51 protein-coding genes and 3 pseudogenes (1 of these 54 cut by a window edge) are annotated in these 55,793 nt (G+C 61.9%); 33 read left to right on the top strand and 21 right to left on the bottom strand.

The window, feature by feature from the left end; all coding sequences use genetic code 11:
- Window positions 1-74: 74 nt before the first annotated feature.
- The 16 genes and pseudogenes from R0J92_RS06360 (at window position 75) to R0J92_RS06285 (ending at window position 12,703) form a co-directional block, all read left to right on the top strand.
- Window positions 75-1,280: a phage portal protein gene (locus R0J92_RS06360; protein ID WP_411051078.1), complete on the top strand. Its 1,206-nt coding sequence runs from the start codon at window positions 75-77 to the stop codon at window positions 1,278-1,280.
- Window positions 1,273-1,497 carry a hypothetical protein gene (locus R0J92_RS06355; protein ID WP_065334140.1) on the top strand — a complete coding sequence of 75 codons (225 nt, stop codon included), beginning with the start codon at window positions 1,273-1,275 and terminating at the stop codon, window positions 1,495-1,497. Before R0J92_RS06360 ends, R0J92_RS06355 begins: the two co-directional genes overlap by 8 nt.
- Before the next feature lie 35 nt (window positions 1,498-1,532).
- Window positions 1,533-2,105: an HK97 family phage prohead protease gene (locus R0J92_RS06350; protein WP_411051077.1), complete on the top strand. Its 573-nt coding sequence runs from the start codon at window positions 1,533-1,535 to the stop codon at window positions 2,103-2,105.
- Window positions 2,106-2,125: 20 nt separating this feature from the next.
- Window positions 2,126-3,322 carry a phage major capsid protein gene (locus R0J92_RS06345; RefSeq protein ID WP_411051076.1) on the top strand — a complete coding sequence of 399 codons (1,197 nt, stop codon included), beginning with the start codon at window positions 2,126-2,128 and terminating at the stop codon, window positions 3,320-3,322.
- A gap of 175 nt (window positions 3,323-3,497) precedes the next feature.
- The gene (locus R0J92_RS06340; protein ID WP_411051075.1) at window positions 3,498-4,100 is read left to right on the top strand and encodes a head-tail connector protein; all 603 of its coding nucleotides are present in this window, start codon (window positions 3,498-3,500) and stop codon (window positions 4,098-4,100) included.
- Window positions 4,097-4,435, top strand: coding sequence for a head-tail adaptor protein (locus R0J92_RS06335; protein WP_411051074.1), 339 nt, complete (start codon window positions 4,097-4,099; stop codon window positions 4,433-4,435). Before R0J92_RS06340 ends, R0J92_RS06335 begins: the two co-directional genes overlap by 4 nt.
- Window positions 4,432-4,839, top strand: a complete 408-nt coding sequence (locus tag R0J92_RS06330; RefSeq protein ID WP_411051073.1) for a DUF3168 domain-containing protein — start codon at window positions 4,432-4,434, stop codon at window positions 4,837-4,839. Before R0J92_RS06335 ends, R0J92_RS06330 begins: the two co-directional genes overlap by 4 nt.
- Before the next feature lie 35 nt (window positions 4,840-4,874).
- Complete coding sequence (locus tag R0J92_RS06325) at window positions 4,875-5,288, top strand: phage major tail protein, TP901-1 family (RefSeq protein WP_411051072.1); 414 nt, start codon at window positions 4,875-4,877, stop codon at window positions 5,286-5,288.
- 3 nt (window positions 5,289-5,291) lie between these two features.
- Complete coding sequence (locus tag R0J92_RS06320) at window positions 5,292-5,615, top strand: gene transfer agent family protein (RefSeq protein WP_411051071.1); 324 nt, start codon at window positions 5,292-5,294, stop codon at window positions 5,613-5,615.
- A complete protein-coding gene (locus tag R0J92_RS06315) occupies window positions 5,612-5,827 on the top strand; it encodes a rcc01693 family protein (RefSeq protein ID WP_317386308.1) in 216 nt (71 codons plus the stop codon). The genes R0J92_RS06320 and R0J92_RS06315 overlap by 4 nt, the downstream gene beginning before the upstream one ends.
- A gap of 3 nt (window positions 5,828-5,830) precedes the next feature.
- Window positions 5,831-6,490, top strand: coding sequence for a phage tail tape measure protein (locus tag R0J92_RS06310; protein ID WP_411051070.1), 660 nt, complete (start codon window positions 5,831-5,833; stop codon window positions 6,488-6,490).
- Window positions 6,491-6,503: 13 nt separating this feature from the next.
- Window positions 6,504-7,136 (top strand): TIGR02217 family protein, encoded by a 633-nt coding sequence (locus R0J92_RS06305; RefSeq protein ID WP_411051069.1) that lies wholly within the window; start codon window positions 6,504-6,506, stop codon window positions 7,134-7,136.
- Window positions 7,136-8,014 (top strand): DUF2163 domain-containing protein, encoded by an 879-nt coding sequence (locus R0J92_RS06300; protein WP_411051068.1) that lies wholly within the window; start codon window positions 7,136-7,138, stop codon window positions 8,012-8,014. The genes R0J92_RS06305 and R0J92_RS06300 overlap by 1 nt, the downstream gene beginning before the upstream one ends.
- A pseudogene (locus tag R0J92_RS06295) lies at window positions 8,011-8,440 on the top strand (NlpC/P60 family protein). Before R0J92_RS06300 ends, R0J92_RS06295 begins: the two are co-directional and overlap by 4 nt.
- A gap of 58 nt (window positions 8,441-8,498) precedes the next feature.
- Window positions 8,499-12,419, top strand: a pseudogene (locus tag R0J92_RS06290) (glycoside hydrolase/phage tail family protein).
- Entirely contained in the window at window positions 12,419-12,703 is a 285-nt protein-coding gene (locus tag R0J92_RS06285) for a hypothetical protein (protein WP_411051067.1), read from the top strand. The pseudogene R0J92_RS06290 and the gene R0J92_RS06285 overlap by 1 nt, the downstream one beginning before the upstream one ends.
- An 88-nt stretch (window positions 12,704-12,791) precedes the next feature.
- Here R0J92_RS06285 and R0J92_RS06280 read toward each other — a convergent pair whose 3' ends face one another.
- Complete coding sequence (locus R0J92_RS06280) at window positions 12,792-12,998, bottom strand: cold-shock protein (protein ID WP_106163534.1); 207 nt, start codon at window positions 12,996-12,998, stop codon at window positions 12,792-12,794.
- 360 nt (window positions 12,999-13,358) lie between these two features.
- On the opposite strand from R0J92_RS06280, the gene cysE reads away from it, so the two are divergent.
- Window positions 13,359-14,165, top strand: coding sequence for a serine O-acetyltransferase (cysE, locus tag R0J92_RS06275; RefSeq protein ID WP_106163535.1), 807 nt, complete (start codon window positions 13,359-13,361; stop codon window positions 14,163-14,165).
- Between the two features lie 253 nt (window positions 14,166-14,418).
- On the opposite strand, the gene R0J92_RS06270 is transcribed toward cysE, so the two are convergent.
- The 7 genes from R0J92_RS06270 to R0J92_RS06240 form a co-directional block, all read right to left on the bottom strand.
- A complete protein-coding gene (locus R0J92_RS06270; protein WP_106163536.1) occupies window positions 14,419-14,874 on the bottom strand; it encodes an NADAR family protein in 456 nt (151 codons plus the stop codon).
- A 135-nt stretch (window positions 14,875-15,009) separates the two neighbouring features.
- Window positions 15,010-16,335: a pyruvate dehydrogenase complex dihydrolipoamide acetyltransferase gene (locus tag R0J92_RS06265; protein ID WP_411051066.1), complete on the bottom strand. Its 1,326-nt coding sequence runs from the start codon at window positions 16,333-16,335 to the stop codon at window positions 15,010-15,012.
- Window positions 16,336-16,347: 12 nt separating this feature from the next.
- Window positions 16,348-17,724, bottom strand: coding sequence for a pyruvate dehydrogenase complex E1 component subunit beta (locus tag R0J92_RS06260; RefSeq protein ID WP_411051065.1), 1,377 nt, complete (start codon window positions 17,722-17,724; stop codon window positions 16,348-16,350).
- Window positions 17,725-17,741: 17 nt separating this feature from the next.
- The gene (gene pdhA, locus R0J92_RS06255) at window positions 17,742-18,755 is read right to left on the bottom strand and encodes a pyruvate dehydrogenase (acetyl-transferring) E1 component subunit alpha (protein ID WP_106163539.1); all 1,014 of its coding nucleotides are present in this window, start codon (window positions 18,753-18,755) and stop codon (window positions 17,742-17,744) included.
- 275 nt (window positions 18,756-19,030) lie between these two features.
- Window positions 19,031-19,330, bottom strand: a complete 300-nt coding sequence (locus R0J92_RS06250; protein ID WP_106163540.1) for an FtsB family cell division protein — start codon at window positions 19,328-19,330, stop codon at window positions 19,031-19,033.
- Window positions 19,331-19,654: 324 nt separating this feature from the next.
- The gene (locus tag R0J92_RS06245) at window positions 19,655-21,331 is read right to left on the bottom strand and encodes a methyl-accepting chemotaxis protein (protein ID WP_411051064.1); all 1,677 of its coding nucleotides are present in this window, start codon (window positions 21,329-21,331) and stop codon (window positions 19,655-19,657) included.
- A 335-nt stretch (window positions 21,332-21,666) separates the two neighbouring features.
- On the bottom strand, window positions 21,667-22,857 hold the full coding sequence (locus R0J92_RS06240; RefSeq protein ID WP_411051063.1) for a phosphoglycerate kinase: 1,191 nt from the start codon (window positions 22,855-22,857) through the stop codon (window positions 21,667-21,669).
- Window positions 22,858-23,069: 212 nt separating this feature from the next.
- On the opposite strand from R0J92_RS06240, the gene R0J92_RS06235 reads away from it, so the two are divergent.
- Both R0J92_RS06235 and R0J92_RS06230 read left to right on the top strand, forming a co-directional pair.
- Entirely contained in the window at window positions 23,070-23,576 is a 507-nt protein-coding gene (locus R0J92_RS06235) for a peptidylprolyl isomerase (RefSeq protein WP_106163543.1), read from the top strand.
- Window positions 23,569-24,117: a peptidylprolyl isomerase gene (locus R0J92_RS06230; RefSeq protein WP_106163544.1), complete on the top strand. Its 549-nt coding sequence runs from the start codon at window positions 23,569-23,571 to the stop codon at window positions 24,115-24,117. Before R0J92_RS06235 ends, R0J92_RS06230 begins: the two co-directional genes overlap by 8 nt.
- A gap of 215 nt (window positions 24,118-24,332) precedes the next feature.
- On the opposite strand, the gene R0J92_RS06225 is transcribed toward R0J92_RS06230, so the two are convergent.
- From R0J92_RS06225 to R0J92_RS06210, 4 genes are all read right to left on the bottom strand, one after another.
- Complete coding sequence (locus tag R0J92_RS06225) at window positions 24,333-24,875, bottom strand: polymer-forming cytoskeletal protein (protein ID WP_106163545.1); 543 nt, start codon at window positions 24,873-24,875, stop codon at window positions 24,333-24,335.
- The gene (locus tag R0J92_RS06220; protein WP_411051062.1) at window positions 24,865-26,196 is read right to left on the bottom strand and encodes a DUF5930 domain-containing protein; all 1,332 of its coding nucleotides are present in this window, start codon (window positions 26,194-26,196) and stop codon (window positions 24,865-24,867) included. The genes R0J92_RS06225 and R0J92_RS06220 overlap by 11 nt, the downstream gene beginning before the upstream one ends.
- A gap of 230 nt (window positions 26,197-26,426) precedes the next feature.
- Window positions 26,427-27,269 (bottom strand): ferritin-like domain-containing protein, encoded by an 843-nt coding sequence (locus R0J92_RS06215; RefSeq protein ID WP_106163547.1) that lies wholly within the window; start codon window positions 27,267-27,269, stop codon window positions 26,427-26,429.
- A gap of 430 nt (window positions 27,270-27,699) precedes the next feature.
- On the bottom strand, window positions 27,700-28,161 hold the full coding sequence (locus R0J92_RS06210; protein ID WP_411051061.1) for a peroxiredoxin: 462 nt from the start codon (window positions 28,159-28,161) through the stop codon (window positions 27,700-27,702).
- 61 nt (window positions 28,162-28,222) lie between these two features.
- Between R0J92_RS06210 and R0J92_RS06205 the strand changes: the two genes are divergently transcribed.
- From R0J92_RS06205 to uvrA, 8 genes are all read left to right on the top strand, one after another.
- The gene (locus R0J92_RS06205; protein ID WP_411051060.1) at window positions 28,223-31,645 is read left to right on the top strand and encodes an AsmA-like C-terminal region-containing protein; all 3,423 of its coding nucleotides are present in this window, start codon (window positions 28,223-28,225) and stop codon (window positions 31,643-31,645) included.
- 70 nt (window positions 31,646-31,715) lie between these two features.
- A complete protein-coding gene (gene queA / locus R0J92_RS06200) occupies window positions 31,716-32,765 on the top strand; it encodes a tRNA preQ1(34) S-adenosylmethionine ribosyltransferase-isomerase QueA (protein WP_411051059.1) in 1,050 nt (349 codons plus the stop codon).
- A 271-nt stretch (window positions 32,766-33,036) separates the two neighbouring features.
- On the top strand, window positions 33,037-34,311 hold the full coding sequence (locus R0J92_RS06195) for an MFS transporter (RefSeq protein ID WP_106163551.1): 1,275 nt from the start codon (window positions 33,037-33,039) through the stop codon (window positions 34,309-34,311).
- A gap of 149 nt (window positions 34,312-34,460) precedes the next feature.
- A complete protein-coding gene (locus R0J92_RS06190) occupies window positions 34,461-35,039 on the top strand; it encodes a DUF924 family protein (RefSeq protein ID WP_317386289.1) in 579 nt (192 codons plus the stop codon).
- Window positions 35,040-35,204: 165 nt separating this feature from the next.
- Window positions 35,205-35,891: a peptidoglycan peptidase gene (locus R0J92_RS06185; RefSeq protein ID WP_411051058.1), complete on the top strand. Its 687-nt coding sequence runs from the start codon at window positions 35,205-35,207 to the stop codon at window positions 35,889-35,891.
- A 189-nt stretch (window positions 35,892-36,080) separates the two neighbouring features.
- Window positions 36,081-37,475, top strand: a complete 1,395-nt coding sequence (lpdA, locus tag R0J92_RS06180; protein ID WP_106163554.1) for a dihydrolipoyl dehydrogenase — start codon at window positions 36,081-36,083, stop codon at window positions 37,473-37,475.
- A 154-nt stretch (window positions 37,476-37,629) separates the two neighbouring features.
- On the top strand, window positions 37,630-38,814 hold the full coding sequence (locus R0J92_RS06175; RefSeq protein WP_411051057.1) for an MFS transporter: 1,185 nt from the start codon (window positions 37,630-37,632) through the stop codon (window positions 38,812-38,814).
- 93 nt (window positions 38,815-38,907) lie between these two features.
- Window positions 38,908-41,799: an excinuclease ABC subunit UvrA gene (uvrA, locus tag R0J92_RS06170; RefSeq protein WP_411051056.1), complete on the top strand. Its 2,892-nt coding sequence runs from the start codon at window positions 38,908-38,910 to the stop codon at window positions 41,797-41,799.
- An 82-nt stretch (window positions 41,800-41,881) separates the two neighbouring features.
- Here uvrA and R0J92_RS06165 read toward each other — a convergent pair whose 3' ends face one another.
- Window positions 41,882-42,331 carry an excinuclease ABC subunit A gene (locus tag R0J92_RS06165; protein ID WP_411051055.1) on the bottom strand — a complete coding sequence of 150 codons (450 nt, stop codon included), beginning with the start codon at window positions 42,329-42,331 and terminating at the stop codon, window positions 41,882-41,884.
- Here R0J92_RS06165 and R0J92_RS06160 point away from each other — a divergent pair.
- Window positions 42,308-43,222, top strand: a pseudogene (locus R0J92_RS06160) (helix-turn-helix domain-containing protein). The gene R0J92_RS06165 and the pseudogene R0J92_RS06160 sit on opposite strands and share 24 nt — an antisense overlap.
- Here the strand turns inward: R0J92_RS06160 and mmsB are convergent.
- From mmsB to R0J92_RS06145, 3 genes are read right to left on the bottom strand one after another with little or no spacing between them, the layout of a single operon-like run.
- Window positions 43,219-44,091, bottom strand: a complete 873-nt coding sequence (gene mmsB, locus R0J92_RS06155) for a 3-hydroxyisobutyrate dehydrogenase (RefSeq protein WP_317386282.1) — start codon at window positions 44,089-44,091, stop codon at window positions 43,219-43,221. The pseudogene R0J92_RS06160 and the gene mmsB sit on opposite strands and share 4 nt — an antisense overlap.
- Before the next feature lie 4 nt (window positions 44,092-44,095).
- Window positions 44,096-45,136 (bottom strand): enoyl-CoA hydratase/isomerase family protein, encoded by a 1,041-nt coding sequence (locus R0J92_RS06150; RefSeq protein WP_411051054.1) that lies wholly within the window; start codon window positions 45,134-45,136, stop codon window positions 44,096-44,098.
- Between the two features lie 26 nt (window positions 45,137-45,162).
- Window positions 45,163-46,308: an acyl-CoA dehydrogenase family protein gene (locus R0J92_RS06145; protein ID WP_411051053.1), complete on the bottom strand. Its 1,146-nt coding sequence runs from the start codon at window positions 46,306-46,308 to the stop codon at window positions 45,163-45,165.
- A 293-nt stretch (window positions 46,309-46,601) separates the two neighbouring features.
- Between R0J92_RS06145 and R0J92_RS06140 the strand changes: the two genes are divergently transcribed.
- Window positions 46,602-48,452 (top strand): glycosyltransferase, encoded by a 1,851-nt coding sequence (locus tag R0J92_RS06140; protein ID WP_411051052.1) that lies wholly within the window; start codon window positions 46,602-46,604, stop codon window positions 48,450-48,452.
- An 88-nt stretch (window positions 48,453-48,540) separates the two neighbouring features.
- On the opposite strand, the gene R0J92_RS06135 is transcribed toward R0J92_RS06140, so the two are convergent.
- Together R0J92_RS06135 and R0J92_RS06130 are read right to left on the bottom strand one after the other, a co-directional pair.
- Window positions 48,541-49,158, bottom strand: coding sequence for a L,D-transpeptidase (locus tag R0J92_RS06135; protein WP_411051051.1), 618 nt, complete (start codon window positions 49,156-49,158; stop codon window positions 48,541-48,543).
- A 229-nt stretch (window positions 49,159-49,387) separates the two neighbouring features.
- Window positions 49,388-50,887, bottom strand: coding sequence for a CoA-acylating methylmalonate-semialdehyde dehydrogenase (locus R0J92_RS06130; RefSeq protein ID WP_106163562.1), 1,500 nt, complete (start codon window positions 50,885-50,887; stop codon window positions 49,388-49,390).
- A 155-nt stretch (window positions 50,888-51,042) separates the two neighbouring features.
- Here R0J92_RS06130 and R0J92_RS06125 point away from each other — a divergent pair, with 155 nt between their 5' ends.
- The 3 genes from R0J92_RS06125 to coaD all read left to right on the top strand — a co-directional run bounded on the left by R0J92_RS06125 (window position 51,043) and on the right by coaD (window position 53,040).
- Window positions 51,043-51,939: a LysR family transcriptional regulator gene (locus R0J92_RS06125; RefSeq protein WP_106163563.1), complete on the top strand. Its 897-nt coding sequence runs from the start codon at window positions 51,043-51,045 to the stop codon at window positions 51,937-51,939.
- Window positions 51,940-51,993: 54 nt separating this feature from the next.
- Window positions 51,994-52,428 carry a CBS domain-containing protein gene (locus R0J92_RS06120; protein WP_106163729.1) on the top strand — a complete coding sequence of 145 codons (435 nt, stop codon included), beginning with the start codon at window positions 51,994-51,996 and terminating at the stop codon, window positions 52,426-52,428.
- Window positions 52,429-52,545: 117 nt separating this feature from the next.
- Window positions 52,546-53,040: a pantetheine-phosphate adenylyltransferase gene (gene coaD, locus R0J92_RS06115; RefSeq protein ID WP_106163564.1), complete on the top strand. Its 495-nt coding sequence runs from the start codon at window positions 52,546-52,548 to the stop codon at window positions 53,038-53,040.
- A gap of 129 nt (window positions 53,041-53,169) precedes the next feature.
- Here the strand turns inward: coaD and R0J92_RS06110 are convergent, their stop codons facing one another.
- Window positions 53,170-53,313, bottom strand: coding sequence for a hypothetical protein (locus tag R0J92_RS06110; protein ID WP_165798116.1), 144 nt, complete (start codon window positions 53,311-53,313; stop codon window positions 53,170-53,172).
- Between the two features lie 101 nt (window positions 53,314-53,414).
- Window positions 53,415-54,416, bottom strand: coding sequence for a type I glyceraldehyde-3-phosphate dehydrogenase (gene gap, locus R0J92_RS06105; RefSeq protein WP_106163565.1), 1,002 nt, complete (start codon window positions 54,414-54,416; stop codon window positions 53,415-53,417).
- Window positions 54,417-54,672: 256 nt separating this feature from the next.
- On the opposite strand from gap, the gene R0J92_RS06100 reads away from it, so the two are divergent.
- On the top strand, window positions 54,673-55,623 hold the full coding sequence (locus R0J92_RS06100; protein ID WP_317386277.1) for a DUF808 domain-containing protein: 951 nt from the start codon (window positions 54,673-54,675) through the stop codon (window positions 55,621-55,623).
- Between the two features lie 122 nt (window positions 55,624-55,745).
- Here the strand turns inward: R0J92_RS06100 and tkt are convergent, their stop codons facing one another.
- Window positions 55,746-55,793: the 3' end of a transketolase gene (gene tkt / locus R0J92_RS06095; RefSeq protein ID WP_317386276.1), read on the bottom strand. The gene runs 1,974 nt beyond the window's last position; the window shows 48 of its 2,022 coding nt (coding positions 1,975-2,022); its start codon lies beyond the right edge, outside the window; it ends in the stop codon at window positions 55,746-55,748.

The following is a 55,793-nucleotide window of genomic DNA, read 5'->3' as shown; positions in this document are numbered from 1 at the left end:
CCTCTGTGGCAGATTGTTTTCCAACACGACGGGCATCGGCCCAAACGACAACCGGAACGGCAAAGGAGTGCACCATGGTCTTTGACCTGCTGCGACGCAAGACGGGGCGAGTGGATCAGACGGCGGCTGCGGCCCCGTCGCAAAAGGCCAGCGCTGCGGCGCGGGTGCTGCCCATGGGCAATGGCACGCAGGCCGCCTGGGGGCCGCGCGACACCGTCTCTCTGACCCGCGCAGGGTTTCTGGGCAACCCGGTTGGCCACCGCGCGGTGAAACTCATCGCCGAGGCCGCCGCCGCGCTGCCATTGGTGCTGCAAAGCGCGGATGCGCGTTATGACAGCCACCCGCTGCTCTCGCTTCTGTCGCGCCCCAATGCGGCGCAGGCACGGGCAGAGATGCTGGAGGCGCTCTATGCCAACCTGCTCCTGTCGGGCAATGCCTATATCGAGGCGGTCGCCGCTGATGAGGGCTGGCCGGTGGAACTGCACATCCTGCGCCCGGATCGGATGCGGGTGGTGCCGGGGGGCGACGGCTGGCCGGTGGGCTATGACTATGCGGTGGGCGGCAAGACGCATCGCTTTGCGATCAACCCTGCGCGACCGGCGATCTGCCACCTCAAGAGCTTTCATCCGCTGGACGATCACTACGGGCTGGCGCCGCTTCAGGCCGCCGCCACCGCGGTCGAGGTGCATGGCGCTGCCGCGCGTTGGTCAAAATCGCTGCTAGACAATGCCGCGCAACCTTCCGGCGCGCTGGTCTGGACCGGATCGGATGGGCTGGGGCAGATGGGCGACGACCAGTTCCGCCGCCTCTCCGAGGAGATTGAGGCCAATTTCCAGGGCGCGCGTAATGCCGGACGGCCGATGGTGTTGGAGGGCGGTCTGGACTGGAAGCAGATGGGCTTCAGCCCCTCCGATATGGAATTCCACCGCACCAAGGACAGCGCCGCGCGCGAGATCGCGCAGGCCTTTGGGGTGCCGCCGATGCTCCTCGGCATTCCGGGCGATGCCACCTATGCCAACTACCAGGAGGCCAACCGGGCGTTCTATCGCCTGACGGTGTTGCCCTTGGCGATGCGGGTGGCGGCGAAACTTTCGGACTGGCTGATGCGCTTTGGCGGAGAAGTTCTGGAGCTGAAACCGGACCTCGATCAGGTGCAGGCCCTCAGCACCGAACGCGAGGCGCAGTGGCGGCGCGTCACACAGGCGGATTTCCTGACGGAGTCTGAGAAGCGCCAGATGCTCGGCCTGCCGCCGCGCAGCGTGGAGGGGCCGGATGACTGACTACCCGTTGCCGCCCTTTGACTGCGCCCCCGGCCAGAGATTGAGCGCCCATGAACGCGTGAGCGAAATCCGTCAGGACGCATTGAACCGGCGTCTGGATCGGATGGAACGGATGATGGAGCGGCTGGAAAAACGGCTCTGGATCACCGTCTACGGCGTCGCTGCCGTGATCCTTGCGCAGGCCTTTCAGGGCTTTTTGTCGGTGCAGTTACCCTGAGCGATAATCAAGACATTTCAGAAAGGTAGAGCGTGATGCTGACAGATCATGAGCCCCGGCTCGAGACCAAATTCGCCCGCTTTGGCGAGGCGCTGTCCCTGACTGCGGACGAGGTGATCGAAGGCTATGCGAGCCTCTTTGGTGCCCCCGATCAGGGCAAGGATATCGTCACCCGTGGCGCCTATGCGGCCTCACTCGCGGCGCATCAGGCGCGCGGCAGCAAGGTCAAGATGCTCTGGCAGCATGACCCGAGCCACCCCATCGGCGTCTGGGATGAGATCCTTGAGGACGACACCGGCCTGCGCGTCAAAGGACGTATCCTTACGGAAACCCAGAAAGGCGCAGAGGCCGCCGCCCTTGTGCGCGCCGGGGCCATCGAGGGGCTGTCGATCGGCTATCGCACCGTCAAGGCCACCCGCGACAAGGAAGGCCACCGGCGGCTGGAGGAGCTTCAGCTCTGGGAGGTGTCTCTGGTGACATTCCCGATGCTGCCCTCGGCCCGGCTGTCGCGGCTTGCCCGGCGCGAGGCGGAGGCGGCGAAATCCGACGCCTCCAATGAGGGCCTGCGCGCCCTCGCTGACGCCCTGCGCGCGGCCACCAGACCCTAACCCCCGAAAGAGGATCAGAGATGACAGATCATCCATTCACGGGCCACGCGCCCGAGGATGCGGCGACCCCGCCGCAGAATGTGGTCACGGAAGTGAAACAGGCCGTTTCGCAATTCGTGCAGCATTTCAAGGGGTTTCAAGACGACGTGACCGAGAAACTCAAACAGACGGAAGAGCGTATGACCATGTTGGATCGTAAAACCCAAACCGCGGCCCGGCCGCATCTGGCGGCGGCGGAGGTCGATGGCGCGCCGCATCAAAAGGCCATGCAGGCCTATCTGCGCCATGGCGACGAGGAGGGCTTTCGCGGCCTCGATATGGGCACCAAGGCCCTGTCGACGGCGGTGAATTCCGATGGCGGTTTCCTCGTCGACCCGCAGACCTCGGATGTGGTGAAATCGGTGCTGCAATCCACCGCCTCGATCCGTGCGGTGGCCTCGGTGGTCAATGTGGAGGCGACATCTTTTGACGTGCTGATCGATCATTCCGACGTGGGCGCGGGCTGGGCCACCGAGACCGGCTCGGTCACGGAAACCGGCACGCCCTCCATTGATCGCATCGTGATCCCGCTGCACGAGCTTTCGGCCCTGCCCAAGGCGTCGCAACGATTGCTGGATGACAGCGCCTTTGACATCGAGGGCTGGCTGGCGGGCCGGATCGCCGACAAATTCGCCCGCGCCGAGGCGCAGAGCTTTATTTCGGGCGATGGGATCGACAAGCCCACCGGCATCCTGACCCATCCCACGGTCGACAATGACAGCTGGAGCTGGGGCAATATCGGCTATGTGGCCACCGGCAGCGACGGCGATATCGGCTCGGCCGATGCGATCATCGACCTGGTCTATGCGCTGGACGCGCGCTACCGGGCCGGTGCGAGTTTTGTGATGAACTCCAAGACCGCCGGTCTGATCCGCAAGCTGAAGGACGCCGATGGCCGCTTCCTGTGGTCCGATGGTCTTGCGGCGGGCGAGCCTGCACGGCTGATGGGCTACCCGGTTTTGGTGGCCGAGGACATGCCGGATGTGGCCTCTGACAGCCTCTCGATTGCCTTTGGCGACTTTGGCGCAGGCTACACCATTGCCGAACGTCCGGACCTGCGCGTCTTGCGGGATCCGTTCTCCGCCAAGCCGCATGTGCTGTTTTACGCCACCAAGCGCGTGGGCGGCGACGTCAGCGACTTTGCTGCGATCAAGCTGATGAAATTCGGGCTGAGCTAAGCGCTTAAGCCCGGATGACGGGGCCGGCAGCCCGGCTCCGTCGGCGGGTGCGTGCCTCATGGGTTTGTCGTCCAGCTGCTCCCTCCGTCCGAGCGGCAGACCCGGTGCGCACCCGTCCAAGGGACGGCGCGGCAGAGACCGCGCGAGGGAGACAGATTTTCAGCGGAGAGAGCCGATGATTTTGCACGAACTGACCCCGCTGCCCGACAGCATTTTGCCGCTCGCGGCGTTCAAGGCGCATCTGCGTCTGGGCACCGGTTTTGGCGAAGAAGCCTTGCAGGACGCGGTGCTTCTGGCCTTCTTGCGCGCCAGCCTCGCGGCGATCGAGGCGCGTACCAACAAGGCGCTCTTGACGCGCGACTATGAATGGCGGCTCAATGCCTGGCCCCGCGTGGTGGAGCTGCCGGTGGCGCCGGTTTCAAACGTCTCGCAGGTGGCGCTGGTGGATCAGACCGGCGCGGAGACGGAGGTGCCCGTGGCGGCCTATGCGCTGGCGCCCGACGCCCATGCTCCGCGCCTGACGCCGCGCGCGGCGGTCTGGCCAATGATGCCCTTGGGGGGCGGCGCGGTGATCCGTTTTACCGCGGGGATGGCCGCCACATGGGACGCGCTTCCGGCCGATCTGGCGCAGGCGGTGATGCTGCTGGCGGCGCATTATTACGAGTACCGAGATGACACCTCGCTGCATGCGGGCTGCATGCCCTTTGGCGTGGCGAGCCTCTTGGACCGTCACCGGATGCCACGCCTGAGCCTGTCCCGGAGCGAGGTGCACTCATGAGCGCGCCGCGATTGAACCGCCCATTGCGGCTGGAAGATCCGCAAGCGACCAGCGATGACGCCGGGGGATTTGACATCGCCTGGGTCGAGCTGGGCCAGCACTGGGCCGAGGTTGACGCGCTGACGGGGCGCGAGAGTGGCCGACGCGGTACTTCCGTGTCGCTGCAGCGCTATCGGATCACCCTGCGCGCCGCCCCGGTGGGATCAAAGGCGCGGCCCAAACCGGACCAGCGGTTTCGCGAAGGCAGCCGCATCTACAAGATCGACGCCGTGGCAGAGCGCGACATGGACGGGCGTTACCTCATTTGTTTCGCAACAGAGGAGCTGGCCACATGACCTATGCGCTGTCTCACAGCCTGCAAACCGCCGTCTACCAGCACCTGATCAGCGATGCCGCGCTGGCGGCAGAGGTGGGCACGGCGATCTACGACATGCTGCCTGCGGGCACGCTGCCGGGGATCTATGTGACCCTCGGCGCGGAGAGCGTGCGGGACCGCTCCGATGTCACAGGCGGCGGCGCGCTGCATCGCTTTACCGTGACCGTGGTCGCCAATGCGGCCGGGTTCAGTGCGGCCAAACGCGCGGCGGCGGCGGTATCGGATGCGCTGGTGGATGCGCCGCTGACCCTCGCACGCGGGCATCTGGTGGGGCTGTGGTTCGACCGCGCCAACGCCAAGCGGCTGAGCAACGGGGATCGCTCCATCGCGCTGCGGTTTTCCGCGCGGCTTGAAGACTCCTGAACAAAATTCAACGCATTAACAGAAGGACCTCACCCATGAGTGCTCAAAACGGCAAGGATCTCCTGATCAAGGTGGACATGACCGGCACCGGCAGTTTCACCACCATCGCAGGCCTGCGCGCCACCCGTATCAGTTTCAACGCCGAGAGCGTTGATGTGACCAGCCTCGACAGTGCGGGCGGCTGGCGCGAGCTGTTGGGCGGAGCCGGCGTGCGGTCGGCAAACCTTTCGGGCTCGGGCGTGTTTCGCGATGCAGACACCGACGAGCGCGCGCGGCAGCTGTTCTTTGATGGCGAGACCCCGGCGTTTCAGGTGGTGATCCCGGATTTCGGCACCATCGAAGGGCCGTTTCAGGTTACCGCACTGGAGTACGCGGGCAGCCACAATGGCGAGGCCACCTATGAGCTGTCGCTGGCCTCCGCCGGTGCGCTGACCTTTACGGCGGTGTGAGCCATGGCAAACCCCTATGCAGGCGAAGTGGCGCTGGTGGTCAACGGCCAGCCGCACATGCTGAAGCTGACACTGGGCACGCTGGCAGAACTGGAGGCGGAGCTGGGCGAGGGTGACTTGATCTCCCTGGTGCAACGGTTTGAAAAGGGTAGGTTTTCCTCGCGCAATATGCTGGCGCTTCTGGCGGCGGGGCTGCGTGGTGGCGGGTCTGAGATCAGCCGCGAAGATCTGGCGCAGGCCGAGATTGAGGGCGGCGTGATGCAGGCCACCAAGGTTGCGGCGCAATTGCTGGCGCTGAGTTTCGCGCTGCCCTCGGGGGAGGCATGAGCCGTGCCGCGATGCTGGACTGGCCCGCGCTGATGCGGGCCGGGATGTTGGGGCTGCGGCTGACCCCGCGTGAGTTCTGGCAACTGACCCCGGCAGAGCTGCGGCTGATGCTGAACCTTGATGCCAGCACACCGCCCATGGACCGCGACCGCCTGAGCCATCTGATGACGCAGTTCCCGGATCAGATCAACGACGTGAACCAACCGGAGTAACCCATGGCAAACACGACAGATTCTGACTTTGAATCCCAGGCGGGGCCGCTGGAGGACAGCCTTGGCGATGCCGCCGGGATGGCGGCGCAATTCACCGCCGAGATGGACCGGGTGCGCGCGGCCTTTGCCGCGACCCAAGCCGATGCGGCGGATTTTGAAACCGGCCTCAGCCGGGGGCTGCGGCGCGCGATGAAGGATCTGGTGGTGGATGGCGACAGTCTGAGCGATGCGCTGGAAAGCCTCGCCAAGACGATGATCAACACCACCTTCAACTCCGCCATGCGCCCGGTGACGGATCACCTCGGCGGGCTGGTGAGCGACGGGATCGGCGCGCTTGTGGGCGGCATCCTGCCCTTTGCCGATGGTGCGGCCTTCAGTCAGGGCAAAGTCACACCCTTTGCGCGCGGTGGCGTGGTGTCTTCGCCCACGCATTTCCCGATGCGCGGCGGGCTGGGATTGATGGGCGAAGCAGGGCCAGAGGCGATCCTGCCGCTGGCACGTGGCCAGGACGGCAGCCTCGGGGTGAAGACGCAAGGTGGCGGCACATCTCCGACCGTGGTGATGAATGTCTCCACCCCCGATGTGGCCGGGTTTCAGCGTTCGCGTGGGCAGATCGCCGCTCAGATGAGCCGCATGCTCGCCCGCGGAAACCGTAATAGGTAAGGAGGGTAAGCCCATGAGTTTTCACGAAGTTCGTTTCCCGGAGACGCTCTCTTTCGGCTCTGTTGGCGGGCCGGAGCGGCGCACGGATGTGGTAACGCTGGCCAATGGCCACGAGGAACGTAACACCCCCTGGGCGCATGCGCGGCGGCGTTATGATGCGGGGCTGGGCTTGCGCAGCCTTGAGGATATTGCCGCGCTGATTGCGTTTTTTGAGGCCCGTCAAGGTCAGCTCCATGGGTTTCGCTGGAAGGACTGGACCGACTATGCGTCATCGCTGCCGGGTCAGGATGTAACGTTTGAGGATCAGCTGATCGCTTTGGGTGATGGCGACACCAACAGGTTTCAGCTTGCCAAGCGCTACCGCTCCGGCCCGCATGAGTATCTGCGTCCGATCAGCAAACCCGTGGCGGGCACCGTGCGGCTTGGGATCGACAATGAGGCGCTGGTGGAGGGCGTGGATTACGACCTCGACCTGACCACGGGCGAGGTGACGCTGGCCTATGTGCCAGAAATTGGCCGTGAAATCCGCGCCGGGTTCGAGTTCGACGTGCCGGTCCGCTTTGACACGGATCGCATCCAGACCTCGGTGGCGTCGTTTCAGGCAGGCGAGGCCCCGAATGTGCCAGTGGTGGAGGTGCGGGTGTGATGGATCGCGAGGGCTTAAACACGCATCTTAAATCCGGGGCCACCACGGTGTGCCGCGCTTGGGCCGTCAGTCGCGCCGACGGGGTGACGCTGGGGTTCACCGACCATGACCGGGATCTGAGCTTTGACGGCGTGACATTCCGCGCCGGAACCGGCCTCACGGCGCGCAGCCTGATGCAAAGCACCGGGCTTGCGGTCGACAACAGCGAAGCACTCGGCGCACTCAGTTCCGATGCGGTGCGCGAGGCGGATATTGAATCCGGGCGCTATGATGGGGCTGAGGTGCGGGCGTGGCTGGTGAGCTGGGCCGACACCACTGAGCGCGCCTTGCAGTTTCGCGGCTCCTTGGGCGAGATCCGCCGCGCAGGTGGCGCGTTTGAGGCTGAATTGCGTGGCCTGACCGAAGGGTTGAACCAGCCGCTGGGGCGGGTGTTTCAGACGCCCTGTAGCGCGGTTCTGGGGGATGCGGCGTGTGAGTTTGACCTCAACACTGCTGGCTATGTAACTGATGTGTCAGTTGAAAACATCGACGAGGGGCAGCATTTCCTTTGGGACGCGCTTGATGGGTTTGCGCCAGAGTGGTTCACCGGCGGGCGGCTCACGGTGCGGAGCGGCGCAGGCGCCGGTCTGTGGGCGCCGATCCGGTCGGACAGCACGAGCGAGCGCCGTGAAATCACCCTCTGGCAGCCGATCCGCGCCGATATTCAGCCCGGTGACCGGGTGCGTCTGACCGCAGGCTGTGACAAGCGCATGAGCACCTGTCGGCTGAAGTTCGACAATCTGGTGAACTATCAGGGCTTTCCCGACATCCCCGGCGAGGACTGGATGGTGGCGGTGCCCAAGCGCAATGGTCAGAACACCGGCGGCAGCCGCCGATGAGTCGCGACATCAACACAGAGGTGGTGGCCGTGGCGCGGCACTGGCTTGGCACGCCCTATCGGCATCAGGGGGCCACGCGGGGTGCGGGCTGCGATTGTCTCGGGCTTATCCGGGGCATCTGGCGCAGCCTTTATGGAACCGAACCCGAATCCGTACCGCCCTATACCCGCGACTGGGCCGAACGCGGCACTGAGGAACGCCTGTGGCGGGCGGCGCTGCGGCATATGCAGCCCGTCCAAGACGCCGCACCGGGTCAAGTGATCCTGTTTCGCATGCATGGGGGGGGCTGTGGCCAAACACCTTGGCCTGCAAAGCAGCGCGTCCCGTTTCATCCATGCCTACAGCGGTCATGGCGTGGTCGAGAGCGCGCTGACACCCGCATGGCAGCGGCGCATCGTGGCGCGCTTTGCCTTTCCCGCAGAGTGAGCGAGCGGGCGGCAGCCCGAACTTTCTCCACCCCAACGATCCCTGAGGAGGACATATCATGGCGACATTGGTACTGGCAGCGGCAGGGTCCGCCGTGGGCGGGGCAATCGGCGGCTCTGTGGCGGGGCTGTCGACGGCGATCATTGGCCGCGCGGTCGGTGCAACCCTGGGCCGGGTCATTGACGAGCGCCTCTTGGGCAGTGGCAGTGCGGCGGTGGAAACCGGCAAGGTCGACCGGTTTCGCATCACCACCGGCAGCGATGGCGAGCCGATGGCGCAGGTCTTTGGCCGCATGCGGTTGGGCGGGCAGGTGATCTGGGCGACAGAGTTTGTCGAGACCGCAACCACCACATCCTCGGGCGGCAAGGGCTCTGCGCCCAAACGCACCACCACCAGCTATTCCTACAGCCTGTCGATGGCGGTGGCGATCTGCGCGGGCGAGATCACACGGGTGTCGCGGGTCTGGGCCGATGGCGAGGAGGTGGCTCTGAGCGACCTCAATATGACCGTCTACCGGGGCAGTAAGGACCAGCTGCCCGACCCGCTGATGGAGGCGGTGGAGGGCGCGGGCCAGGTGCCTGCCTATCGGGGCACCGCCTATGTGGTGTTTGAAAACCTCGATCTGGAGCGGTTCGGCAACCGGGTGCCGCAGTTCTCATTCGAGGTGCTGCGCGCGGAGCAGCCCTCGGGCGAGACCTACGACCAGGATCTGGCGCAGATTGTGCCCGGCGTGGCGCTGATCCCCGGCACGGGCGAATACAGTCTGGCCAGCCAGCCGGTCTATATGCAGCACGGGCCCGGCGCGCAGAAAGCCGCCAATATCAATCAGATCTCCGGCGAGACCGATCTGGTGGCCTCGGTCGATGCACTCTCTGAGGAGCTGCCGCAGGCCGAGGCGGTGTCCATGGTGGTGTGCTGGTTTGGCGATGATCTGCGCTGTGGTGACTGCACCCTTGCGCCCAAGGTGGAACAGAAGCTCGCTGATGGCTCGATGCCGTGGCAGGTGGCGGGGCTCAACCGGGCCAGCGCGGACGAGGTCATCAAGGACGCGGGCGCAGCCGTTTATGGCGGCACTCCGGCGGATCAGGCGGTGGTGCAGGGCATCCAGCACCTGAACGCGCAAGGCAAGCGGGTGATGTTTTACCCGTTCATCCTGATGGAGCAGCAGGCGGGCAATGATCTGCCCGATCCCTACAGCAATGCTGATGGCCAGCCAGTGCTGCCGTGGCGGGGGCGGATCACGCTCTCGACCGCGCCGGGTCTGGCGGGCAGCCCGGATGGCACTGTGCTCGCGGATACGGAGGTCGCAGGTTTTCTCGGCACCGCACAGGCCAGCGATTTCATCATTTCGGGCGGGCAGGTGAGCTATCACGGCCCCGATGAGTGGAGCTTTCGCCGCTTTATCCTGCATTACGCAGCGCTTTGTGCGGCGGCGGGCGGCGTGGAGGCGTTCTGCATCGGCTCGGAACTGCGCGGGTTGACGCAGATCCGGGGGGCGAGCGGCTTTCCTTTTGTTGAAGGTTTGAAGGATCTGGTGGGTGAGGTGCGCGCGCTTTTGGGGGCGGAGGTCAAACTGGGCTATGCGGCGGATTGGTCGGAGTATTTCGGCTATCAGACGCCGGAGGGCGACCATCTGTTTCACCTCGATCCGCTGTGGTCCGACCCGCAGATCGATTTTATTGGCATCGACAACTACATGCCGCTCAGCGACTGGCGCGAAGGCGAGGATCATCTCGACGCGCAGGAGTGGCCTGCGATCTATGATCTCGGCTACCTCAAGGCCAATATCGAGGGCGGTGAGGGCTATGACTGGTATTATCATTCCCCCGAAGCCGAGGCGGCGCAGATCCGCACGCCGATCACCGATGGCGCCTATGATGAGCCGTGGATCTATCGCAACAAGGACATGCGCAGCTGGTGGTCGCTGCCGCATCACGATCGGATTGGCGGGGTGCGGTCCGAAACCGCGACCGATTGGGTGCCGCAATCGAAACCGATCTGGTTCACCGAACTGGGCTGTGCGGCCATCGACAAGGGCACCAATGAGCCGAACAAATTCCTTGATCCCAAAAGCTCTGAATCGCAATTGCCGCGTGCCTCCAATGGCTTGCGGGACGATCTGATCCAGCAGCAGTACCTGCGCGCGCAGCTGACATACTGGCAGGAGGCGGCGCATAATCCGACTTCCAGCGCTTATGGCGGTGCGATGGTGGACCTGAACCACGCCTATATCTGGGCCTGGGATGCGCGGCCCTTTCCGGCCTTTCCCAACCGGGTGGAGGTCTGGGACGATGGTGAGAATTACGCGCGCGGGCACTGACTCAACGGGCGCGCGGGGCAGCGCACGCTGGCCTCTGTGGTGACGGAGATCTGCCGGGAGGCGGGCGTGACGGAGATCGACGTAAGCCAGCTCTGGGGTATTGTGCGCGGTTATGCGGTCTATGATGTGGCGGAGGCGCGTAGTGCCTTGCAGCCCCTGATGCTGCGTCACGGGTTTGACGCGATCGAGCGTGATGGCACGCTGATCTTTCGCCTGCGCGACGGGCTGAACGCATTGGATCTGGAGACGGATGCGCTGGCGGTACTGCCAGAGATGGACGGCGATCAGGAACAAAGCCGCATGCCCGAGGCAGAGCTGATGGGCCGGGTGCGCCTGCGCTTTGTCGAATGGGGCGGCAGCCACGACACCGTGGCCGAAGAAGCGGTGCTGCCGGACGAGGCCACCCATGCGGTGAGCCAGAACGACCTGCCCATGGCCTTGACCCGCGCCGAGGGGCGGCAGGTGGTGCAACGCTGGCTGGCGGAGGCGCGGATTTCGCGCGACACCGCACGTTTTGCCCTGCCGCCCTCGCGCGCGCTGGAGGTTGCGGCGGGCGATGTGGTACGCCTGCCGGGGCAGAATGGCGAGGGGGCTGCGCGCTACCGCGTGGACCGGGTGGAACAGGCCGAGGCGCAGATCCTGGAGGCTGTGCGCATTGAACCCGTCGTCTATCAGCCGCTGGCCACGCCTGAGGATCTGCCGCGCAATGATGCCTTTGCCGCGCCCACGCCGGTGTTGCCGCTGTTCCTCGATCTGCCCTTGATGCGCGGGGATGAGGTGCCGCATGCACCGCATGTCTGTGCCACGGCGCAGGACTGGCCGGGCGCGGTTGCCCTGTATGGTGCTGACCTTGGCGGGGAGTTTGCATTGGAAGAGCTGCTGCCCGCCCGCGCCACCGTGGGGCTGACCAGAACGGAATTGCTGGCGGGGCCACTCGGGCGTTGGGGCAGGGGCGCTGATCTCGAGGTGGAGCTGATCGCTGGCACGCTCGACAGTCAGGAGCGCCTTGCGGTGCTGGGCGGTGCCAATCGGCTGGCGATCGGCGATGGCAGCCCGGAGAACTGGGAGGTGATCCAGTTTGCCGAGGCCGAGCTGATCGCGCCCAACCGCTATCTGATCCGCAACCGCCTGCGCGGCCAATACGGCAGCGACGGGGTGATGCCGGTGGCCTGGCCGGTGGGGTCTTATGTGGTTCTTATGGATGCGGCGGTGGAGCAGCTGGATCTTGCCATCTCCCAGCGTCGGATTGCGCGCGACTATCGCTTTGGTCCCGCGCGGCGGGCCTATGACGACCCGTCTTATGTGGCGCTTTCTGCGGCCTTTGATGGCGCGGGCCTGCGCCCCTATGCGCCGGTGCATTTGCGTACGCCGGATAGTCTGGGCAATGACATGGCGTTCCACTGGATCCGCCGCACCCGGATCGAGGGCGACAGCTGGGACATGGAAGAGGTGCCCTTGGGCGAGGAGAGCGAGCGCTACCGTGTGCAAGTGCTCTCGGGCACGACGGTCCTGCGGGATGCGCGTGTCTCGACCCCGGCGTGGGTCTATGCGGCGGCGATGCAGATCAGCGATGGCGCCAGCCCCGGCGATGTGGTGCAGGTGGCGCAGATCTCCGCCCGCTATGGCGCCGGGCCGGTGGCGGAGTGGATCCTCGGCTGATGCAGCAACCAGTGCTCTGGGAAGATATTCGCAGCCTTGCGCGGGCGCTTCTGGCCCATCCGGAACCCCGGCGTGCGGCGCTCTGTCGGCAAATCCTGCAGGGCGCGGCACGGGCAAAACGTCAGGCGCAGGCCACCGGCCGCTGTCATCCGCGCTGGGGCGATGGATCTCTGGACCGGGCGGCGCGCTGCTATCCGTTGGCGCCAGAGCCCTTTCCGGGGGACCGGGACTATGCCCATTGCCTGCGCGTGGCATTGGCTGCTGCATCCCGCGCGCGAAAATGAGAACGCCCCGGCACCATGTGGTCGCCGGGGCGTTCAAATGTCAGTTCAGCAGAGGCGGATCAGCTGAAGAGCACGATCCGCCGGGTGCTTAGGCCAGTTCTAGATTGGTGGCGGATTCGCGACCGTCGCGACCTGCCTCGATCTCGAACGTCACTGCCTGGCCATCGGCCAGACCGGTCAGACCGGAGCGCTCTACTGCGGAGATGTGTACGAATACGTCGCTGGAGCGGCCATCAACTTCGATGAAACCAAAACCTTTGGTGGAGTTGAACCACTTGACGGTACCGTTTGCCATTTTAAAAGTTCCTTTTTGTCTTTGTCGCCCGCGAACGTGCGGCGACCCGGCAGCTTAACGTCGAAAGCTGGTCGGGTAGACAGAACTTCGATAGGATAAGGTTGCGTGGTTATTTTGCCGCGAATCTTGATACATGACAAGTGGGATTCTTCGACATTTTCGATGAGTTTGCGGTGTAAGCGCATGTGGACACAAGGTAATTTTCACGCCTGTGTTACATTACGCTTGCTGATCGATGCCATCAAGGGATTGCGCTTTGCAAGCGAGGCCTTAGATCATTAAGTTGAGCCCCGAGGCGCCGGAATAAGCTGGTGCCCCTCCCGGAGCGCGCGGAGACGCCGCGCAAGAAGGACCAAGCCTATGTTGGATACGCACAAGGCCGTCAGGCAGATCGACCCCGTTTGGGGCCGGATCACCGAGGAAGCCGAGACTGCGGTTGCAGAACAGCCGCTGATGGGTGGGCTGATCCACGCCTGTATTTTGCACCACAAGACGCTGGACAAGGCGTTGAGTTATCGGATCGCGGCCAAGCTCTGTTCCAACGAGATGTCCATGGTGATCCTGCGCGAGGTGGTTGATGGCGCCTATGAGGCCGAGCCGGCATTGGTCGAGGCGGCGCGCGCTGACCTGATGGCGGTCTATGACCGTGATCCGGCCTGCCACCGGCTGTTGCAACCGATCCTCTATTTCAAGGGCTATCAGGCGGTGCAGGCCTATCGTGTCGGCCACTGGCTGTGGCAGCAGGGGGATTGGGATCTGGCCTATTTCTTCCAGATGCGGATCTCGGAAATTTTTGGAGTCGACATCCATCCCGCGGCCCGGATCGGCAAGGGCATCATGATCGATCACGCCCATTCCATTGTCATCGGCGAGACGGCGGTGGTGGGCGACAATGTCTCCATGCTGCATTCGGTGACGCTGGGCGGGACCGGCAAGGAAGAAGAGGACCGTCACCCCAAGATCGAGGATGGCGTTCTGATCGGCGCCGGAGCCAAGGTTCTGGGCAACATCCGCATCGGTCACTGTTCGCGCATCGCAGCAGGGTCGGTGGTCTTGCAAGAGGTGCCGCCCTGCAAGACGGTGGCAGGGGTGCCGGCCAAGATTGTCGGCGAGGCAGGATGCGACCAACCCTCAGTCAGCATGAACCAGGTCTTGGCGGGCAAGTAGCCCGCCGCCATCGCGGCGTTAACCGCTTGCAGATATCTAAAGATGGCTCCGCTGGGGTATTTTGCCGCGCTCAATTGGAATGCCACTGCGACCGCCCCGAGTGACGGGCGAGCAGCACCCGACCCGTTGGGGCGGTTCGAGCGCTACCAGATCATAGATTTGGCACATGGTGAGAGGGCGGGGGCAAGCAACGTCTTTTGGTCGTAACAGAGAGGCCAACTGCGGTTAGGTGCGTCAAACCTGCGTTGCAGCATTAGTTCGCTTGTAGCTGATCTCGAACCTGCATCAAGATTTCACCTAGTCTATTGAGACCCTTTCCGTCTGGCCCAATCCCCCAATAAGCATCCATTGGGGCGTTCTCGGCAATGTGAGCGGTTCCCGTCGATATGAGCAGTTTTTGTGGAACGTCGTGGGTCATAAATTTGCATCTGACGGCCTCCAACATGATTGTATCTTTGACCTCTTCCCAATCGGCTCTGAGTGGGATTCTTCTCGTCATACCTAGTGCCTTAGCGTCCTTCGGCTTCCCACAACTTCTGATGCGTTCGCGATAATCCTCATCGTAGAACTTCATTGCTTGAAAGTAGTGCTCTACAGTTCTCCACCACCGATCCTCAAGCGCGACGCCATATGGCGCAAAGTTGGAAAACTCAGAATATGCGTCTGTTTGCGCATAGAAGTAGACGGTGTTCTCAGGCTCTTTGGACATATAAGATGACTTCCAGAACTGACGCAATTTACAAGTACGTTTGGTCTCGAAGCGACCATTGGGTTAGGAGCTTAGTGCAATAAAAAGGCCCCCGCAAACGGGAGCCTTTTGTATTTCGAGATCTCAGGCGATACATCAGGCCAGCATCACCATCGGGTTTTCTAGGTTGTCGACGATCGCCTTCAGCAGATCCGCACCAAGTGCGCCGTCTATGACGCGGTGATCGACCGACATGGTGACGCTCATCACGGTGGCCACAGTCAACTCGCCATCGGCGCCGACAACCGGCTTTTTGACGCCGGAACCGACGGCCAGAATGCCCGCATGCGGCGGGTTCACGATGGCGTCAAAATTGTCGATACCGAACATTCCGAGGTTAGAGATCGCAAAGGCGCCGCCCTGGTATTCATGCGGCGCGAGTTTGCGGTCGCGGGCACGGCTTGCCAGATCCTTCATCTCTGCCGAAAGCGCCGACAGGGATTTCATGTCGGAATCCTGCAGCACCGGTGTGAACAGACCGCCCTCAATTGCGACCGCAACGGCCACATCGGAGGCTTTCATCTTGAGGACGCGATCCCCGGCCCAGACGGCATTGGCGTCGGGCACCGATTGCAGCGCCAGCGCCACGGCCTTGATGATGAAGTCATTGACCGAGAGTTTCACCCCGCGCGGCTCCAGCTGCTTGTTGAGCTGGGAGCGGAACTTCAGCAGCGCGTCGAGCTGGATGTCGCGGCGCAGGTAGAAATGCGGGATGGTCTGCTTGGCCTCGGTGAGACGCGCGGCAATGGTCTTGCGCATCCCATCGAGTTTGACCTCTTCAAACTCGCGACCTTCGTACATCTTGGCCACCGCATCGGCGGAGGGGCCGGCAGGTGCAGCAGCAGCCGGAGCTGCGGCAGGCGCGGTGGTCGTTGCCTCTGCCTTGGGTGCGGCGGTGGCGTTTTCCACATCGACCTTGATGATGCGACCACGCGGACCGGAGCCCTTGATGGAGGCAAGATCCAGACCCTTGTCGGCCGCGATGCGACGCGCCAGGGGCGAGGCAAAGATGCGCGAGCCATCCGCCGCAGCGGGTGCTGCCGGGGCAGGGGTTGCGCTAGCGGCGGCGGGGGCTGCGGCTGCGTCGGAGCCTCCTTCGGAGGCCGCCTCCTGAGCCGCGTCAGCGGCGGGGGCCGCTTCCGGTTTTGCCGCCGATGTGTCGATATCATCAGCGCTTTCACCGTCCTCCAGCAGGACCGCGATGGGGGTGTTGACCTTCACCCCCTCAGAGCCTTCAGCGATCAGGATCTTGCCGACGACCCCTTCGTCCACGGCCTCGAATTCCATCGTCGCCTTGTCGGTTTCGATCTCGGCAATCAGGTCACCGGAGGAGACAGTGTCGCCCTCCTTGACCAGCCATTTTGCCAGCGTGCCTTCCTCCATGGTGGGAGAGAGGGCGGGCATGAGAATTTCAGTGGGCATCCTTGCTCTCCTTTAGCGGTAGGTCACTTGCTTCACCGCTTCGATCACCTCGTCGGTAGTGATCAGCGCGTGTTTTTCAAGGTTGGCGGCATAGGGCATTGGGACGTCCTTGCCGGTGCAGGTGATGATCGGCGCGTCGAGATAGTCAAACGCCTGCTGCATCACCTCGGAGGCGATATAGCCGCCGACGGAACCCTGCGGGAAGCCTTCCTCGACGGTGACCAGACGGTTGGTCTTCATCACCGATTTGATCACCGCGGGCAGGTCCATCGGGCGCAGGGTGCGCAGGTCGATGACCTCGGCACTGATGCCATCCTCGGCCAGCTTTTCCGCCGCTTCGAGCGCGTAGGTCATGCCGATGCCGAAGGAGACGATGGTGACATCATCGCCCTTGCGCCAGATCTTCGCCTTACCAAACGGTACGGTGAAATCATCCAGCTTCGGCACGTCGAAGGACTTGCCGTACATGATCTCGTTTTCGAGGAAGATCACCGGGTTGGGGTCGCGGATCGCCGATTTTAGCAGGCCCTTGGCGTCCGCGGCAGAGTAGGGCATCGCCACCTTGAGACCGGGGATCTGCATGTACCATGCGGCATAGCACTGCGAGTGCTGCGCGCCGACGCGGGCGGCGGCGCCATTGGGACCGCGGAACACCATAGGTGCGCCCATCTGACCGCCAGACATATAAAGCGTCTTGGCGGCGGAGTTGATGATGTGGTCGATCGCCTGCATGGCGAAGTTGAAGGTCATGAACTCCACGATGGGACGCAGGCCACCAAAGGCAGCGCCGGTGGCGATGCCGGCAAAGCCGTGCTCGGTGATCGGCGTGTCGATGACGCGCTTGGAGCCGAATTCGTCCAGCAAGCCTTGGGTGATCTTGTAAGCGCCTTCGTATTCGGCGACTTCCTCACCCATAACAAAGACGTCTTCGCTGCCACGCATCTCCTCGGCCATGGCGTCGCGCAGGGCTTCGCGGACGGTGGTGGACACCATCTCGGTGCCTTCGGGGTAGTCGGGGCTTTCGTCCACCTCGGGCGCGCTGGGGGCAGCGGCCTTGGCCGGGGCTTTTTCAGCCTCTGCCGGGGCGGCTTCCGGGGCGGAGGTGTCTGCGGCAGGGGCTGCGGCGACCGCATCCTCGACGCTTTCGCCTTCTTCCACGAGAATGGCGATTGGGGTGTTCACTTTCACGCCCTCGGTGCCCTCGTCGATCAGGATCTTGCCGACGGTGCCCTCATCCACGGCTTCGAACTCCATGGTGGCCTTGTCAGTTTCGATCTCGGCGAGGATATCGCCGGAATTTACGGTATCGCCCTCTTTGACCAGCCATTTGGCCAGCGTGCCTTCCTCCATGGTCGGCGACAGGGCGGGCATCAGAATTTCAGTTGCCATAGTCTTGGTCTCTCCCCTCAGGCGCTTTTCTGCGGCACGTCGGCGGCATAGATGTCTGTCCAAAGCTCGTCGAGCGCGGGCTCCGGGCTTTCCTTGGCGAAATCGGCGGACTTGCTTACGATGTCCTTGATCTCCTTGTCGATCGCCTTGAGATCCTCCTCCGAGGCATGCTTGCCAGTCAGCAGCATCTCGCGGATCTGTTCGATCGGATCGCGTTCCTCGCGCATTTTCTGCACCTCTTCACGGGTGCGGTACTTGGCGGGGTCGGACATGGAGTGGCCGCGGTAGCGGTAGGTCTTCACCTCGAGGATGTAGGGGCCCTTGCCTGCGCGACAGTGGGCGACGGCGCGTTCGCCGGCCTCTTTCACCGCCAGCACATTCATGCCGTCCACTTCCTCGCCCGCGATGCCGTAGGCCTCGCCGCGCTTCCACAGCGCAGGCGACTTGGTCGAGCGCTGGACGGAGGTGCCCATGGCGTATTGGTTGTTCTCGATCACAAAGACCACCGGCAGATCCCAGAGCTGGGCCATGTTGTAGGTCTCGTAGACCTGACCCTGGTTCGCCGCGCCATCACCAAAATAGGTAAAGGTCACGCGGTCATTGCCCTTGTATTTGTCGGAGAATGCCAGGCCGGCGCCGAGCGGCACCTGCGCGCCGACGATGCCGTGGCCACCATAGAAATGCTTCTCTTTCGAGAACATGTGCATGGAGCCGCCCTTGCCCTTGGAATAGCCGCCCTCGCGACCGGTCAATTCGGCCATGACGCCGTTCGGGTCCATGCCACAGGCGAGCATATGGCCGTGGTCGCGGTAGGATGTGACGCGCTTGTCGCCGTCCTCGGCTGCGGCCTCAAGGCCGACAACAACCGCTTCCTGACCGATGTAGAGGTGACAGAAACCCCCGATCAGGCCCATGCCGTAAAGCTGACCTGCTTTTTCCTCGAATCGCCGGATCAACAGCATCTCGCGGTAGTATTTGGTCAGTTCTTCGGCGGAAACATTTGATTTCTGAGCGCTTTTTCTTGCGGCCATAACGGCTGGCTCCCCCTAAAGTTTAGGTAGTTTAACACTAAACTATCTCATAAAGCATTTTGGACAGGCATGCGAGGAATAATCTAGCGCAATTGCATTTCGAGCATGGAGTTGCCGGGAAAAGCCGCGTGAGATCAGAGGGCTGACAGCATTTTCCACGCCGCAAGCGGGCATCGAGACGCCAACACATGCGGCATTTTCCGACGAAACGCAGGGTGACAGGAGGAGGCTGACGTCTTGCGATGGGTAAATCAAGCCCCGTCGCGCGGCAGCGTTCAGTCGACGATGATTTCGTCGGCGCGCACGAGGCCGAGAATGGAGCGGGACTGTTCGTCGAGCAGATCAAGATCAAGGTAGTCATCGGACAGGCGACGGGTGAGGTTTTCCATCCGCGCGATGTCGTGTTCAAGGCGCTCCAGATCTTTTGACAAACCGTCCGCTTCGGCCTGAAGCTCGACACGACGGAACAGACCAAAATCACCCTGCACGGCGGCGAAGGTGAAATAGGCGCTCAGCAAGAATGCCGCGGCAAAGAACAGCAGGGTGCCGAGAGATGGGGTCGATTTTCGCGTCACGGTGGAGCTGCCTGTAGAAGAATAATGTGCTCGGTCGCGCCAGTTTGTCCGGCGTCTGCCTTTCGTATGCCACAGGAGAGCTGCGCTGTGAATTCCCAAAAGGAGAACGGGCACGGAGTGTCGCAAAGTCGGGACAGTCTGGTGTATTTCGGGCGCATATCAGGCGGGTACAGGCGGCCAGGCGTTCATAGATGGGCAGTCGGCCGCGAAAGCACGGTGTCATCGACACGCGCGGCCGGGGCACTGATGGCCCCGACCGCGCTTTTTAGGACAGAAATTGCGTCTCGGTCGCTATCGTATGGCGACCGCGCAGAGCCGCGACGGTCAGGCGGCGGATTGCGTGTCGGTGAAGTCGTCGAGCGTCGCAGAGGCTCCGCCGGTGAACCCCTCCAGCAGGTTGGTGAGGCGGCTCGCCTGCATGCGCATCTCCTGGCTGGCGCCGTAGGTTTCCTGCACCATTGCGGCGTTCTCCTGCGTCACCTTGTCCAGCTGTGCCACGCCGATGTTGATCTCCTTGATGCCGGCGGCCTGCTCGCCTGAGGAGCTGGCGATCGCGGATACCATGCCGGAGACATTCGTGACGCTTTCGACGATCTGGGTAAGGGTCTCGGCCGTGGCCTGAACCAGGCGTTCTCCCTCTTCGACCTGACTGGAGCTGTCCTGGACCAACTGCTTGATCTCGCTCGCAGATTGAGCGGCTTTCATCGCCAGTCCGCGCACCTCGGAGGCGACCACGGCAAAGCCGCGCCCCGCTTCGCCTGCGCGGGCCGCCTCGACGCCGGCATTCAGGGCCAACAGGCTGGTCTGAAAGGCGATGTCGTCGATGGAGGTGATGATCTGGGTGATGTTGGCGGAGGACTCGGAGATCGAGGCCATCGCCTGACGGGCTTTTTGCATCACTTCGCCGCCCTGTTCCGCGCGGCGGCGACCTTCTTCTACCTCGCGGTCCGCGGCCTGTGCCTGTGCGGCACTGGACTGGACCGAAGCAGACATCTCTTCGAGTGCGGCGGCGGATTCCTCCAGGGTTGCGGCCTGGGTTTCAGCGCGCTGGGACATCTGATCGGACATGCGCTCCATCTCGCGGGCGTTCTCCTCGACCACGGTGGAGCTTTGGTTCAGCTGTGCCACCAGATCTGCCAGAGAGACGGACAGCGCGTTGAAATCATCGCAGAGCGCGGTGTAGCTGGCGCCCAGATCCGACCAATGATCGCTGGGGATCTGCTGGTCAAGCTCGCCGCTTTTGAGGCCGCTCATGGCGGCGCCGAGGACATTGAACAGCTCCACTCGACGGGCGTTTTCCTCTTGGTTCTGCCGCTCCAGCGTATCCGCTTCAGAGAGCTGCGTGCGCAAGTCCTGCAGGTTCCGGGCGATCGTGCCCAGCTCGTCACCGCGGTCCGTGCCGGTGATCTCTGCATCATAGTCCTGCTGCGCCAGTGCATCGATGGTTTTTGCGGCATCCGCCACCGGGCGGGAGAGTTTGCGGCCAAAGACAAAGGCCACGGCGATCGCAATCAGCGTTGCCGCGACGCTGCTGAAGATCTGGATCATCTGACTGATGGAAATCAACTGGTCAACCTGACCCCGAACGGCGGTGCTTTTCTCGCCCAGTTTGTCCTGAAGCCCGTCGATAATGTCGCGCAACTGGCCAACGGCTGGGATGACGTTGTCGAATACCAGTTCCAGACGCGCGTCGCCCTCGGTGCGTTCGACCTGCTCCAAGGTGACTTCGATGGCGTCGAGTTTGGGGGAGAGCTCAAGCAACGCCTTGTGAGCGGCGGGGTCGCGGGCCGCCACCACGCTTGTGCTTAGGAAATTGGCGTCGGCCTTCGCAATTTCGTCGCGGACCTCGACGATATTGCCGCGCAATTCGTTCAGCCCCTCCGGCATGCCGACAGTATAGGACAGCAGGTCACCGATGCCCTGTTCGATGTCTTCCTTGATCGCGTCCGTGCTTTTGAGTTGTGTGCTGACGGCGCGGTAATGATAGGTCGCCTGGGTCATTCGCTGATTTGTCATCCAGGATACCGACGCAAGAGCGAGGATCATGATGATAAAAATACTGGCGAAAATGAAAATCTGAGTGCGGAGTGAAAAGTTGCTCATGCCTAACTGCCTGACGTATTCATGTGGGCGTGAGTGCCCACCAATTGAGCAAACCTTACGTCAAGCATCGTAAAGAAACCGTTTGCGATAGGCTTATGTTTGCATGATCTCAATCGCGCAGCGTGGAAAATTTCTTCAAATTTTCAATGATTTCCGCCGCGCTTGTGGCGCGGCGGAAGCGAGGTATCAAGATGGAGCAGAGGGTCAGCCTGAGGGCATTCTGCCTGCAGGTTTCACCCTTCCAGCGCGGCGACGCCGGGCAGGGTCTTGCCCTCCATCCACTCCAGGAAGGCACCGCCAGCCGTGGAGATATAGCTGAACGCCTCCGCCGCACCGGCCTGATTGAGGGCGGCCACGGTGTCGCCGCCACCGGCAACCGAGATCAATGTGCCCGCCTTGGTGCAGTCGGCCGCCTTTTGCGCAGCGGCATTGGTGGCCATGTCAAACGGCGCGATCTCAAAGGCGCCAAGCGGGCCATTCCAGATCAGGGTCTTGCTGTCGGCCAGGACTGTGGCGATGGCGGCAACCGAGGCGGGGCCCGCATCAAGGACCATCGCATCGGCAGGGCATGCATCGGCGGGCACGGTCTCATTCGCGGCACCGGCCTTGAATTCTCGCGCCACAACAACATCCGACGGCAGCAGGATGGTGCAGCCTGCAGCCTCGGCCTTGGTCATGATCTCGCGGGCGGTGTCGGCCATGTCGTGTTCGCACAGCGATTTGCCCACATCGATGCCCTGTGCGGCCAGAAACGTATTGGCCATGCCGCCGCCGATCACCAGTGTGTCGACCTTGGCCACCAGGTTGCCGAGGAGGTCGAGCTTGGTAGACACCTTGGCCCCACCCACCACGGCGGTGACCGGACGCTCCGGCGTCGACAGCGCCCCTTCGAGCGCCTGCAGCTCGGTGGCCATCAAACGGCCCGCACAGGCGGGCAGCAGCCGGGCCAGCGCCTCCGTCGAGGCATGGGCGCGGTGTGCGGCGGAAAATGCGTCATTGCAGAAGATATCGCCCAGCTTTGCCATCTCAGCCGCCAAGTCGGCGTCGTTCTTTTCCTCGCCGGCGTGGAAACGCGTGTTCTCCAGCAGCAGGACCTGGCCCGGTTGCAGGGCGGCGACGGCCGCTTCGGCGGCAGGACCACGGCAATCGGCGACAAAGACCACCGGCGCGCCAAAGGCGGCTTCCAGTGCAGGCACCAGCGGCTGCAGCGACATCTCCGCCACGACCTGACCCTTGGGGCGACCAAAATGCGCCAGCAGCACCGGCTTGGCGCCTTTGGCCAGCAGATCGGAGAGGGTCGGAACCAAGCGCTGGATGCGGGTGTCATCGGTGACGCGGCCACCCTCCATCGGCACGTTGATGTCGACGCGGGTCAGAACGACCTTGTCCTGCAGATCCATGTCATCAAGTGTCTTCCAGCTCATGTCCGGCTCCCTTCGGAATATGGCGCGCATGCGGAGGAGCGCATGGCAGAAATTCGGTTCTGGCGCTTGTGTCCTGTGTTTTGGGATCTCAGTCAATGCCCCGATCATTGCCCGGTTCCCGCCGAGGTGATTGACAGTGTGCATTGCGCCCTTGGCAAGACCGGGCATCGACTTTAGGTATTCCGGCAATACGAAAATGACAGGAGGGCCTCATGGCCGAGATCAAGGATCCCGAAAACACCATCATCGTTGAGCTGAAGGACGGCAATGTCGTCATCGAGCTTCTGGCCGATGTGGCACCGAAACATGCCGAGCGCATGAAGGAACTGGCGCGCGCCGGCGAATATGACAACGTGGCCTTTCACCGGGTGATCGACGGCTTCATGGCGCAGACGGGCGACGTGGCCCATGGCGACATGGAAGACGGGTTCAACATCGGTCGCGCGGGCACCGGTGGCTCCGACCTGCCGGATCTGCCGGCGGAATTCTCCAAACTGCCGCATGACCGGGGCACCCTGGGCGCGGCGCGGTCGTCGAACCCGAACTCCGCCAACTCGCAGTTCTTCATCAACTTCAAGGACAACCACTTCCTGAACGGTCAGTACACCGTCTATGGCCGTGTCGTTGAGGGCATGGAACATGTGGATGCGATCACCCGGGGCGAGCCGCCTGCGAACCCGGACCGGATGATCTCGGTCAAGGTGGCTGCGGATGCTTAAGCGTCTGACCGCACTGGCGCTGCTGGTCTCCGCGCCCGCCTTTGCCTCCGGCCTGGAAATCCAGGTCGAGGGCGAGGCCAATGGCACCATCGTCATCGACCTATTGGAAGATGTGGCGCCCAAACATGTGGAGCAGATTACCGCGCTGGCCAATGATGGCCAGTATGACGGTGTGGTGTTCCACCGGGTGATCGACGGTTTCATGGCGCAGACCGGCGACGTGGAAAATGGCCGTCTCGGCTCCGACATGCGTCTCGCGGGCACTGGCGGCTCCGACCGCCCGGATCTGCCCGCCGAGTTCTCCGACCTGCCGTTTGATCGCGGTGTTGTCGGCATGGCACGCTCGCAGAACCCCGACAGCGGCAATTCGCAGTTCTTCATCATGTTTGATCAGGGGCATTTCCTGAACGGTCAATATACCGTTGTGGGCCGTGTGACCGAGGGCATGGATGTGGTCGACGCCATCAAGCGCGGCGCGCCGCGCTCCGGTGCGATCACCGGCAAGCCGGACGTGATGACCAAGGTCACCGTGACCGAGTAAGGCGCGCGCCCATTCCTGAGACAGAACGCCCCGCAGTCTGATGCTGCGGGGCGTTTTTTGTTGTTGTCTGCCTTGAGAGAGGCGTCGTGGGGTAGGGCGCCAGGGCCGTGTGAGCAAAAAGAGAAAGGCGCCGGACGGCTCCGACGCCTTCGCTATACGTTGTGGTCACAGAAAGGGTCTGCAACGTCAGGCCCGCAGGCCTGATGCCGGTGGTCTCAGCCTTCGGCCTTGGCCGGAACGGCAGTTGCTGCCGCATGCGCCGGAGCTTTCTGAGCCGCCTTGCCGGGGCTCAGCGGGTCGTCCTGACGCTGCACGGAGCCTTCGAAATGGGCGCCGGACTCGATCGCGATGGTCTTGTGGATGATGTCACCCTCGACCCGCGCGGTGGAGGTCAGGCGGACCTTGAGGCCACGGACGCGACCCACGATGCGACCGTTGATGACCACGTCATCGGCGGTGATCTCACCCTTTATCGTCGCGGATTCGCCGATGGTCAGCAGATGCGCGCGGATGTCGCCCTCGACAGTGCCTTCGACCTGGATGTCACCGGTGGTCTTGACGTTGCCGGTGATGTGCAGATCGGAGCTGAGCAGCGACGCCGGCGGCTTCGCCTTGGGCGCAGCAGGCTTGCTGTATTCGCTGGCACCTGTGGATGCGCTGCTCGAAGAGGAAGAGGACGCCGGGCTGGAGGCCGGGGTCGCCGTGGGGGTCTCGGCTTGTTTTGGGCCGGGCTCGTTGATTTTGCTCTTAGAAAACATTTCTCGCAGCCTTGATATAGATCATGGGGTTTACGGGTTTGCCATTGACCCTGACCTCGTAATGGAGGTGGGTCCCGGTGGACCGTCCGGTGGTACCCATATCAGCAATATGATCTCCGCGCGAGACCCTTTGACCGACCTTTACGCGGAGGTTGGAGTTATGGGCATATCTGGTTTCGATGCCAAAGGCATGCTGGATCTTGACGAGGCGGCCATAGCCCGACTGCCAACCCGCATGGGTGACGACGCCATCAGCGGTGGCAAAGATGTCCGTGCCTGTTCCGCCAGCAAAATCCGACCCTTTGTGCAGGCGCCGCCCACCGGTCTTTGGATCGCGGCGATAGCCAAAGCCGGAGCTCTGGCGCACTTGGTTGAGGTTGACCGGGACCGAGAAGGGCGCCTGTTCCGCAGCGATGCGGTAGAGGTTCAGCTGGCTCATCTGATTGAGCAGGGCATTGGCACGAATTTCGTCCGCGCTTGCCTCTTCGCCGCGGGTCGACAGCGACAGCGGCTCCAGCGGGCCGCCTTCGCCACTATAACCCCGGCGCACCTGCTCCAGGATTCGGTCCGGTGGCAGGCCAGCGGCGGAGAACATCTTGTTCAGGGGATCGACCGAAATCGCCATCGCCTCTTCAAGCTGGCGGAAAATCTGGTCGTTACGCTGCGCATTCAGGCGCAGTTCAAGTTCAAGGTCATCGCGTTGGTTGAGGGCGGATTGTGCGTCGCTCTCGATCTGATCGCGCTCTTCTGCGGTTTCTGCCAGGGCCGCGGTCAGAAACTCAAGCTGCGCGGGTGCGGTGGCTGCGAGGACTTCCTCGGGGCTGTCGGGGGCCGTCTGTTCACGCAGGTCGAGCACCGTGCGTTTCAGGATCTCGCGTTCCTTGATGGTTTCGCGCAGGTTGGCCTGAATCACGTCGATGCCGGTTTCCAGCTCGCGGCGGCGGGTTTCGGAGGCCAGCAGTTCGGATTGCATGGTGGAGATCTGCTGCAGCGCGGAGTTGAACCGTTCCTGCGCGGCCAACGCCTCTTCGGCGCGGCGATCACGTTCAGTGGACAGCGCGTTCAGACGCTCCTGATAGACCTGTTGATCGCGCCGGGCCTGATCGCGGAAATTGCCGGACCCGATGCTGTCCATCAGCACGATCGCTGTTGCCACGATGGCCCAGGACACAAACAGGGCCAGTCCGGCGACGGTGACAAGCTGGGTTTCCGAACTCAGACGGATGAACCGCGTGTCGCTGTCTGATTTCAGGAAAACCCGACGTTCGGGAAAACGACGTTCCAGAAACGCGTGAATCCGTAGGTACAAACCGCCTCGCAAGTCTCGATATCCTTGTTCCGTCCCCTGACCACATTCTTAATGCCCTTTGGGTGTGGACAAATGCAGCCTTGGCGGAATGGAATAGCCAGACTGTGGCCATTCGGCAACCCTGTTCCAAAGAGTTTACGAAGAAGTTCCGGCATTCCTTGGCCTTAGGCAGAAAGCTGCCGATATGGGCCAGTTTGCCCAGCGGTAATGCTCTGGGGGCAGGCTGCGATCTTGCAAGGCGCTCAGCGCGCGTAAGCGGGGGCCTCGCCATCCGCGAGCGGCCAGTAGAAATCCGGCGGCAGCCCGGCATCGGCGCGTTTTTCCTCGTTGAAGGGCGGCTTCAATGCGCCATGAAAGTAGGTCTGCACGAGGGTGTGGAATTCGGCCTTGGGGTCAAGGTTGTCGCGCCCGCAGAGAAAGTTGAACCATTTGGCGCCATAGGCCACATGGCCGACCTCCTCGGCATAGATTTCTTCCAGTGCATCAATCGCCTGCTGCATCCCCGCCTTGCGAAAGATCGCGATCATGCCCGGGGTGACATCCAGACCGCGGGCCTCCAGCACCATCGGCACCACGGCGAGGCGGCCCATCAGGTCGTCCTTCGTATCCTCGGCGGCGCGCCACATGCCGGCATGGGCGGGCAGGGCGCCGTAGTGGCTGTCGAGGCTCTCAAGGCAGTCGCACATCAGGTTGAAATGCTTGGATTCCTCATCTGCGGATTTCACCCAGTCATCATAGAACCCAAGGGGCATCGGGACATGAGTGAAACGGGCGATGATGTCCCAGTGCAGATCAACCGCGTTGAGTTCGATATGCGCCACCGCATGCAGCAGCGCGATGCGTCCCTGCGGCGAGCCGGGTTTGCGTTTCGGTACCTCACGCGGGTGCAGCAGCGCCGGCTGGTCCGGGCGGGCGGGATGCAGCGGCGGCGCGGCGCTGCCGATCGCGATCTCGGGTGCCTTGCCAGCGCGGGCCGCTCGCCACGCTGCGGCATGGGCACGAGACAGGGCGGTCTTGGCGCGCCCATCGGCGCAATTGAGCACTTCGGTCGCCATCTGGGCGAGGGTGGGGCGGCTTTGGGTCATGGGTCCGTCAGTCTGGCTTTGAGGTCGTGGCAGGGTGTGGCTGGCACATGTGGTGCGGTGGGTGGGTGGATCAGAGCTCACCAGAGCGAAAACGCTCCGGCACTGCCCCTCATCTGATCTGTCCCCTGCCATCGCAAAGTCTGACCTGCAAGGAAAATAGCCGCCCCCCCACGCACAGGGTGTGGCCCCTCGGCGATTTTTCTTGCAGCCCATCCAGGGCGGTGACGTCACAGGGGCAGGTGACGGGCGGCTCCGTAGTGAGGCGTCAGGTCACGGCGCAGGCGGTCCTGTGAGGTTTTGCGCTTTGCTGTGCAAATCGCGGGAGGGCGGGGCCGCGCCTGCGGCGCGGCCCCGCCCGGCCCAACGCTTTTGGAGGTGGCTTTGCCGCATCTTAAAAAGGGGCGGGAGCCTGCCGTTTTGTGCGATCGGGTCAGAGAGCTTTGACCGCCTCGAGGACCTCTTCGACATGGCCGGGGACTTTGACCTTGCGCCAGATGCGGGCGATCATCCCATCGCGGTCGATCACAAACGTCGACCGTTCGATGCCCATGCTTTTGCGACCATACATGTTCTTTTCCACCCAGACGCCATAATCCTCGCACATGGTGCTTTCTGCATCGGAGAGCAGCGGCACGGTGAGCCCATGTTTTGCGACGAATTTATCGTGTTTCGCCACCGTATCGCGCGAGACACCGAATACAGCCGCGCCCGCTTCGGCAAAGGCTTGCAGATGTTCGGAAAATCCGATGGATTCCTTGGTGCAACCCGGCGTATCATCGCGAGGATAGAAAAATAGAACAACGACCTGACCCTTCAGGTCCGAGAGGGATATTTCGCCGCCGCCATCGCGCGGAAGAGTGAACGCAGGGGCAAGGTCAGAGGGTTCGAGCATGTTTTGGGTCTCCAGACGTTTTCGCGCAAGTTTTCTTGCTGGTGCGAGCCATACATAGATCATGTCAGGCGAAGAAAAAGCACAGATCGTCACGCCGCCGCAGGAAGACCTGCCGCAATTCGTGGCGCCTGCGGATCAGAAACCCACATGGCGGCGTCGGGCCATGCGCCGGACCTGGAAGATCCTTGTGTGGGTCTCGGCAGTTGCGGCTGTGCTGGCGGTGGCGGTGTTTGTCCTTTTGGACAAGCGGCTGGGCGCGCCTGATTGGCTGCGCGCGGAAGCAGAGCAGCGTCTCGAGGCGCAGCTGGGCGGGCTGGAGATCGAATTCGGCGAGATCGAACTGGTGGTGCACAGCGGCTGGCGGCCGCGGCTGTCGTTGCGTGATGTGACGCTCTTCTATCCAGACGGAAGCCCGGCGGCGCATTTGGAAGATGCGCAGGCGGCGCTGGCCATGCGCCCGTTGCTGCGCGGCCAGATCCGGCCAAAGACGATCTCCCTGTCCGGCCTCTTTGCGACCTTGCAACGGGAAAGTGATGGCGCGGTCGCGCTGAGCTTCTCGGACGGCGCGGCGCCATTCCGGCAGGCTCGGAACCTGCCGCAGTTGATCGAGGCCTGGGACCGCCAGCTTGAACTGCCGATCCTGTCGGCCTTGACGCGCGTCGAGACCCAGGCGGTTACCCTGAGCTATATTGACCGGCGGATTGATCGTGCCTGGACGCTGGACGGTGGGACGATCCTGCTGTCGCGCGCGGGCGACAATGTGGAGATCGAGGCCGGGTTCTCGGTGCTGAGCGGGCGCGAATATGCCAGCACGGTCGAGGCCACCTATCGCTCAGACATTGGCAATACCGCCGCGGAATTTGCCGTGGTGGTGGATCAGGTGCCTAGCTCGGACGTGGCCAGCCAAAGCCCCGCGTTTGGGTGGCTTGATGTCTTGCGCGCGCCGATCTCCGGTGCCTTGCAAGGGGCCGTGGACAGCAAGGGCATCTTGTTGCCATTGACCGCGAGTTTGGAGATCGGCAGCGGCGTGATCCAGCCAAACGAGGCTCTGAAACCCGTGCCGCTGCAGTCTGCGCAGAGTTTCTTTACCTTCGATCCGGCCACGCAGGAGCTGGAATTTTCCCGCCTCTCGGTCGACAGCGGCTGGGTCAGTGGTCAGATGGAAGGGCGCGCGGAGCTGGTGGGGGTGCGCGATGGGCGCCTGACGGAGTTGGTCGGCCAGTTGCGATTTACCGATCTGAAGCTGAACCCGCTGCGGCTTTATCCCGAGCCGTTGTCGTTCTCCGGGGTGCGCGTCGATTTCCTGATGGAGCTGGCGCCATTCCGGTTGCGTCTCGGCGAAATGCTGGTTCAGCAAGGCGACACGGACCTTCTGTTGCACGGGGAGGTCCGGGCCGGAGACAAAGGCTGGAACTACGATGTTCAGGGGGCGGCAGACCATCTGGATGTCGCGGTCGTCAAGGAAATGTGGCCCCCCTCGGCGCCCCCCAAACCCCGCGCCTGGTTCACGGAGAACGTGTTGACCGGCGACATTCAAAATGCGCAGTTTGCGTTGCGTGGACGGGACGCGGAGAAGCCCTTTGTCGCGCTGGATCTTGGGTTCGAGAACGGCAGCGTCAGGTTCAACAAATTCTACCCCAATCTTGAAGATGCCGCAGGGCAGCTCAGCATCTATGGCAAGCGTCTGGTGGTTACGGCCACCCGTGGTGCGGTGACGGCCCGACAGGGGGGCGCCATGGATATGGCGGGGTCCTCCTTCATCATTCCCGACATGTCGCAAAAAGGGGACAGCAGTCTTGGGATTTTGCGGGCGCAGGCGGATGGGCCAGCGCTGGCGGTGCTGTCGTTGCTCAATCGTGCGCCCCTAAGCATTTTGGACAATGTAGGCCTTCCGGTCGAGCTGGGTGAGGGCGCGGTTTCGGTGACGGCGACCGCTGCGATGCCGCTGAAGAAGAAGCTTGATGTGAAGGAAGTGGACTATCACTACGCCGGACAGCTGCGGGATGTGAGCAGCTCGGTGCTGGTGCCGGGGTTTGAGATCGCATCGGACCAGCTGTCGATCTCTGGCGACAACAGCCATGTGATGGTGTCGGGACCGGGGCAGTTCGCCGGGGTGCCGATCCGGGCGCGCTGGCGTCAGGGGCTGCGGCCCGGCAATCCGCCGGATGGCACCATCGAGGGTGAGATCGAACTGTCGCCGCGCACCATAGAGGCCCTGAAGATCGGCCTGCCGGATGGATTGGTCAGGGGAACGGGCAGCGCAACGATCAAGGCGGTTCTGCCACCGGGAAAGCCGGTGCAGTTGAGCGTTCAAAGTGATCTGCAAGGGGTCGGCCTGCGGTTGCCGGAGCTGGCCTGGAGCAAGCCGGAACGCACAACCGGCACGCTGTCATTCAACACGGTGCTGACCGGAACGCCCTCTGTCGAGAACCTGGTGCTTGAGGCCAGCGGCCTGCGGGCGCAGGGGCGTGTGACAGTAAAACCCACCGGCGGCTTGGACACCGCGCAGTTCTCTAATGTCTCGCTTGGCAATTGGCTGCAGGGCCCGGTGACCTTGACCGGGCGCGGCGATGCGACACCCGCGCTGGCGATGACGGGCGGGGTGATCGATCTGCGCACCGCTCCGTTCAGCAGTCGAGAGAGCGGGCAGAGCGGCGGCGGTGGCGGCAGCAACACACCGATCTCGCTGGCGATCGACAGATTGCAGGTTACCGACGAGATTGCACTGACCCGGTTCGAGGGTCGGTTTGACACGCTTGGCGGGTTCAACGGCGCCTTTACCGGCAACCTTGGCTCACTGACGCCGGTTGAGGGCGTGGTGGTCCCGCAGGCTGGCGGGCTTGCCATGCGCGTCCGGTCGCAGGATGCGGGCGGGGTGTTTCGTGCCGCTGAAGTGGTGCGCCACGGGTATGGCGGATCGTTCGAGATGACGCTGATCCCGGCGCAGACGGCGGGGGAATACAACGGGCAGGTGCGGATCAGTAATATCCGCATCAAGCGCGCCCCGGCGATTGCGGCCCTGATCAATTCGCTCAGTCTGGTTGGGCTGTTCGACGAGCTGTCGGGTCAGGGGATCCTGTTCACCAGCGTGGAGGCGGATTTCCGGCTTGGATCACGTTACCTGACGCTGAACAGTTCGTCCGCGGTGGGCCCGTCGATCGGCCTGTCGCTGGACGGGGTCTATGATCTGACAACCAGCCGTATGAACATGCGTGGGGTGTTGTCGCCGATCTACCTTGTGAACGCGATCGGCAGCGTGATGACCCGCAAAGGCGAGGGGGTGTTTGGCTTTTCCTTCACATTGACGGGCCACGCGGATGACCCCAAGGTCTCGGTCAATCCGCTCTCGGGGCTTGCACCGGGCTTCCTGCGTGAAATTTTCCGCGGCGCGCAGCCGACGGCCCCCGGCGAAGAGCCAGAAACACCTCGCAAATCCGCACAAGAGCAACGCGAGGAGCGGCAGCAGCGGCGGGACAATCGCTAGGCCATAAAAACTGAGATGTGACGACTGCGGGCCATGGACTTTCCTCTGGGCGCGCAGTATCGCGCGCCACATGAAACTCAGCGATTTTGACTTTGACCTGCCCGATGATCTGATTGCGACGCGGCCCGCCGTGCCGCGGTCCTCCGCGCGTCTGCTGGTGGCGGAGCAGGACCAGATCACCGATGCCCGTGTGACCGATCTGTTGCAATGGCTGCAGCCGGGCGACCGCCTGGTTTTGAATGACACCCGCGTCATCCCGGCGCGTCTCAGCGGTCAGCGTCATCGCGACTCGGCGCAAGGCGCTGTGTCGGCGCGGATCGAGGTGACCTTGCTGGAGCCGCAGGCCGATGCTTGCTGGGGCGCTTTGTTGAAACCGCTCAAGAAGATCAAGGTCGGTGAGACGGTGGTGTTCAGCGATCAGCTGTCGGCAGAGCTTGTCGAGGTGGTCGAGGGACAGGGACGTCTGCGCTTCAACCTTGCGGGCGATGATTTCGACGCGGCGCTGGCCGAGGCGGGGGCAATGCCGTTGCCGCCCTATATCGCCGCCAAACGCCCGGCGGATGAGCAGGACAAGACCGACTATCAGACCGTCTGGGCACGCAGCACCGGCGCCGTCGCGGCGCCCACGGCGAGCCTGCATTTCGACGAGGCACTGCTGGCGGCGCTTGCTGCAAAGGGCGTTGAGTTCACCTATGTCACGCTGCATGTGGGCGCCGGTACGTTCCTGCCGGTCAAGGTCGAGGACGTGACCAGCCACAAGATGCATGCCGAATGGGGGCAGGTGACGGTGCAGGCCGCGGCTGAGATCGCCGCCACCAAGGCAGCTGGCCAGCGGGTGATCCCGGTGGGCACCACAGCGCTGCGCCTGATTGAAAGTGCGGCGCGCGACAGCGGCGCGATTGCACCGTGGGAAGGCGAGACGGATATCTTCATCTATCCCGGTTTCACCTTCCGGGTGGCAGATGCGCTGATGACCAATTTCCACCTGCCGAAATCAACCCTGATGATGCTGGTCTCGGCCCTGATGGGACAGGAGCGCATGCGCCGGGTCTATGATCACGCGGTGGCGGAGCGCTATCGGTTTTTCTCCTACGGAGATGCCTCTCTGCTGATTCCCTGAGCGTCATCCCAGTTATGCGGTGGCGATCCCAAAGGCTGAGGGGTTGACCGTTAACGTTACTGTGGGAAGGTCGCGCAGGAACACGTCCGAGTCGGAAACGCCGGGCTATTGCGCCGAGAAACAGACGATACCTTGACCCTTGCGAGCGCCCACGGCGTTTTTTGCATCTACACACTGCCCCAAACCGGCCGCGCGCCAGGGGTTCATGAAACTCTCCTCGTTCGGTCTAAACCGGCGGGCTCCTGACAAAGATTGAAGGAGACGAAACGACATGTTGCAAGTTCTGTCGAGTGCCTGGGCGCTTCTAATGGGGGTCGGGCTACTGATGCTGGGCAACGGTCTTCAGGGCACGCTCTTGGGTGTGCGCGGGGGGATCGAAGGCTACTCCACGCTGACCATGTCGCTGGTCATGTCCACCTATTTTGTCGGACTGCTGCTGGGCTCCTGGGTGTCGCCGGGCATGATCCGACGCGTGGGCCATGTGCGGGTCTTTGCGGCACTGGCCTCGCTGATCTCGGCGGTGATGGTGATCTATCCGGCCGTGCCGAACCCGGTCGTTTGGATGCTGGGCCGTCTGATCGTTGGTTTCTGCTTCTCGGGTGTGTATGTCACGGCGGAAAGCTGGCTCAACAATGCCGCCGACAATGAAAACCGCGGCAAGGCGCTGTCGCTCTACATGATCGTGATGACGCTGGGGCTGGTGGCCGCACAGGGGTTCATCCTGATCGGTGACCCGGCGGGCTATTTGCCCTTCGTGATCGCCTCCATTGCGGTTTCGATCTCCTTTGCGCCCATTCTGCTGTCGATTTCACCGACGCCGGCCTTTGACACCGCAAAGCGGATGACCCTGAAGGAGCTGATGAAGGCGTCACCTCTGGGCTGTGTCGGCATGTTCCTGATTGGCGGCGTGTTCTCGGCGCAGTTTGGTATGTCGGCGGTGTACGCGACCGAAGCCGGGATGAAGCTGCATCAGGTCTCGCTGTTTGCTGCAAGCTTCTATGTCGGCGCCTTGTTCATGCAGTTCCCGCTGGGCTTTCTTTCGGATCGGATGGATCGGCGTCTGCTGATCATGTTTGTCGCCGGAACGGCGAGTGTGACGTCGGTGCTGGCGATGCTCCTTGGGGGCTCGTTCGTGCTGCTGCTGGTCTCGGCCTTTGTCATAGGTGGGCTGATCAATCCGCTCTATTCCTTGCTGCTGGCGCATACCAACGACTTTCTGGATCATGACGACATGGCCTCGGCGTCCGGCGGGTTGATCTTTATCAACGGGCTTGGTGCTTGTGGCGGTCCGGTCATCATCGGTTGGCTGATGTCGGACTCCGTCGCTGGCCCCAATGGGTTCTTCCTGTTCATGGCGGTCCTGCTGGGCATTCTGGTGGTCTACGCCGGATATCGCGCCACGCAGCGTGCAACCATTCCCGTGGATGAGACCGGTGTCATGCCTGCCATGAGCCCGTCCTCCACGTCGGTCGCGGTGGAACTGGCACAGGAATATGCCATCGAGACAGAGTTGGAAGAGCAAGAAAACGCCGCTTCTCCAAACTGATAGCGCAATCACGCACAGGAAACGGTCATCTCATCACAAAAGTGACTGAGGTGGCCGTTTTTGTAACCTAACGTCACTTGTGCTCGCCCCCTGAATCAGGCTCATCTTGGAAGTGTTACGTTAATTTTATAGCCGGTGGAGAAAGACCAATGGCAGGCCCTGAACAGATACTGGAATTTTGGCTCGATCACGTCGGCGAGCAAGGCTGGTATCGGCAAGACGATGCGCTGGACGCAGAGATCCGCGCACGGTTCGAGGACACGTGGAAACAGGCTTGCGAGGGCAGCTACTCGCTCTGGCTGACCTATCCCAGCGGTGTACTGGCCTATATCATCCTGATGGATCAGTTTCCGCGCAATATGTTCCGCGGTCAGGGGCGTGCCTTTGCGTCGGATCAGGCGGCGCTGTCTGCGGCCAAGGCAGCCGTGGACCGCAAATGGGACCTGAAGATCGACGAGCCTGCACGGCAGTTCTTCTATCTGCCGATGATGCATTCCGAGAGCCTGTGCGATCAGGAACGCTGCGTGCGCCTGATCCATGAACGGCTCGATAAGACCGGCGCGCAGAACCTGCTGCATGCGCGCGCGCATCGTGAGGTGATCCGTCTGTTTGGCCGTTTTCCCTATCGCAACGAGGCGCTGAGCCGCCACAGCACCGCGCCGGAACTGGATTACGTCAGTGCCGGTGGCTACGGCTCCACTGTGCGGGAGTTGCAGGCCATCGCCTGAACCTGATTGATCCCGAAGCATTATAAAGCCCCGCCAGATCCATCTGGCGGGGCTTTTGCGTTTGCATGGGCGAGAAGCTGCCATGCCGTGAGAGAGCAGCGAATAGATTGTCCGAAATCTGCAAGCCTGTGCAATTCTCTGCCAGAGATGAGAGGTGGACGAGCAATGAAATTGCACGGGATGATTGTCGCAGGAGCCGTGGCTCTGGCCTCAGCGGCGATGTCGGATGAGCCAGATTGGGCAAGGCTCATGGCGGAGGCAGAATGGGACTGGCGGCCGGGCGATCTGATTTTTCGAAATGGCCTGAATGACGCGGATGATGTGCTCAAACATGCCTCGGATGCACCATGGGCGAAGGTCGGGATATTGCGTGCCTCCAGTGGCGGGCCGCGGGTGGTCTATGTCGACGAGACGGAGGGCGTGACAGAGGTCATGCTTTACCGCTTTGTCGAAGAGCTGACACCAGAGGACTATGCGGTCTATCGCATTGAAAGCCTGTCCAGCACGCTTGAGGATGGCCAGCAATTACAGGGACCGCTGGCCCGGTATGCGCTGAATGTGGCGTTTGGTGCGCCCTTTGATGATCAGTTTCAGCTCGGCAATGACGCCTATTACAGCGCAGAACTGATTTACGAGGCAGCGATGTCAGCCGGGGTAAGGCTGGCAGAGCCTGTCACGCTCGCCAGTCTTTCTGCTGCTGGCACTGAACTGGGTGACAGGGTGCTGACAGCCGCGCATGCGTCGCAGGACTGTGCAAGCGCGCAATGCGGGTCTTTGGTTGCAGCGCGAGAGATCGTCACGGTGGATGCGCTGCTCCGCTCGGATGCGCTGACGCAGGTTTTTCCTGAATAGGCGGGCTCATCGCTTGGCGGCGCGAAGTCGGATTTTTGGTTGAACCCGCAGTGTTGCTTGTTAGGGTCGCATGGTGTGACGCCGCAGTCTGAGGCCGGACTGGTATCTGCTCTGCTTCGACAGTTGCGGCATCGAGGAAACTAGTTTAACGGTAAACTAGTTTTGGATCTTTGTTCATGAGGGAACACAATGGCCGCAGCATCTTATGACGTGATCGTAATCGGCGCAGGCCCCGGTGGCTATGTCGCCGCAATCCGGGCCGCGCAGCTCGGTCTGAAGACCTGCGTTGTCGAGCGCGAGCACCTTGGAGGCATCTGTCTGAACTGGGGCTGCATCCCGACCAAGGCGCTGTTGCGCTCGTCGGAAGTGTTCCACCTGATGGAGCGCGCGAAGGACTTCGGCCTCAAGGCTGAAAACATCGGCTATGACCTCGGCGCGGTGGTAAAACGCTCGCGCGGTGTGGCCAAGCAACTGTCGGCTGGCGTCAAAGGTCTGCTGAAGAAGCACAAGATCGACGTGGTTATGGGCGCGGCGACAATCCCTGCCAAGGGCAAGGTGTCCGTCAAGACCGACAAGGGCACCGAGGAACTGACGGGCAAGAATATCATCGTCGCCACCGGTGCGCGGGCGCGGGAACTGCCGGGACTTGAGGCCGATGGCGATCTGGTCTGGACCTATAAACATGCGCTCGACCCGAAGCGGATGCCGAAGAAATTGCTGGTGATCGGTTCCGGCGCGATCGGCATTGAATTTGCCAGCTTCTACAACACGCTCGGCGCGGACACGACCGTGGTTGAGGTGATGGATCGCGTCTTGCCGGTGGAGGACGAGGAAATCTCGAAATTCGCCAAGAAGGCGTTCGAGAAACAAGGCATGAAGATCATGCAAAAGGCGATGGTCAAGAAGCTTGATCGCGCCTCCGGCAAGGTCACCGCCCATATCGAAGTGGGCGGCAAGGTCGAGAAGCACGAGTTTGACACGGTGATTTCCGCCGTCGGCATCGTCGGCAACACCGAAGGCCTCGGCCTCGAAGAGCTGGGCGTCAAGATCGACCGCACCCATGTCATCACCGATGAATACTGCCGCACCGGCATCGACGGCGTCTATGCCATTGGTGACATCGCCGGCGCGCCTTGGCTTGCGCATAAGGCGAGCCATGAGGGCGTGATGGTGGCCGAACTGATCGCTGGCAAACATGCCCATCCGGTGAAACCAGAAAGCATCGCGGGCTGCACCTATTGCCAGCCGCAGGTGGCCTCGGTCGGCTACACAGAAGCCAAGGCCAAGGAACTGGGCTACAAGATCAAGGTCGGCCGCTTTCCCTTCATCGGCAACGGCAAAGCCATTGCCTTGGGCGAGCCGGAGGGTCTGATCAAGACCATCTTTGACGAGAAAACCGGCGAGCTGTTGGGCGCGCATATGGTCGGCGCGGAAGTCACCGAGCTAATCCAGGGCTATGTGGTTGGTCGCCAGCTGGAGACCACCGAAGAGGACCTGATGAATACCGTCTTCCCGCATCCGACCCTATCGGAGATGATGCATGAAAGTGTGCTGGATGCCTTTGACCGGGTAATCCACCTCTGATCTGCGCATCTTGGGACGTTTTCAAAGGCCGGGTGTTTCGCCCGGCCTTTTTTATGCGGTTTGTGTGGGTACAAAATAGGTGCCATGTCATCTGGCGTCCCGAAGAGCGCAGGCATAGGGTGGCGGCTGATTTTCAGCGGGCGAGGGCGACGGGATGCAGCAGCAGGATCGTGGGACAAACTGGGTCATGGTGCTGCTGATCTGGGCGGCGGGTCTGGGGGCTGCGGCGCAATACGGCAAGATCGCGGTGATCTTTGACCGGCTGCCCGCGCTCTATCCCGGTGTTGGCGCGGCGATGGGCTGGACCGTGTCGCTGGTCGGAGTGCTGGGGATCGTCTTTGGCGTGGTGGCGGGGCTGTTTGTCTCGGCCTTTGGGTATCGGCGCACGCTGGTCTGCGCGCTGGCGCTTGGCGCGGTGATGTCGGCCCTGCAGGCGCTGCATCTGCCCTTCGGCCTGTTCCTGCTAACGCGGGTGGTAGAGGGAATCTCGCATCTCGGCGTGGTTGTGGCCGCGCCGACCTTGATGGCGCTCCTGGCAAGCGGCCCGGCGCGCGGATTGGCGCTGACGATCTGGAGCACCTTTTTTGGTGTGGCCTTTGCGATCCTGAGCTGGGCCGGGCTGCCGCTGGTTGATGCTTATGGCGTGCTGGCGCTGTTTGGCGTGCATGCGGCGATCATGGCTGTGCTTGCGGTGATCCTGCATGTGGCGCTGCGAGATGTGCCGGTGCCTGCCCGCACGCGCTATCCGGACCTCGCCGCCTTGCCCGCCCTGCATCTGAGCATCTACCGGTCTCCCTACAAACTTGCACCGGCGGCGGGGTGGCTGTTCTACACCTGCTGTTTTGTGGCGGTGCTGACGGTGCTGCCGCCTTTTCTCGACGAGAGCATCCGCCCACATGTGATGGGGGCGATGCCGCTGGTGTCCATTGCGGTGTCGATGACACTCGGCGCACTGCTGCTGCGGCAGATGCCCGGTGTGACGGTGGTGCAGATGGGCTTCCTGATTGGTGTGGCGTCGATGCTGTGGCTTTGGGCCATGCCGGGGCATTGGCTGGCCTGTATGGCGCTGGCGGCGGGGTTCGGGCTGGTGCAGGGCGCAAGCTTTGCCGCGGTGCCGCAGCTCAATGATATCGCTGCCGCGCAATCAGAGGCCAATGGCGCCATGGCGCAGGCCGGCAATCTGGGCAATGCCATCGGTACGCCGCTGTTTGTCGCGGTGATCGCATTTGGGGGCTATGGCGCATTGATGCTGACGGTGGCACTGCTGCTTTTGTGTGGCGCGGTAGTACATCAAGGCCTCGCTTCTCAGCGCCGCCGCTGGGCCGCTGACAGTTTCTGACAGCACATCTGACGCCGTTCCCTGTCTGTTCCGCATTTTCTCTTGGAGACTCGCGACTGCTCACCTATGTGTAATGCAAAGTTTGGGGGCGATATGGCTGAGTTGAAGAATATCGAGGTGCGCGGCGCGCGCGAGCACAATCTCAAGAACATCGACGTGGACATTCCGCGTGATGAGCTGGTGGTGATTACGGGCCTGTCTGGCTCGGGCAAGTCGAGCCTTGCCTTTGATACCATCTATGCCGAGGGGCAGCGGCGTTACGTTGAATCCCTCAGCGCCTATGCGCGCCAGTTTCTCGATATGATGGAAAAGCCGGATGTGGATCATATCTCGGGCCTGAGCCCGGCGATCTCCATCGAGCAAAAGACCACGTCGAAGAACCCGCGCTCCACCGTCGGCACGGTAACGGAGATTTACGACTATCTGCGTCTGTTGTTTGCCCGCGCTGGCACGCCCTACAGCCCTGCCACCGGCCAGCCCATCGAGGCGCAGCAGGTGCAGGATATGGTCGACCGGATCATGACGCTGGAGGAGGGCACCCGCGGCTATCTGCTGGCGCCCATCGTGCGCGACCGCAAGGGCGAGTATCGCAAGGAAATGCTCGAACTCCGGAAACAGGGCTTTCAGCGGGTGAAGGTGGACGGCGAGTTCCATGACCTCGACACGCCACCGACATTGGACAAGAAATACCGTCACGACATCGACGTGGTTGTCGACCGTCTGGTGGTGAAGGAAGGGCTGGAGACCCGGCTGGCGGACTCTCTGCGCACCGCACTGGATCTGGCTGATGGGATTGCCATTCTGGAGACCGCCCCGCGTGAGGGCGACCCGGAGCGGATCACGTTCTCTGAGAATTTTGCCTGCCCGGTCAGTGGCTTCACCATTCCGGAGATCGAGCCGCGGCTGTTTTCCTTCAACGCGCCCTTTGGGGCCTGCCCGCATTGCGACGGTCTTGGTGTGGAGCTGTTTTTTGACGAGCGCCTGGTGGTGCCGGATCAGGGGTTGAAGATCTATGACGGTGCGCTAGCGCCCTGGCGCAAGGGCAAATCGCCCTATTTTCTGCAAACCATCGAGGCGATCGCCAACCACTATGAGTTCGACAAGAACACGCCGTGGAAGGATCTGCCCGCGCATGTGAAACAGGTGTTCCTGCATGGCTCCGGCGACGAGGAAATCGCCTTTCGCTATGACGAAGGCGGCCGCGTCTACAATGTGACCCGCGTTTTTGAGGGCGTGATCCCCAATATGGAACGCCGCTACCGCGAGACGGATTCCAACTGGGTGCGCGAGGAGTTCGAGCGGTATCAGAACAACCGTGATTGCGGCCATTGTGGTGGCTATCGTCTGCGCGAAGAGGCGCTGGCGGTGAAGATCGGCCCTGCAGGAGGCGCGGCAGAGGATCGTCTGCACGTGGGGCAGGTGGTGGAGAAATCCATCCGCGAGGCGCTGGCCTGGATCGAGGATGTGCCCAACCACCTCACCGCGCAAAAGCAAGAGATCGCCCGCGCCATCGTCAAGGAAATCCGCGAGCGTCTCGGGTTCCTCAACAATGTGGGGTTGGAGTATCTGACCCTCAGCCGCAACGCAGGCACGCTCTCGGGCGGGGAAAGCCAGCGTATCCGTCTCGCGAGCCAGATCGGCTCCGGTCTGACGGGGGTGCTTTATGTGCTGGATGAACCGTCCATTGGTCTGCACCAGCGCGACAATGACCGGCTGATCACCACGCTCAAGAACCTGCGCGATCAGGGCAATACGGTGATCGTGGTGGAACATGACGAGGATATGATCCGTCAGGCCGATTACGTCTTTGACATTGGCCCGGGCGCCGGTGTGCATGGCGGGCAGGTCGTCAGCCACGGCACGCCCGCCGCGGTCGAGGGCGATGCAGGCTCGGTGACCGGGCAGTATCTGGCCGGAACGCGCGAGATTGAGGTGCCTGCCACACGGCGCAAGGGCAACAAGAAGAAGATCAAGGTGGTGAAGGCCACCGGCAACAACCTGAAAAACGTCACCGCCGAATTCCCGCTTGGGAAATTTGTCTGCGTTACCGGCGTGTCGGGCGGCGGCAAGTCCACCCTGACCATTGAGACGCTGTTCAAGACCGCCTCCATGCGCCTCAACGGCGCGCGCCAGACGCCTGCACCCTGCGAGACGATCAAGGGGCTGGAGCATCTGGACAAGGTGATCGACATCGACCAGCGCCCCATCGGGCGTACGCCGCGATCAAACCCCGCGACCTATACCGGCGCCTTTACCCCGATCCGCGACTGGTTTGCTGGTTTGCCGGAGGCCAAGACGCGCGGGTATAAACCGGGGCGGTTTTCTTTCAACGTCAAGGGCGGGCGCTGCGAGGCCTGTCAGGGTGACGGGGTTCTGAAGGTCGAGATGCACTTCTTGCCCGACGTCTATGTCACCTGCGAGACCTGTCAGGGCGCGCGCTACAACCGCGAGACGCTTGAGATCAAGTTCAAGGGCAAGAGCATTGCCGATGTGCTTGATATGACTGTGGAAGACGCGCAGGAATTCTTTGCTGCCGTGCCGACGATCCGCGACAAGATGGACGCGCTGATGCGGGTGGGGCTTGGCTATATCAAGGTCGGCCAGCAGGCCACGACGCTCTCGGGCGGTGAGGCGCAGCGGGTGAAACTGTCAAAGGAACTGGCGAAACGCTCCACGGGGCGGACGCTTTATATCCTCGACGAGCCGACCACGGGTCTTCATTTCGAGGATGTGCGCAAGCTGTTGGAAGTGCTGCATGAACTTGTCAAACAGGGCAATTCCGTGGTGGTGATTGAGCACAACCTCGATGTGATCAAAACCGCTGACTGGCTGATTGATATCGGTCCCGAGGGCGGCGATGGTGGTGGTGAGATCGTCGCCACCGGCACGCCGGAAAAGGTGGCGGAAGAGCCGCGCAGCCACACCGGATATTACCTGAAGCCAATGCTTGCCGCCAAGGCGCGCAAGAAGGTTGCAGCGGAGTAATGAAGCCGGGGCGAGGGGATCTTGCACCCCTCGTCCGGTGGTGCCTGCTGCGCTGCACGTGTCCGCGGACGTGACCAAAGACCTATTCGGTGCGGATCTGGTGGTTACCGGTTGGTGCGGTGCTCGCCAGCAGCAGCGGGATCAGGAACAAGGCAAGGAAGCCGGTGTTCATCACCACATTAAACGGAGCGCCGGACAGGACAGAACCCAGGCTGTCCGGCACATACCACGCCAGTAAGGTTGGCAGCAGGATGCGGCGGGCCAGCGCTGGATCTCGTGGGAATATCAGCGTGGTGACTTGCCAGACCGCCACAGCAAGGCCGATCAGCACACCGCCTGATATCGCCAGCATAAGTTGGGTCACCTCGTGATCGACGTCCTGCGCGCCGTCAAAGGGTAGGAACGCGATGTCGACAAAAGCAAGCGCGGCAGGTTTGATCGGCGTGTGCGGCGCCAGCATCAGGGCAAGGCCGAATATCGCGGTTCCGATCGCGGCGATACGCAGCACATGCGTTGCAAGATCATGTCTCATGGCGTTCTTTCTCTCATTTTGAGGTTCGTGTGGAACATGAACGGGCAGGGGCGCTGCTTCAATTACGTCGCAGGTAAGTGTATGGCCGTGCCCAAGGCCACGTGGCCGGGAATGAAGGGCAGGGCTGATATGGGTGATTTCAGCGATCGGTTGAGGGAATGGCGGCAGCTGCGTCGGATGAGCCAGCTCGATCTCGCTCTCGCGGCAGAGGTTTCGGCCCGACATGTCTCATTCCTCGAAACCGGGCGGGCGCAGCCCAGCCGCGACATGGTATTGCGCCTGAGCACGGAGTTGAGGCTGCCACAGGTGGAGATCAATGGCTTGCTGTCAGCCGCCGGGTTTGCGCCCGCCTATGGCGCGCGCCGTCTGACGGAGGCCGACCTGGCGCCGGTGCGGGAGGCGGTCGATTGGATGCTGGAGCGTCATGCCCCCTATCCGGCGATGGCGCTGGATCGGCACTGGCGGGTGCTGGCGCTGAATGCGCCGCTGTAGCGGCTGATGGGGCCGGTCGGATTGGGCGTCGAGGACAGTCTGCTTGAGGCGCTGCTGCACAATGACAGCCTGCGCAGCAATATCGTCAACCTTGCAGAGGTGGAACGGTTGATCCTGCAGCGGTTGCGCAGTGAACTGTCGCACTTCGGGCGGGACGATGTGATCGAACGCCATATGCAATGTCTGAGAAACCGTGGTGCGCAGGCGACGGATGGGGCGCCGACACCGCCGATGATCCCGACCCGGTATCGGATCGCAGGTCAGGTGCTGTCGTTCTTCTCGGCGATGTCACAGTTTGGTACGGTCGAGGATATCGCCCTGTCGGAGCTGCGGATCGAGTGCATGTTTCCGGCGGATGAGGCCACGCGGGTGGCACTCATCCAGTTGGGGGCGTCTTAGCCGCGGCCGCGTTTCTCAAGCCGGGGCAGCATGGCGGAGAAATCCTTGCCCTTGCCGTCCTCATTGTCGACGAACTGGGTATAGAGCGCTTCGGCCAGCTGACCCATCGGGGTATCAGCATCAGCGCTGCCTGCAGCTTGTTGTGACAGACGCAGATCCTTCAGCATCAGATCGGCGGCAAAGCCCGGCTGGTAGCCATTGTCCGCAGGCGATTGCGGACCCACACCGGGGGCCGGGCAATAGGCGTTCATCGACCAGCTGTAGCCCGAGGAAGTCGAGACCACATCGAACATTTTCTGCCGGTCAAGGCCAAGTTTGTCGGCCAGTGCAAAGGCCTCGCAGGTGGCAATCATGGTGACGCCGAGGATCATGTTGTTACAGATCTTTGCAGCCTGACCGGCACCGGCCTCGCCGCAATGCACGGCCTTTTGACCCATGATGTCAAACAGTGGCGCAGCCTTGGCAAAGGCCTCGGTCGAGCCGCCCGCCATGAAGGTCAAGGTGCCGCCCGCCGCGCCACCAATGCCGCCGGAGACGGGGGCATCGACAGACAGAAGACCGGCCGCCGCTGCCTGATCGGCCACGGCGCGCGCGCTGTCCACATCCACGGTGGAGCAGTCGACGAAGGCCGCGCCCGCGCTCATGGCGGGGACGATCTCGGAGGCCACATGACGCAGGATGTCGCCATTGGGCAGCATGGTGATGACCACATCTGCGCCCGTTGCGGCCTCGGCGGCACTCTTGGCCATGGTGACGCCTTCGATGGCGACATCCGCCATATCAAAACCCGTCACGTCATGGCCTGCCTTGGCAAGGTTCGCCGCCATCGGGCCGCCCATGTTGCCAAGTCCGATAAATCCGATTTTCATGTGTTCAGTCCTCCTCAAAACTCAGCGCGTCTCGCCCGAGCGGCTGGAGCATCTGGCTCACCGCGACGGCAGGCACAGGGCCGTCAGCGTATTGCCACTTGGGCGATTTATCCTTGTCGATGATCAGCGCCCGCACCCCTTCCAGGAGGTCGCCTTTCTCCATCGCACGACAGGTGAAACGATACTCCAGATCCAAGGCGCTGCGCATGGTCGTGGTGGTTGCGCGCAGACGGTGGATCATCTCCACTGTGGTGGCGAACGACAGCGGCGAGCCGCGCGAGAGCGCCTTGAGGCAACCTGCGGCAAACTCATCATCGCGTGACTTGAGCGCGGTCAGGATGTCGGCCGAGGTCTCACCTGCGAATGTGGCGTCAATGTCGGCCTGCATCGCCTTTAGCGCGCTTTCTGGCGCTTGCTGTGCGGCGGCCTCAAGGGCGGCGACATCGCCGGTTTCAGCGAGCGTCGCGATCAGTGCGGGCCAGTGATCCTCGGGGATGTAGAGGTCGGCAAATCCCGCATAGACAGCATCGCCCGCAGTCATCCGATGGCCGGTGGTGCCTAGATATTCGCCCAGTCGCCCCGGTGCCAATGACAACAGCAGTGAGCCGCCCACGTCGGGCACGAGGCCGATGCCACATTCCGGCATCGAGAGCTGGGAGCTGTTGCCAACGACGCGGTGGGTGCCGTGACAGCCGATGCCTACGCCGCCGCCCATGGTGAACCCCTGAAGGAAGCTCACCACCGGTTTTGGATACTCGAAGATGCGGGCGTTCATGCGGTATTCATCGCGCCAGAAGGTGCGACCATAGGTAAAGTCGCCCTTGGTGCCGGTCTCATAGAGTTCGGCAATATCGCCGCCCGCGCAGAAGGCCTTGTCTCCGGCGGCGTCAAACACCACCAGCGCTACGTTGTCGTTCTTGGCCCAGTCCTTGAGCGCGGCGTCAATCGCAAGGCACATGTCATAAGACAGTGCGTTCAGGGCCTTTTCGCGGGTCAGGGTGATCCGGCCCGCGCGGCCTTCGATACGGATGTGGATGTCGCTCATGGCGTGCGGCCTCCTGTTGGGCGTGATTAGTGGTTTTCCGCCAGCATATGGCGGGCAACAATCACGCGCATGATTTCATTTGTGCCTTCAAGGATTTGGTGCACGCGCAGGTCCCGCACCAGTTTTTCGATGCCGTAATCCGCGAGATAGCCGTAGCCACCGTGCAATTGCAGGCACTGATCCACAACGTTCGACCCGGTTTCGGTGACGAATTTCTTCGCCATGGCGCAGAACTTGGAGGCATCAGGTTCGCCCTGATCGAGCTTCCATGCCGCCTGGCGCAGGAAGGTGCGGGCGGCCTGCAATTCGATTTCCATATCCGCAAGGCGGAACTGCAGCCCTTGGAATTGGTCGATGGATGTGCCGAAGGCCTTGCGCTCTGCCATATATTTCAGCGTGTTGGTCAGGCCGGTTTGCGCCGCCCCCAGCGAGCAGGCCGCGATGTTCAAACGCCCACCATCGAGACCCTTCATGGCATATTTGAACCCGTGACCCTCTTCCCCCACGAGGTTGCCGGCAGGCACGCGACAGTCGTCAAACTGCACCTGCGCGGTCGGCTGGCTCTTCCAGCCCATCTTGTCTTCAAGGCCGCCAAAGGACAGACCCGGTGTGCCATCCTCGACATAGACGGTGGAGATCCCCTTGGGGCCATCTTCGCCGGTGCGCACCATGCAGACATAAGCGTCGGAGTAGCCGCCGCCGGAGATGAACGCCTTGGTGCCGTTGAGGACATAGCCCTCATCATCGCGCGTGGCGCGGGTCTTGAGTGAGGCGGCATCGGAACCGGAGCCCGGCTCTGTCAGGCAGTAGCTCAGGACAGTGTTGAGGCTCATGACATCGGGCATCACGCGGGCTTTGAGTTCATCGCTGGCGAACATATCAAGCATCTTGGCGCACATGTTGTGGATCGACAGAAACGCCGCCACGGAGGGGCAGGCCATCGACAGCGCCTCAAACACCAGAGTTGCATCAAGGCGCGACAGGCCAGAGCCGCCCGAGTCTTCGCTGACGTAAAGGGATCCAAACCCCAGCTCGCCGACTTTGGGCCACAGATCTTTGGGGATGGTGCCCTCTGCTTCCCACTGTCGGGCAAATGGCGCGATGTGTTCCTGCCCGAAGCCATACGCCATATCGAAAATGGCCGTCTGCTCTTCTGTCATTGCGAAGTCCATGGGCTCTCCTCCCCCGTATCATGAGCGGCCGCGGAGCGGGCCACAAGAATTGAACAACTGTTTATTTATTACGCGTCTCAGGGCCACACTTCAACATGCGGAACTGCAAGATGGTCCTGCACTGGTGCCGAGAACTGCATCATGTGAGGGGGAGCCGTCATAATTTTTCCACGAATTCGCGTCGGATTTGAGGGAAATTTTAAGACCTCGCCGTCACTACTTTGGTCCAAAGGCACTAGTGTTTCCGTCAGGGGCAAGTGCAAATCAGTAGTCTGAGAAGGAGCGTGGTCCTCGTGTCGCAGCCCAATCAAACCAGCAAGCTCGCCGTGATGCGGGATACAAAGCCGCAGTTTCCAGAGTTCGAGAAATTCGCCTCATCCGTCACGTCGCAGGAACGTGCGAAATTTGCCTATGAGATGAAACACGGGTTACGTGCCAATCAGGCCAAGGGCGAACAGACAAAAGAAACCGTTCAGAAGCTCCTGAAAAAGGCGCGAGCGGATATGATGAAGCATGAGGTCAAGAGCGGGGAAGCAGTGTTGCGGCAGGCCATCTCGTTGGAGCCGGATAACGCGACTGCGCATGCGCTTCTTTGCGAACTGCTGATGAAGGATTCCGCCCGTCTGCTCGACGCTTTGGCAAGTATCCTGAGGGCAGTGAAACTGGAGCCGAAGGAGAGCGGCCATTACGCTTTGGTGGGTACGCTCTTGATGCGAATGCAAAAGTTCGAGGAGGCGATCGATTATTTCGAGATCGCGGTGAAGTTCGATCCCAAGAATTATATCGCGCTGGCACGGATGATGCACCTCAAGGCCCACCACCTGCGCTGGGACGATTTTGACAAGATCCCGACCTATCTCAAGCAGTTTAACAAGGTCGGCATCCTATCTGATCCCTTTGCATTCCTGTCGTTGTGCGATGACGGTGATTTCCAGAAGCAGCGCTCGATTTCCATGGTACGGGCCAAGCATACTAATCCGGTCAAGGCGCCGATATTCACCGGTCAGCGAGCGGAGGGGCAAAAGATCCGTATCGGATACTTCTCCAATGATTTTTACAATCATGCGACCATGCAGCTGATGCTGGGGCTGTTGGAAACCCATGACCGCAGTCGGTTCGAGCTCTATCTATATGACTACGGGTCCAAACTGTGTGATCTTGCACATGAACGCGCGCGCAAGAGTGCTGATATGTTCCGAGATGTCCGCCACATGGCCACAGACGAACTGGTGGAGCAAGCAACCCGGGACGAGCTGGATATTGCAGTGGATCTCAAGGGCTTTACCGAAGGTGGTCGCCTTGACATGTTCAACAGTCGCGTTGCACCGGTCCAAGTGTCCTATCTTGGCTATCCTGGCACAACGGGATTGAAGTCGATGGACTACATGGTGGCTGACCGCATCACCATTCCATCGACCCTGCGCAAGCACTACACTGAAAACATCCTGTATATGCCGCATTGTTATCAGCCCAATGACGACGAGCGCTATATCGCCCAGGTCGATGATACGCGCGCGAGTCACGGTCTGCCGGAAGATGGCTTTGTGTTTTCCTCCTTCAATAGCCCCTACAAGGTCACCCCGCGCGAGTTTGATATCTGGATGAAGCTCATGAAAGAGGTGCCGGATAGCGTCCTGTGGTTCTATTGCGGAAAAGGCGAGATCACGGAACCGCTGCGCAGAGAGGCCGAACGGCGTGGCGTTGACGGACACCGGATCATTCCCGCCCGGCGCGTCAAGCCGGATGTTCATCTGGCCCGACTAAAACATGCCGATCTGTTTCTGGATACGTTCAATGTCAACGCCCATACCACGGCCAGCGATGCGCTTTGGGCCGGGCTGCCGGTGGTCACAAAGACCGGCGAGCAATTTGCCGCCCGTGTGGCAGGCAGTATCCTGACGGCCGCCGGGCTGGAGGATCTGGTCACCACGACAGAGAAAAAATACCACGATGTGGCGCTGCGCGTGGCGCAGGATCCGGACTATCTGGCCGACATCCGCGCGCGTCTGGCGGCATCCCACAGCGATGCGCCGCTGTTTGATACCAAGGGCTATACACGGGATTTCGAACGGCTGCTCGAAAAGGCCTTTCAAAACTACATCGACGGCAACCGGCCCAAGACCATGGGGATTTCCGCCGCCTGACCCTCATGAGATCAGAGCCGATGAACGCAAACAGCCGCGTCCGAAACCCGGGCGCGGCTGCTCTGTTCTTGCGCGGCGAAATATCGGCTTAGAGCAGGCGAACCTGGGTGCCGATTTTCACCATCGGATAGAGTTTTTCCACATGCTGATTGTAGAGGCCGATACAGCCGGACGAACTCTGCCGGCCAATCTTGCGGGTGTCATGGGTGCCGTGGACCAGATAGGCGGGCCAGTCGAGATACATGGCGCGGGTGCCGAGCGGATTGCCGGGCACGCCGCCTTCGATCCGCCGGGGCAGCGTGGGATCGCGCTCGCGCATATTGGCGGTCGGCGTCCAGCTTGGCTCCTCCCGCTTGCGCACGATCTTGGAATAGCCGCGGCGTGTCAGCTCTTCGCTCATCGGGACAGAAGAGGGGAACAGGAAATAGCTCTCACCATCGCCGCCCCAGTAATGCAGGGCGCGACTCTCGATATCGGCCAGCAGGCAGCCCACACCCAGTGTTTCAAAGTGATCTTGCCAGCGCTGTTGCTGGAAGGAGGACACGTTGCGCTGCACCGGGATCTTTTCACGAATTGCAGGCTCCGAGGCCGGGAAGGCATCACCGGATTGCGCACGCAGCAATCCTGGTGTTGCCAATGTTGCTGCCGCGCCGCTCATCAACGCGCGACGGGACAGGTTAAAACGGGATTTGGTGAAGTCGGACATTGGCCCATCCTCATTGGTTTTAATTGCTCGATCTCTTCGCGGGACCATATGAGCGCGCGCACAGCAAGGCCAGTGGCCGTCGACCCAACGCAGGGTGACATTTGCGTGAGCCGACGGAGCGCGGCTCAGGTGGCATGAACTTGCCGATGCGTGGAACACAAATAGGCCGCCCGACAATGTCGGACGGCCTGAGCTGAAACCCTAACTGAGCTGAAGCCCGAACTGGGGATCAGTCCATCGCTTTGAAGTTGAACTCGCCACCTTCTTTGATGCCGGAGAACCAGCGCGCGGTAACGGTCTTGGTGCGGGTATAGAACCGGAAGGCATCGGGGCCGTACTGGTTCAGGTCGCCAAAGGCCGATTTCTTCCAGCCGCCGAAGGTGTGGTAGCTGAGCGGCACCGGGATCGGGAAGTTGATGCCGACCATGCCCACATTGACGCGGTTGGCAAAGTCACGCGCGGTGTCACCATCTGCGGTGTAGATCGCGGTGCCGTTGCCGTAGGCATTGTCCTTCACGAGGTTCAGCGCATCCTCGTAGTTGTCCATGCGGACAGTTGTCAGAACCGGACCAAAAATCTCTTCTTGGTAGATGTCCATCTCGGATGTGACATCATCGAACAGGGTCGGGCCGACGAAATAGCCGTTCTCATACCCCTGCAGGGTCAGTCCGCGACCATCGGTCACCAGCTTGGCACCCTGCTCGACGCCGCTGTCGATCAGACCTTCGATACGGGCCTTGGCTTGGGCCGTGATGACGGGGCCGTAATCGACATCTTCGCCAGCGGTATAGGGGCCGACTTTCAGTTTTTCGATACGCGGCAGCAGGCGTTCGATCAGGCCATCGGCGGTTTCCTTGCCGACGGGAACCGCAACGGAGATCGCCATGCAGCGTTCGCCAGCGGCGCCGAACCCGGCACCCACCAGGGCGTCAGCCGCCTTGTCGAGGTCCGCATCGGGCATGATCAGCATGTGGTTCTTGGCACCGCCAAAGCACTGCGCACGCTTGCCGTTGGTCGCGGCGCGGCCATAGATATACTGGGCGATCGGGGTGGAGCCGACAAAGCCCACCGCCTGAATGGTCTCGTTGTCGAGGATCGCGTCCACGGCTTCCTTGTCGCCATTCACAACCTGCAGCACGCCATCGGGCAGGCCGGCTTCTTTCAGCAGCTCCGCCAGGTAGAGCGATGTGGAGGGGACGCGTTCGGAGGGCTTCAGGATCATCGCATTGCCGCAGGACAGCGCCGGCGCCATTTTCCACAGCGGGATCATCGCGGGGAAGTTGAACGGCGTGATGCCCGCAACGACGCCCAGAGGCTGGCGCATGGAGTAGAGGTCAATGCCCGGTCCGCCGCTGTCGGTGAATTCACCCTTCAGCATGTTGGGCGCGCCCATGCAGACTTCAACCACCTCAAGGCCACGCTGCACGTCACCGCGTGCGTCGGGCAGGGTCTTGCCGTGCTCACGGGCGACCAGCTCTGCCAGCGTGTCCATATGCTCGTTGATGAGTTGGCCGAACTTCATCATCACGCGGGCGCGTTTCTGCGGGTTGGTGGCGGCCCAGCCGACCTGTGCCTCAGCGGCTTTGGCGATCACGGCATCCATCTCGGCTTTGGTTGCGAGCGGCACCTGCGCCTGCACTTCGCCAGTGGCAGGGTTCAGAACATCGGCAAAGCGGCCGGAGGTCCCGGCGACTTTCTCGCCGTTCACGTAGTGGGTCAGTTCCTGCATGTGCAGTCCTCCTCTGAATTTCGAGTCCCGCGTATCCTAGGATTGCAAAAACGAAGGTAAAAGGGGAAAGGCTTCAAATAGGTTTTGCATTAACGCAAATGGTTAAGGTAGGTTTACCTTGGCAGAATGCAAAAACGACTGGAGGATCCCGTCAGATGGAACCCCAATGGGACGACATGAAAGTGTTCCTGGCTGTGGCACGGGAGAGCTCGCTCTCTGGGGCAGGGCGCGTGTTGAAAATGGACCCCGCCACGGTCGGGCGACGGGTGGCCCGGTTTGAAACCGCGCTGAAGACGTCGCTGTTTGTGAAATCACCGCAGGGCTATGCACTGAGCGCGGCAGGGGATCGCCTGCTGGGTCATGCCGAGAGCGCAGAACTGGCCATGCGCGCCGGGGAAGAGGCGCTGACCGGCCCAAGCGATACGCTGTCCGGGCAGATCCGCATCGGCGCGCCGGATGGTTGCGCCAACTACATCCTGCCGCAGGTCTGTGCGGCAATCTCTAAGGACAATCCGGATCTGGACATCCAGATCGTGGCGCTGCCGCGGGTGATCAACCTGTCCCGCCGTGAAGCGGATATGGCCGTGACGGTCAGCGCCCCCACGGCTGGAAAGCTGTTGGTGCAGAAGGTGACCGACTATCGCCTGCATCTTGCGGCCTCACGCTACTACTTGCGAGACAATGAACCGATCGAGAAACTCGACCACCTGCGGCACCATCGCATGATTGGCTACATCCCTGACATGATCTTTGACCGCGAGCTGGACTATCTCACCGACCTCGGGGTCGAGCGGGTGTCGCTCGCGTCCAATTCGGTCTCAGTGCAGATCAAGATGCTCGCCGAAGGAAGTGCAGTTGGTGTGGTGCATGATTTTGCGCTGCCCGCACATCGCGCCTTGCGCAAGGTGCTGAAAGATGAGTTCAGCCTGACGCGCAGTTTCTATCTGGTGCGCCATCAGGGGGATCAGCGCAGCGAACGGCTGAACCGATTTGCGGAGGCACTGTCAAAGGGGGTTCGCGTTGAGGTCGAGCGGCTCGAAGGCTTGACTTGATCGTATCTTGCGGCAAACCTTGAGGGAGTGAAGTTTTATTTCTGGGTGCGCAAAATGCTCGTAAAGTCGATTATGAAATCCAAGGAGATTGCCGAGGTCGTCACGATCGGGCCTGAGGCGACGATCGAGGCTGCCGCGCAGCTCCTGTCAAAGCATGGCATCGGTACGGTGGTGGTCTCGTCGGACCAGACAACACCACTGGGCATCCTGTCAGAGCGGGATATTGTGCGACAGCTGGCCAAGTCAGGCTCTGTATGCCTTCAGCACAAGGTTGAAGACTACATGACCCGAGAGGTTGTCACCTGCGTGCAGGACAGCAATGCCGAAGATGCGCTGGCGAAGATGACCGAGGGGCGGTTCCGCCACATGCCGGTGGTCGAAAACGGTGTGTTGATCGGCATCATTTCCCTCGGTGATGTGGTGAAGGCGCAGTTGACCGAAGTGGCAATGGAGAAATCCGCCCTCGAAGGCATGATCATGGGCCATTGACCACCGGTGCGACCGGGTGCGCCGCGACGTGAGGAAGATTAAGTATTACCACGTACTTGCAATGCGCGACGCAACATGGTTGCGTGCGCTCAAATTTTACGCAAGCAGGAGGGGCCCATGCGCATCGGCTTGTATCCCGGAACTTTTGACCCGATCACGCTCGGGCATGTGGACATCATTCGCCGGGCGGCCATGCTGGTGGATCGTCTGGTCATTGGCGTCGCCATCAATCGTGACAAGGGTCCGCTGTTCGACCTCGATGAGCGGGTGGCGATGATCGAGGCGGAATGCGCCAAGCTGACAGAGCAGACCGGCACAGAGATCGTGGCGCATCCGTTCGAGAACCTGCTGATCGATTGCGCCCGCGACGTCGGCGCTCAGGTCATCGTTCGCGGACTGCGTGCGGTTGCGGATTTCGAATATGAATATCAGATGGTCGGCATGAACCGGTCTCTGGATGACAGCATCGAAACCGTGTTCCTCATGGCCGAAGCCCGCCACCAGGCGATCGCAAGCAAGCTGGTGAAGGAAATCGCGCGGCTGGGCGGTGACGTCAGCAAATTCGTGACACCGCTGGTCAATGACAATCTGCGAAAACGGCTGGGCAGCTGATGCGTCCGCTGTGATCCGGTCTGGGTGAAGATCGCCCCGATCCGCGCCCGCACATCTGACTGAAATGACACCCGACCGGACAGCCCGCGTCGGGTGTTTGCATGTCCGGGACCGCCACAGCTCCTCAGGTCAACGCCAAAAGGCCATCCACTCGATCAGCAAGAACAGCTTCTTGCCCAGGAACAACAGGTGTTCCGTTCCGAAAAGGGCAACATCAATGGCGAGTGCAGACAACAGGCACAGGCCGAGAGCGAGGGCAATGGTATTGGTCATCGAGGGATGCTCGCATAAAAACGCCCGGTCAGATATGCCTGACCGGGCGCAAAATCTCAACCCAAAGAGGGGCGGTGGTTAACCGGGCAGTTCTATGGCCCTTAGTTCAACCGGCCCATCGCGGTGGCCACGTCGGCCATACGCACCGAGAAGCCCCATTCGTTGTCGTACCACGCAAGCACCCGCACCATGCGACCGTCGACCACACGGGTCTGATCCGGCGCGAAGATGGAGCTTTCTTCGGTGTGGTTGAAGTCGGTGGAGACCAGCGGTGCCGGCTCATAGCCCAGAACGCGCGACATCGGGCCTTTGGAGGCTTCTTCCATGGCGGCGTTCACCTCGGCAACGCTTACCTCGCGGCCAGCGCGGAAGGTAAGGTCCACGGCCGAGACATTCGGCGTCGGCACCCGGATTGCGGAACCGTCAAGGCGGCCCTTGAGATTCGGCAGCACTTCACCCAGCGCCTTGGCCGCACCGGTGGAGGTCGGGATCATCGACATCGCTGCGGCGCGGGCGCGGTAGAGATCGTCGTGGCGACGGTCCAGCGTCGGCTGATCGCCGGTATAGGCATGGATCGTGGTCATGATGCCATGTTCGATGCCAAAGGCCTCGTCCAGAACTTTTGCCAGCGGCGCCAGGCAGTTGGTGGTACAGGAGCCGTTGGAGACCATTTTGTCGCTGGTCAGCAGGTCCTCGTCATTGACGCCGTAAACCACCGTGCGATCAACATTCGTACCCGGCGCAGAGAGCAACACCTTGCCCGCGCCGCGCTCCAGGTGCTTCTTCGCCTTCAGCCCATCGTTGAACTTGCCGGTGCATTCCAGCACGACATCGCAGCCTTCCCAGTCCAGCGTGTCCATGTCGTAGGTGGAGAACACCTGCATGTCGCCGCGGCCGAGGTTCAGGCGTCCCTCGCTGAAATCGACCTGGCCGGGGAAACGGCCATGCACGCTGTCATATTTGATGAGATGCGCCGCAGTCTCGATCGGGCCGGTCGCGTTGACCTTGATGACTTCGATATCATTGCGGAAACTGCCCGCGATATGCGCCAATGTGCAGCGGCCAATGCGCCCAAAACCGTTGATTCCAACTTTGATGGTCATCTCTGTCGTCTCCACAAAAAGCCTGTCTTAGGGGCAGCCTATAGACGTCATTAACCTCCGAAAAAAGCGAAAACTACAGTAAACACAGACTGTTAGCGCAAAACGTTGATGGTTGCGTTAACAGGTTTTGGCCGTTGGCGGTAACTGTTGGGGCCGGCTTGCGGGGAAAATGCTGCAAAGCGGCACGCTTGAACGGGAACCCTTCGGCGCGCTAGGTGTTCTGTCAGGAAATAGCATGCACTCAAAGAGGTGGCACATGAGCGGTCTTCTGGCCTTGTTGGACGATGTAGCGGCGATCGCCAAAGTTGCCGCCGCCTCGGTGGATGATGTGGCGACGCAATCGATGAAGGCGGGCTCCAAGGCGGCTGGCATCGTTATCGACGATGCTGCCGTGACGCCGAAATACGTGACCGGCTTCCAGCCCGCGCGGGAATTGCCAATGATCTGGCGCATCGCGCGCGGCTCTTTCATCAACAAGCTGGTGTTCTTGCTGCCGATCGCATTGCTGATGTCGCAGTTTGCGCCCTGGCTGGTGCCGCCATTGCTGATCCTCGGAGGCTGTTATCTGTGCTTTGAGGGGGCAGAGAAGATCGCGCATGTGCTGATGCCCCATGATGCTCACTCCGGCGGGCCGGATGGCAGCCACGACGTTGGCGATCCGACCCATCTGGAGGAGCAGAAGGTCAAGGGTGCGATCAAGACCGATTTCATTCTCTCGGCAGAAATCATGACCATTTCGCTGGCCACAATCGAGAGCGACGTGCTGTGGATTCAGGCCGCGACCCTTGCGGTGGTGGGCATCATGATCACCATCGTGGTCTATGGTGTCGTCGCGATCATCGTGAAGATGGATGACGTCGGCCTGTGGCTGACCGAGGTCGGTCGCACCGGCGTCACCCGCTCGCTTGGGCGCGGTATCGTCGCCTTCATGCCGTGGTTCCTGAAGCTGCTGTCGGTCGTCGGCACCATCGCCATGCTCTGGGTCGGGGGCTCCATCATCGTCCATTCGGCCCATCAGATGGGCTGGCACTGGCCAGAGGAAACCATCTACGCCTTCGCCAAAGGCGTCGCGCAGGGCGACGGTCTGGTAGAGTGGCTGGTCAAGGCGGTGATCGATGGCATCCTCGGGTTTGTGATCGGCCTCTTGCTGATCCCTCTGGCGACCAAGGTCATCGCGCCGCTGTTTGGGGCCAAAGCCGCCCACTGAACACGATCACGCCGCAAGACGAAAGAAAGGGCGCCTCGAAATTCGGGCGCCCTTCATCTTTTCAAAAATACCTCGGGGGAGACCCGGAAGGGTCGGGGGCAGCGCCCCCAATCCCGCGTGATTTAGCCCAAGAGCTCTTGGACCTTGGCAACGGTGCCCTCGGCAGTGAT

The organism is Tritonibacter sp. SIMBA_163 (genome assembly GCF_046535935.1).
GTDB classification, from domain to species: domain Bacteria; phylum Pseudomonadota; class Alphaproteobacteria; order Rhodobacterales; family Rhodobacteraceae; genus Epibacterium; species Epibacterium scottomollicae.
The sequence above is the reverse complement of the archived record's forward strand: the minus strand, read 5'-3'. Positions and strand labels throughout refer to the sequence as shown.

What these genes read in the sequence shown, in the direction of transcription:
- R0J92_RS06230 (WP_106163544.1), top strand. Translation starts at nt 23,569, where the DNA reads ATGCTTAAGCGTCTGACCGCACTGGCGCTGCTGGTCTCCGCGCCCGCC.
- R0J92_RS06320 (WP_411051071.1), top strand. Translation starts at nt 5,292, where the DNA reads ATGGCAAACCCCTATGCAGGCGAAGTGGCGCTGGTGGTCAACGGCCAG.
- gap (WP_106163565.1), bottom strand. Translation starts at nt 54,416, where the DNA reads ATGACCATCAAAGTTGGAATCAACGGTTTTGGGCGCATTGGCCGCTGC.
- R0J92_RS06240 (WP_411051063.1), bottom strand. Translation starts at nt 22,857, where the DNA reads ATGAGCTGGAAGACACTTGATGACATGGATCTGCAGGACAAGGTCGTT.
- R0J92_RS06280 (WP_106163534.1), bottom strand. Translation starts at nt 12,998, where the DNA reads ATGGCAAACGGTACCGTCAAGTGGTTCAACTCCACCAAAGGTTTTGGT.
- lpdA (WP_106163554.1), top strand. Translation starts at nt 36,081, where the DNA reads ATGGCCGCAGCATCTTATGACGTGATCGTAATCGGCGCAGGCCCCGGT.
- R0J92_RS06355 (WP_065334140.1), top strand. Translation starts at nt 1,273, where the DNA reads ATGACTGACTACCCGTTGCCGCCCTTTGACTGCGCCCCCGGCCAGAGA.
- R0J92_RS06225 (WP_106163545.1), bottom strand. Translation starts at nt 24,875, where the DNA reads ATGTTTTCTAAGAGCAAAATCAACGAGCCCGGCCCAAAACAAGCCGAG.
- pdhA (WP_106163539.1), bottom strand. Translation starts at nt 18,755, where the DNA reads ATGGCCGCAAGAAAAAGCGCTCAGAAATCAAATGTTTCCGCCGAAGAA.
- R0J92_RS06350 (WP_411051077.1), top strand. Translation starts at nt 1,533, where the DNA reads ATGCTGACAGATCATGAGCCCCGGCTCGAGACCAAATTCGCCCGCTTT.
- R0J92_RS06110 (WP_165798116.1), bottom strand. Translation starts at nt 53,313, where the DNA reads ATGACCAATACCATTGCCCTCGCTCTCGGCCTGTGCCTGTTGTCTGCA.
- R0J92_RS06360 (WP_411051078.1), top strand. Translation starts at nt 75, where the DNA reads ATGGTCTTTGACCTGCTGCGACGCAAGACGGGGCGAGTGGATCAGACG.
- queA (WP_411051059.1), top strand. Translation starts at nt 31,716, where the DNA reads ATGAAACTCAGCGATTTTGACTTTGACCTGCCCGATGATCTGATTGCG.
- R0J92_RS06210 (WP_411051061.1), bottom strand. Translation starts at nt 28,161, where the DNA reads ATGCTCGAACCCTCTGACCTTGCCCCTGCGTTCACTCTTCCGCGCGAT.
- R0J92_RS06335 (WP_411051074.1), top strand. Translation starts at nt 4,097, where the DNA reads ATGAGCGCGCCGCGATTGAACCGCCCATTGCGGCTGGAAGATCCGCAA.
- R0J92_RS06135 (WP_411051051.1), bottom strand. Translation starts at nt 49,158, where the DNA reads ATGTCCGACTTCACCAAATCCCGTTTTAACCTGTCCCGTCGCGCGTTG.
- coaD (WP_106163564.1), top strand. Translation starts at nt 52,546, where the DNA reads ATGCGCATCGGCTTGTATCCCGGAACTTTTGACCCGATCACGCTCGGG.
- R0J92_RS06195 (WP_106163551.1), top strand. Translation starts at nt 33,037, where the DNA reads ATGTTGCAAGTTCTGTCGAGTGCCTGGGCGCTTCTAATGGGGGTCGGG.
- R0J92_RS06330 (WP_411051073.1), top strand. Translation starts at nt 4,432, where the DNA reads ATGACCTATGCGCTGTCTCACAGCCTGCAAACCGCCGTCTACCAGCAC.
- R0J92_RS06285 (WP_411051067.1), top strand. Translation starts at nt 12,419, where the DNA reads ATGCAGCAACCAGTGCTCTGGGAAGATATTCGCAGCCTTGCGCGGGCG.
- R0J92_RS06300 (WP_411051068.1), top strand. Translation starts at nt 7,136, where the DNA reads ATGGATCGCGAGGGCTTAAACACGCATCTTAAATCCGGGGCCACCACG.
- R0J92_RS06185 (WP_411051058.1), top strand. Translation starts at nt 35,205, where the DNA reads ATGAAATTGCACGGGATGATTGTCGCAGGAGCCGTGGCTCTGGCCTCA.
- R0J92_RS06165 (WP_411051055.1), bottom strand. Translation starts at nt 42,331, where the DNA reads ATGAGACATGATCTTGCAACGCATGTGCTGCGTATCGCCGCGATCGGA.
- R0J92_RS06265 (WP_411051066.1), bottom strand. Translation starts at nt 16,335, where the DNA reads ATGCCCACTGAAATTCTCATGCCCGCCCTCTCTCCCACCATGGAGGAA.
- R0J92_RS06190 (WP_317386289.1), top strand. Translation starts at nt 34,461, where the DNA reads ATGGCAGGCCCTGAACAGATACTGGAATTTTGGCTCGATCACGTCGGC.
- R0J92_RS06145 (WP_411051053.1), bottom strand. Translation starts at nt 46,308, where the DNA reads ATGGACTTCGCAATGACAGAAGAGCAGACGGCCATTTTCGATATGGCG.
- R0J92_RS06340 (WP_411051075.1), top strand. Translation starts at nt 3,498, where the DNA reads ATGATTTTGCACGAACTGACCCCGCTGCCCGACAGCATTTTGCCGCTC.
- R0J92_RS06100 (WP_317386277.1), top strand. Translation starts at nt 54,673, where the DNA reads ATGAGCGGTCTTCTGGCCTTGTTGGACGATGTAGCGGCGATCGCCAAA.
- R0J92_RS06310 (WP_411051070.1), top strand. Translation starts at nt 5,831, where the DNA reads ATGGCAAACACGACAGATTCTGACTTTGAATCCCAGGCGGGGCCGCTG.
- R0J92_RS06235 (WP_106163543.1), top strand. Translation starts at nt 23,070, where the DNA reads ATGGCCGAGATCAAGGATCCCGAAAACACCATCATCGTTGAGCTGAAG.
- cysE (WP_106163535.1), top strand. Translation starts at nt 13,359, where the DNA reads ATGTTGGATACGCACAAGGCCGTCAGGCAGATCGACCCCGTTTGGGGC.
- R0J92_RS06215 (WP_106163547.1), bottom strand. Translation starts at nt 27,269, where the DNA reads ATGACCCAAAGCCGCCCCACCCTCGCCCAGATGGCGACCGAAGTGCTC.
- R0J92_RS06345 (WP_411051076.1), top strand. Translation starts at nt 2,126, where the DNA reads ATGACAGATCATCCATTCACGGGCCACGCGCCCGAGGATGCGGCGACC.
- R0J92_RS06125 (WP_106163563.1), top strand. Translation starts at nt 51,043, where the DNA reads ATGGAACCCCAATGGGACGACATGAAAGTGTTCCTGGCTGTGGCACGG.
- R0J92_RS06175 (WP_411051057.1), top strand. Translation starts at nt 37,630, where the DNA reads ATGCAGCAGCAGGATCGTGGGACAAACTGGGTCATGGTGCTGCTGATC.
- R0J92_RS06150 (WP_411051054.1), bottom strand. Translation starts at nt 45,136, where the DNA reads ATGAGCGACATCCACATCCGTATCGAAGGCCGCGCGGGCCGGATCACC.
- R0J92_RS06325 (WP_411051072.1), top strand. Translation starts at nt 4,875, where the DNA reads ATGAGTGCTCAAAACGGCAAGGATCTCCTGATCAAGGTGGACATGACC.
- R0J92_RS06245 (WP_411051064.1), bottom strand. Translation starts at nt 21,331, where the DNA reads ATGACCCAGGCGACCTATCATTACCGCGCCGTCAGCACACAACTCAAA.
- R0J92_RS06270 (WP_106163536.1), bottom strand. Translation starts at nt 14,874, where the DNA reads ATGTCCAAAGAGCCTGAGAACACCGTCTACTTCTATGCGCAAACAGAC.
- uvrA (WP_411051056.1), top strand. Translation starts at nt 38,908, where the DNA reads ATGGCTGAGTTGAAGAATATCGAGGTGCGCGGCGCGCGCGAGCACAAT.
- R0J92_RS06130 (WP_106163562.1), bottom strand. Translation starts at nt 50,887, where the DNA reads ATGCAGGAACTGACCCACTACGTGAACGGCGAGAAAGTCGCCGGGACC.
- R0J92_RS06305 (WP_411051069.1), top strand. Translation starts at nt 6,504, where the DNA reads ATGAGTTTTCACGAAGTTCGTTTCCCGGAGACGCTCTCTTTCGGCTCT.
- R0J92_RS06205 (WP_411051060.1), top strand. Translation starts at nt 28,223, where the DNA reads ATGTCAGGCGAAGAAAAAGCACAGATCGTCACGCCGCCGCAGGAAGAC.
- mmsB (WP_317386282.1), bottom strand. Translation starts at nt 44,091, where the DNA reads ATGAAAATCGGATTTATCGGACTTGGCAACATGGGCGGCCCGATGGCG.
- R0J92_RS06260 (WP_411051065.1), bottom strand. Translation starts at nt 17,724, where the DNA reads ATGGCAACTGAAATTCTGATGCCCGCCCTGTCGCCGACCATGGAGGAA.
- R0J92_RS06315 (WP_317386308.1), top strand. Translation starts at nt 5,612, where the DNA reads ATGAGCCGTGCCGCGATGCTGGACTGGCCCGCGCTGATGCGGGCCGGG.
- R0J92_RS06120 (WP_106163729.1), top strand. Translation starts at nt 51,994, where the DNA reads ATGCTCGTAAAGTCGATTATGAAATCCAAGGAGATTGCCGAGGTCGTC.